This is a genomic window from Gemmatimonas sp., from assembly GCF_036405635.1.
Taxonomy (GTDB): Bacteria; Gemmatimonadota; Gemmatimonadetes; order Gemmatimonadales; family Gemmatimonadaceae; genus Gemmatimonas.
Map to the genome: position 1 here is coordinate 1 of NZ_DASWXE010000119.1, position 41370 is coordinate 41370.

Sequence of the window (41370 nt, forward strand, 5' to 3'; positions counted from 1 at the left end):
ACGAAGCTGCCGTCCTTGCGGAACACCTGGATGCGATCGTTGGGACGGTCGCACACATACACCAGGCCGTCGGACGTGGGCTCGGCGCAGTGCACCGGATTCCGGAACTGCTGGATGAGCGGTGCCGACGGATCGTATGGCGGCGTGCGCGCGTCGTCGGGCTTGTTGCCATAGGCGCCCCAGTATCGCTTGAGCTTCCCGGTGTTCATGTCGAGCACGGCCACACGCTTGTTGCCGTAGCCGTCGGAGACGAATGCCTCGCCGGCCTTGGCATCGAACGAGATCTTGGCGACGCGTCCGAAGTGTGTGCTGTCGTTGCTGTTGGACGGCTGCTTGGGCGTGCCGTATTGCGCGAGGAACTTGCCGTCGCGCGTGAACTTGAGGATGTGCGAATCGTTGGCGCCATTGCCGCCGATCCACACGTTGTCCTTGTCGTCGAGTGTGATGCCGTGATTGGACGACGGCCATTCGTAGCCAGCGCCGGGTCCGCCCCAGGCCCGCACGAAGTTGCCGTTCGGGTCGAACTCCACGATCGGCGGTGCCGACGAGCAGCACTCATCCGGCGCACCCTTGGCCGTGGACTCGGTGCGCTGGTTCAGTGTGGAGTCGCCGCGGTGGATGATGAAGACGTGGTCGCGGCTGTCGACACCCACGCCGATGACGGAGCCCAGGATCCAGTGGTTGGGCATGGGGCGCGGCCAGAGCGGGTCGACTTCGAACCGTGGGGCCTGCACGGTCTGCATGTCATCGGCCTGCAGCGTGGTATGCAGGGCACCAAGTGCCGCGAGGGAGACGAGCAGCGCCGTCCAGCGTGCCGAGAGGCGGACCTTCCGCATCGGATACTCCATGAGGTGGGAACCCCGTGTGCAATTGCGGGGCGAGGAGATAAGTTCTTGCGGCGCCCCGGGCCGCCCGCTGTGACCGCATGAAGCGGCATGGGGGCAGGGCGCTCCCACCAGCCGTCGAAACGACGGTGAAGCGCCCCCGAAGCACCATGAAGTGCCCCACCTAAGTAACCCGCCCGTTCCCACCTGTCCAGACGTGCCGTTGCGCGTGTCGACCTTCTGCAAGTTCCTGCTCGCGCTCTGCGCCGCGTTGATCGTGAGTGTGATTCCACGATCGACGGCATCGGCACACGAAATCCCGCGCCATGTGGCGGTGCGGGCGTTTGTGATGCCGCAGGCTGATCGTGTCCGGCTGTTGGTGCGCATTCCCATGGATGCCGTGCGTGATGTGGAGTTCCCGCTGCGTACGGATGCACGCGATGGGGCGGTCGATGTCGCACGCCTCACGCCGTTCCTGCATGACGCGGCCCGGTTGTGGGTGGCCGATGGGATCCGGCTGCGCGACGGTGGCGAAGCGCTGCCGTCTCCCGATGTGATCGCCGTGAGAGCGGCGATGCCCGGCGACCGGGCCTTCGAGCAGTGGAGCACCGCGCTCACCGCCGTGGAAACACAGCCGTTGGCGGATACCGTGCGCATCGCGCCGCTGCAGCTGTCGCTCGATGTGCTGCTCGAGGTGCCGTTGGCGAAGCCGGTGACCGACCTCGTCCTCGAACCGCAGTGGGCGCACCTGGGCATCGAGACGACCACGGTGATGCGGCTCGTGTTGGCCGATGGCGCGGAGCGGCTGTTCACGTGGAATGGCAATCCAGGCTCGGTGCGTCTCGATCCGTCGTGGTGGCATGCCGCAGCACGCTTCGTGGGGCAGGGAGCGCTGCACATGTTCGGTGGCATCGATCACGTGCTGTTTGTGCTCTGTCTCGTGCTGCCGTTCCGGCGTGTACGGCCGCTGATCGGGATCGTCACGGCGTTCACGATTGCACACTCCATCACGCTGGCCGCGGCCGCGTTGGGCTATGCGCCCGATGTGCAGTGGTTTGCGCCGTTGGTGGAAGTGGTGATCGCGGCGTCGATCGTGGTGCTGGCGCTCGAGAACATTGTGGGTGCGAAGCTCGAACGCCGCTGGATGATGGCGTTTGTCTTCGGTCTCGTGCACGGCTTCGGGTTTTCGGCGGTGCTGCAGGAGGAGTTGCAGTTTGCCGGTGGTCACCTGCTGACGGCGTTGGCCGCGTTCAATGTGGGCGTGGAGCTCGCGCAGGTGGTGGTGCTGCTGGTGGCCGTGCCAGTACTGGACTACGTGTTTGCGAAGATGATCCCCGAGCGCCCCGGTGTGATCGTGGCCTCGGCGCTGGTGGCGCATGAGGCCTGGCACTGGATGGGTGATCGCGCGTCGGCATTGCAAGGCATGACGCTGGCGATGCCGGCGTTTGATATCGACTTCTGGCTGGTGGTGATTCGCGTGGCGATGATCGTGCTCGTGCTGGTGGGACTGATGTGGGCGCTGTCGGGTGTGATGACGCGGTTGCAGCAACCGAAGACGAAGGTGTCGGCACTGACGTGGCTGGTGTTGCTGGGTGGCGGGCTTGTCGGCAGTGCCGTGACGGGGAGACCGCTCGAAGCACAGGCGGCACCACGTTCGACCATGGCGGGGGTGTACACCACCGCGCAGGCGAACAAGGGCAAGGAAGTCTTTGCCAGTTCCTGCCTCGGCTGTCATACCACAGCGTCGCATATGGGCGCGGCTTTCGAACTCAAGTGGTTCGGGCGCCCGTTGTTCGATCTGTTCGACTATCTCAGCCAGTTGATGCCGAAGACGGCGCCTGGCACGCTGACCGAAGACGAGTACGTGTGGGTGACCGCATACATTCTGCGGCTCAATGGCATGCCGGCGGGCAAGACGGAATTGTCGGCCGAACCGGCGTGGCTCAAGGCAGTGCGCGTGGATACGGCGAAAGCGCCGGTGGCACGCGGTGGGGAATACACTGAACGCAACCGGGAGTGATGATGACGCGACGTGGGACCGCGAAGCTCGTGGCCTTGGCCACGATTGCTGCAACAGTGGGAGGTGCGCTGCTCGTGCAGGCGGGCACGTCGACGGCGCAGCCCGGCAAGCCGCTCGAGCGTGGCAATGCCTATGGGGAATGGCGTCATTGGGGCGCCGACCAGTGGAGCACGCGCTATTCGCCGCTCGAACAGATCAATGCCACCAACTTCGACTCGCTGCAGGTGGCGTGGGAGTGGAAGGGCGGCGCGTTCGGCAAGGACGAGTACTATCGCACCACGCCGTTGTATGCGAACGGCCGCTTGTTCACGGTCGCGAGCACACGGCGTGTCGCCACGGCCCTCGATCCCTCCACGGGCGAGACCCTGTGGATGTATCGCCTCGACGAAGGCATTCGTTGGCAGAAGGCTCCGCGTCAGTTCGCGGGACGTGGTGTGTCGTATTGGACCGACGGTGCGCGTGAACGCATCCTGCTGGTGACGCCGGGATATCATCTCGTCTCGCTCGATGCAAAGACGGGCAAGCCAGACGCCGCGTTCGGCAAGAGCGGCGTGATCGACCTCATGGAAGGTCTCGGCTATCCGATGGTACCACTCGCCGTAGATGACTCGGGTCCGCTCATCATCTCCGACGCGGCGCCGTATCGCAAAGCCAAGCCGGGCGAGACATGGGATCCGGTGAAGAAGATCGGTGCCGACGGCACGGTTGGCATCGAGGGCCAGATCGCGGCCAGCTCACCGGCGATGGTGGTGGGCAATGTGCTCATCGTCGGTAACTCGTCGATTCACGGCTACTACCCGATCAAGGCCAGCAATCCGATCGGCACGGTACGCGCGTTCGATATCCCGACGGGTCGCCTGTTGTGGAAGTTCAATCTCGTGCCGCAGCCTGGTGAGTACGGTGCCGATAGCTGGAAGAATGGTTCCAAGCAGGGCACCAAGGGTGTGGGCAAGGTGGACGCTTGGGCGCCGTATGCGGCCGACGAACAGCTCGGACTCGTGTACATCCCGGTGGGCATGCCGCTCATGGACGAATACGGCGGTCATCGCCCGGGCGACAATCTCTTCGGCAACAGTCTGGTCGCACTCGATGTGAAGACGGGCAAGCGGAAGTGGCACTTCCAGATGGTGCACCACGACATCTGGGACTACGACGCGCCGATGGCACCGAACCTGATGGACGTGACGGTGAACGGCCGTGCACGCAAGGTGGTGGCACAGCCGACCAAGCAGGGCTGGTTGTACGTGTTCGATCGTGCGACCGGTGAACCCATCTGGCCGATCGAGGAAAAGCCGGTGCTGGCGAGTGGCGTGCCGGGCGAGAAGTCGGCGCCCACGCAGCCGATTCCGTCCAAGCCGGCGCCGTATTCGCAGCAGGGCTTGGTGGAAGCCGATCTCATCGACTATATGCCGGCCATCAAGGATTCGGCGCTCGCGCTGGCCAAGAAGTGCCGCATGGGACCGTACTACATTCCGCCAGCGGCAAACGATGGCAAGGACAGCACGGGCTTCCGCTGCGCGTGGTATGCCCCGGGCGCGAGTGGTGGTGTGAACATCGATGGTGGTGCCACGATGGATCCGGAAACGGGTCTTCTGTATGTCGCATCCATCACGGGCCTCAGCACCACGTCGCTGGCCAACGATCCGTGTTCGGAATTCGCCTACAGCTCACCGGCCGCCAACTGCGGTCTGATCGGTGCGCTGCCGGCGCCGGCGGGCTACAAGAAGCCGGAGAACGTGGGCTTCGCGGGGCGTGCTTCGGGCTCGATGATCGGCGGTATTTCCATCGTGAAGCCCAAGGAATACGGCGGCATCACGGCGTACGACATGAAGAGCGGCGACAAGGCGTGGTGGATGCCGAACGCCGGTTTCATCAAGCAGACGAGCCGCGATCCGCTCTGGAGTGGTGTGAACATCCCGCAGTTGCCGGGACGTGGTCAGGCGCAGGCGATCACCACCAAGTCGCTCGTCATCTATGGCACGGGCCGCAGCGGTGGTTTGCCGGGTGAACCGCCGAAGCTCTTCGCGCTCGACAAGAAGACCGGCAAGCAGGTGGGCGCACTGGAAATTCCGGCCAAGACCACCGCCGTGCCGATGACGTTCCTGCACAAGGGCGATCAGTACATCGTCTTCGCGACCGGCGCCGAGGAGAACACCAGCCTCGTCGCGCTCAAGCTGCCACGCAAGCGCTAGGCGGGGCGAGAACCGCGAACAGCGGGTGGAACACAGATCGCGCAGATACAAAAACAATCCCACAGATACAGCATTTTTGTGTTGTATCTGTGGGTTTCAGTTTATCTGTGGAATCTGTGTTCCCACCGCTGTTCCTTAGCGGCCAGCGCTATTTCTTGCGTTCGTAGCGCTTGAGTGCCTTCTGTCCGACCTCTGCACCATAAATGTTGCCGGCCGCATCGACAGCCACGCCTTCTGCACTGGAGGTGCTGGGCGGCTTGGCTTCCGGGTCGGGAATGAATGCCGTGACCACGCCGGTGCGCGCACTGCCGATGCGGATGCCGCGTACCCAGGCGCCATGTGGCGGGTTCACAGAGCCTGACTCGGAATCGGCCACGTAGATCGAGTCGCGCGAGTCGATCCAGATGCCGCTCGGTCGGCTGAACTGATACCAGGTGTCGAGCACCTTGAACTGCTCGTCGACGATCAGGATACGGTCATTGCCGCGATCGCCGATGAACAGGCGACCGCGTGAATCGATGGCGAGTGCATGCGGCTGGTCGAGCTGGCCATCGCCCTTGCCGAACGTGCCCCACGTGCGCTTGAGCTTGCCCGCCTTGTCGAACACCAGCACGCGGGCGTTCGCACCCGCGCGCGACGAATGGCCCTCGGCCACGTAGATGTCGCCGTTGCGCGCCGTGATGACGGCGTTGGGCTGCCAGAAGAACGCGCTGTCGCGGCCGCCACCGGGGGCACCCAGCGTCATGAGCAGTTCGCCCTTCGGCGAGAACTTGTAGATCTGGTGTCCCTTTCCCTGTGGAGCCGGCGTGTTGCCGCCTCCGGTACAGGCGCAGTCGACTACCCAGATGTTGCCGTCACGGTCCACATGAATGCCGTGCGGTGACAGGATCATGCCCGCACCGAACGATGCGACCAGCGTACCGCGTTCGTCGAACTTGAGCACCGATGGCAGCGTGGACGCAGCGCAGGAGTTCACGCCGCAGCGTTCTGCGACCCAGATGCTCTTGCCATCCTTGTCGATGGCCACCGCGCTGGTGGAGCCCCAGGTGCGGCCGCTGGGGAGCTTGGCCCAACCCTCGACCGTTTGGAACGGATTGGGGCGGTCATTGACGGGTGGCATGGAGGCGCTGGATTGCCCCATGGCGGGAGACGCGAATGCGGCGAGCGCCGCAGCCACAGTGAGACGACGCATGAGAGGCGGGAGGAAGGGACGGGCGTCGGTGGGAAGGTCAGGAACCCGCGAGGAACATGGACCGCAGGCCTCCTCCCGGCAATGTATGAATCAGGTCGGGAAACAGGCCTGGTGATATTGCGCGGCCTGTCCCGGTACGCCAGCGTTCCCGCACGCTCGCGTCACGCCGACGCGTCGACCGGGCGCCCACCTTGGCTTCATCTCTTGTGCGCGATCTCACTCACGGCTCCATCCCGAAGCACATCGTGCGGCTGGCCCTGCCGATGGCCGCTGGCATGATCTTCCAGACGATGTACTTCCTGGTGGACCTCTGGTTCGTCGCGCGCCTGGGTGATGCCGCGGTGGCCGGTGTGAGCGCCGCCGGCAATGTGCAGTACATCGTCATGTCGCTCACCCAGGTGCTGGGTGTGGGGACGATGGCACTCATCTCGCACGCCGTGGGCCGCAAGGATCGCGACGACGCAAACCTGATCTTCAATCAGAGTGTCGTGTGGGCCGGCGTGTGCGCCGTGATCACCGTGCTGGGTGGCTACCTGCTGTGCGAGTACTACATGCGCACCGTGGGTGCCGATGCGGCCACGCACGATGCCGGCGTCACCTATCTGCGCTGGTTCATTCCCGGGCTCGGCTTGCAGTTTGCGCTGGTGTCCATGGGCGCTGCGCTGCGCGGCACCGGTATCGTGAAGCCCATGATGGTCGTGCAGATCCTCACCGTCATTCTCAACATCGTGCTCGCGCCGGTACTCATTGCCGGATGGGGCACAGGGCGTGCGCTCGGTGTGGCCGGCGCCGGTCTCGCCAGCACTATCGCCATCGCGGCTGGCGTCATGCTGATGCTCGGGTACTTCTTTCGCCTCGAGCACTATGTGTATTTCCAGCGCGCCCTGCTCACGGTGCGCATGGATGTGCTGCGGCGCATGCTCAAGATCGGCGTGCCACCGGGCGCCGAGTTCGCGCTGATGTTCGTGTTCACGGGCGTGAACTACTTTGTGATCCGGGACTTCGGCGCTGCTGCGCAGGCGGGCTATGGCATCGGCGCCCGCGTCATGCAGTCCATCTTTCTGCCGGCGATGGCCATCGCCTTTTCGGCCGCGCCGCTGGCCGGACAGAACATGGGTGCCGGGCACCTCGACCGCGTACGCGACACATTCCGCTGGGCCGTGATTCTCGGCAGCGGATTGATGGTGGTGCTCACGCTCATCTGCCAGTGGCGCCCGGAGCTGTTCGTGCAGGGGTTCACCAACGAAGCCGCCGTGATCGTGGTGGCCGCGGAGTTCCTGCGCATCATCTCGTGGAACTTCGTGACGACGGGCATCAACTTCACCTGCAGCGGAATGTTTCAGGCGCTCGGCAACACGCTGCCATCGCTGCTGAGCAGCGCATCCCGCCTGCTCACGTTTGCCTTGCCGGCGCTGTGGCTCTCGCGGCAAGATGGTTTCAAGTTGCGGCATCTTTGGTGGCTATCGGTGGTGACCACCACCGCGCAGGCCCTCTTCGCCATCTGGTTGTTGCGCAGGGAAATCGCTCGTCGAGAGGCGGTGAAGCCACCGGTGAATCCGCAGGCGGTGCCGGCGTGATGCGCAGCATGCAATCTCTTTGCGCTCTTCGTGTCGTGGTTGGGTCGCCAATGAGAGTCGCCGCGCTTGCGATTGCTCTCCTCGCGGGCAGCGGGTGCGCGCCATCCGAGCCGGCCACGCCACGGCAGGCCGTGATGCAACTCTACGCCATGCTCGACGCGCTTGGGGTGCGAGGCGTACCCGATGCCGAGCAACTGCGCGCGCTACGCCCGTTCCTCGGAGACTCGCTGGCGAATGCATTGGCCAGCGCCGATGCTGCGCGCACGACCGCTGCTCAACGTGCACCAGACGAAAAGCCGCCCTTTGTCGATGGCGATCCGTTCAGCAGCCTGTTCGAGGGACGCACGGATGCCCGCCCGGACACCGTGATTTCGCACGCTGACACCGCGTTCGTGGTGATGGCGTTTTCGAATGCCACGCAGCGGCCTGCGGTGAACTGGAAAGACACTGTCGTGGTGACGCGTGCACAGGGTCGCTTCGTGGTGGCCGATATTCGCTACGGCACCGCATGGGAGTTCGGCTTCACGGGACGATTGCTGAACGTGCTGCACAGCGAGCCCTGAGAACCACAGCGGGGCACACCGAAATCCGGCGTGCCCCGCGCATCGTGTAGCAACCCCCAAACAGTGGGCTGGATCAGGAGCCCCGGATCAGTCGCACCGAACCCGATCCCGTCTCCACCCGAAGTCTTCCACGCCCATCGCCGATGGTGCCATGCAGCTCACGGCGCGCGAAGCGGCTGGTGGTGATCGGGAAGTCCGTCGTGATGCCGCCGCTGCCCGTTTCGATATCGACCGTGGCGCCAAAGTTGGAGGGCACGGTGATGCTCACCGAACCGGAGCCTGATTCGACCGATGCCGAGCGCGGGGACTGACGAAGGTCGAGCGTGACACCGCCGCTGCCGGCGTCGACGGTGATGCTGCCGGCGGAGGTCTCCATGAGCCGGACGCTGCCCGAACCGATGTCGATGTCGAGACGATCGCATACGGCGCCCGTGCCGCCCACTCCGCCCGAGCCGGTGTCGATGGAGCAGTCGTCGGCCTTGACGCGATCAATGGTCACGCCGCCGGATCCCGTATCCAGTCGCAGCGAGGGGCCGCGCGTGTCGCGCACAACGATGCTGCCAGAGCCGTTGTCGATGTCGAGAATACCCTGCACACGCTCGGCGGTGATGCGCGCCGAGGCGGCATCGAGCGACAGGTCGGCATCCACATCGTAGGCCTTGAGTTCGCCCACCAGCAGGTTGGCGTCGAACTTCTGTCCATCGGGCACCAGCACGCGGATGTCGGCCCACGCCTCGAGACCATTGCCCCGCGAACTGATGCGCACCTTGCGACCATCGCGCCATGAATTGTCGCCGCCCCAGGTCCCGTCGGAGCGGATGCGGGATTCGGTCGATCCCCACGACCGTTCCCCACCGCGATCATACACGATCTGGTCGTCGGGGTAGATCACGCGCAGGGTCGGAATGCCGCGCACATCACCCGTTTCGATGCGCAACTGACGTGCATCGGCGCCGCGCCGCGTGATCTCGAACTCCACATTGCGCCCGCGGCCCCGCTCGATGCGTACTTCGCCAACGAGATTGTAGAGCGCGACACGGCTGCCGCTGAGCGACTGGCGTTCGGTTTGTGCGGCAAGCGGATTGAAGACCGGGAAGACCGACACCAGCACGGCGCTCGCCACGGCCCCCGCCAGCGTAAGGGCCAGGGAGTGCGGGTGCCGCGTGGTCCTGCGGCCGGCTTCGGTGCGCGCACCGGTTCCGGGACGGGTGGACAGGTCGAGGGGCATGGGTCCGGAAGTGACTGAGGTTTGCACCCTGACACGACCGTGTCGGACGTGGCAGGTTTGAGTCGTGATTGGGGCAGGGCACTCTCGTCCTGCCAACGTTTCGACAGAGCCTTCCGTCAGCAGGGTTTGAACGGGTCACGAAGTTCCTTGTCCGGTTCACCGTCCGTGTTGCCGGTTCGCGCCGCTCCTTCCATCCCCGACCATGCTCTCTCGCCGCTTCCGTGTCCCGCTCGCGCCGGCGCTCGTCGCCTGGGTCGCGCCGGTGATCGCCCCCGCGATTGCATCGCCCCTCCACGCGCAAGGCGCCGTGTTGCCCGCCGCACCGGTGGTGATCGACTCCACCGATCCCGTCGCCGTGATGGTGTCGCAGCTCGATCTCGGTCGGTACAAGGCTACCATCAAGGGGCTGACGCAGTTCGGTGACCGGCGCCAGGGCACCAAGCGCAACCGCGATGCCGTCGACTGGATCGAAGCGCAGCTCAAGAGCTATGGCTGCACCAACACCGAGCGCATCACCTACGAGTACAATCCGCCCGCACCGACGCCGCGCCCCGCAGGCGGAGCAGGCAATGCCCCTGCCAATCGTCCGCCGGCCAACCCGGTGGCGGCAGGCGGCGGACGTGCCCGTGGCATTCGTACCCGCACCGGCGTGAACAACGACTCCCTGCGTCAGCCTGATGCGCGCCTGCGGGCGCTGAATGCGGAGCCCAGCACGCCGGGCATGCGGCAGGAAGTGTATTGCACGAAGGTGGGCACCACGCGTCCCGACGAGATGTACATCATCGGTGGGCATATGGACGGCATTGGCTGGGGCGAAGCGGCGAACGATGACGCCTCGGGTTCAGCCATTGTGATGGAGCTCGCGCGCATCTTTGCCGATCCGCGTGTGCAGACGGAGCGTTCCGTGCGCTTCATGCTGTGGAACAACGAAGAGACCGGCCTGAATGGTGCACGCGCCTATGTGGACCAGCGCGCCAAGCTGCAGGGCATTGAAGAGCCGAAGGGGTCAGGCAAGTATCCCGAACCCAAGTGGTTGGGCATGATTCAGCACGACATGATGATGTTCGATCATGGCATGCCCAAGGCTGACGGCAGCATCCCCAAGGACCAGCGCCCTGAGGCCGATGTGAACATCGAGTTCCAGTCCAACTCGAAGATGGCCAAGCAGTCGGCGGAGCTCGCGTGGTTGCTGCATGGCGCGAACGCCAAGTATGCCACGGACCATCCGGCGCAGGTGGGGCCGCACATGACCAACACCGACTCGGGTCCGTTCCAGGATCTCATCGCCGCAGTGAGCCTGCGCGAGAACGAGCGTGGCACGCAGGTGGGCAGCGGTTGGGATCCGCACTGGCACCAGCCCACCGATGTGTTTGCGACGTTCAGCGATGCGGACTTCCGCCTGGGGCTCAACGCTGCGCAGACCACGCTCGGCGCGGTGGCCAAGCTCGTGGGCGCGACGGTGAAGAAGTAAGACTGTCCTTGTGGGTCAGCGCGATGCCGCCACCATCGGCGGCACGCGCGAAGCCCATGGGCGCGCCTGCTCGAGTTGGCCCGCCAGGCGAAAGAGTGTGGCTTCGTCGCCAAAGCGACCCACCACCTGCGTGCCGATGGGCAATCCCTCGGCGTTCCAGAACAGTGGCACTGACATGGCCGGTTGTCCGGTCACATTGAACAGCGGTGTATACGGCATGAAGCTGAAGACTTTCTTGGCCGTTTCATCGAGCAGTCCCGCCATGCGCAACGCGCCACCAATACCCAGTCGCCCAAAGAGCGCCAGCGCAAACCGTTCGGCGCCGTTGGGCTGCAGCATGCCGATGGGAAATGGCGGCAGCGCCAGTGTGGGCGTGACCAGCACATCGTAGCGTGAGAAGAACATGCCCACGATGCGCCCCGCGTGCTGCAGACGACGCACACTGGTGGCGTAATCGGAGGCACCGAAGCTGCGGCCCACGAGCCCCAGCGCCCACGTGGCCACCTCTACGTCATCGGAACGCGGTGCGCGGCGCAGTTGTTCACCCAGCCAGTCGATGTCGGCACGCGCTTCCGCGGCCACGATGGTGAGGAAGTCTCGGGCCAAGGTGCGGCCATCCAGCACCGGCGCCGCACGTTCCACTTGATGCCCGAGGCTGGTCAGCAGTGATTCGGCATCGCTGAGCGCGGCCTCGCAATCGACGTGCACCGTGTCGCCAAAGAACGGCGTGGAGGTCACGGCAACGCGCAGTGTCCCCGGATCGCGCGTGACTTCATCGAGATAGCGACCGCTGAACGCCGGCATGGCCACCGGTGTGCCCACGTCCTCGCCCATGGTGACATCGAGCATCGCGGCGCAGTCGCGCACCGAGCGGGTGATGACATGCTCCTGCACAAACCCGCGCCACGAATCACCGATATCCGGCCCCATGGGCATGCGCCCGCGCGACGGCTTGATGGAGAACACCCCATTGCACGACGCGGGAATGCGCAGTGAGCCACCACCATCTCCGCCATGCGTAATCGGCACCATACGGGCGGCGACGGCCGCACCGGACCCACCGCTCGATCCGCCCGGTGTGCGCTCCACATTCCACGGATTGCGCGCCGGACCAAGCGCCTGACTTTCCGTGAACGGTGTGAGCCCAAACTCCGGAGTGTTGGACTTGCCCACGAATACGGCGCCGGCACGCCGGTAGCGCGCGACCAGCTCGGTGTCCTGCTGGGGCACCACCTGCTGCAGCACGCGCGTGCCAAAGCTCGTGGGCACCCCAGCGATGTTGGCCAGCAGATCCTTGATCAGCATCGGCACACCGGCAAATGGCGCATCCGGTGGAAGCTTCGCCGCCATGTCCCGCGCGAGATCGTCCAGCGGTCTGACCACCGCATTCAATGCCGGATTGCGATCGGCAATGCGGGCCAGCGCCGCCTCGGTCACTTCGGTGGCCGAGATTTCGCGGCGGGCGATGAGGCCGGCCAATGCGAGGCCGTCGAGCGTGTCGTATTCGGGAAAGGGCAGAGCCATGCGGAATCCTGCCGTGTCAGTCGAGAAAACGCGAGGGACCGACGAGGAAGGGCAGCAGGCAGCGCTGGGCCTGGAGACCCAGACGGCGACGCGCGACGGCGTCATACATCGCATCCCGCAAACGTCGGGGAACGACACGGCCAATGAACCCCAGTATCCGCCACGGTCCGCCCAGATAGCGCAGCACTGCCAACACGGCGTCCGACTTCACCAGGATGTGGTGGTCGTCGGGCGCTGCGGGCACCCACACCACCGAGTCGACATTCAGAGCGGTGGGAAACCTTCGGCGCATCGTTTCGGCGAACACACCCTGCAGTTGCGCAAAACGGACGGGCGGGCGATCGCTGTCGAGGGCCCGCTGCTCGTGGGCCAGCACGAACTGCACCGATTCCGCGCATACGCCGCATTCCCCGTCGTACAGCAGCACCGGAGACCGAACAGGCGGGGCGGACAGGTTTCCGCTCAGGGCATCAGCCATTTCCAAGTATACATGTTGGCACCCGCGGATCCCGGTCAGGTCAAGGCGTTGCGCGAGGCGGCGGCAGGGGGCAGCTTGCGCCCCATGACGAGTGGGATGGGGGCCGGATGGCGCTGATTTCGTTGCAGGAGGTGACCGTCGCCTTCGGCGGACCGGCTGTGCTCGACGGTGCGAATTTCGCCATCGAACGGGCCGAGCGCGTCTGTCTGCTGGGGCGCAATGGTGCAGGCAAGAGCACGTTCATGCAGGTGCTCGATGGGACGCTGACCCCCGATGGCGGTCTGGTGGTACGTCAGGGTGGGGTGACGGTGGCCCGCCTCGAGCAGGATGTGCCCCGCACGCTCACGGGTTCGATCTTCGATATCGTGGCTTCCGGGTTGGGTGAGCGAGGGCGCCTGCTCACGGCCTATCACGAAGCGTCGCAGCGGGTGAGCACCGACCACTCCGATGCCGCGCTCGCGGAGCTCGATCGACGTCACCGCCAGATCGACGCCGCCGATGGCTGGCAGCTCCATCGCCGCGTGGAAACCGTGCTGCAACATCTGGGACTCGATGCCGATGCGCTGATCCAGCACGCGTCCGGTGGTCGCACCCGACAGACGCTGCTTGCACGTGCACTCGTGAGCGCGCCCGATGTGCTGCTGCTCGACGAGCCCACCAACCATCTCGACATCGATGCGATCGAGTGGATGGAGGAGTACCTCATCGCGCAGGGCATCACGCTGGTCTTTGTCACGCACGACCGCGCGTTCCTGCGGCGCGTGGCCACGCGGGTCGTCGAGCTTGATCGTGGCCAGCTCGTGGACTTCGGCAACAGCTACGAGACCTATCTCGAGCGCAAGGAGTCGATGCTGCATGCCGAGTCCAAGGCGTGGGAAGACTTCGACCGTCGCCTCGCGCAGGAAGAGGTGTGGATCCGCACCGGTATTCAGGCCCGCCGTACCCGCAACGAAGGCCGCGTGCGGGCCCTGGAGTCGATGCGTGTGGAGCGTTCGGAGCGACGCGAGCGGCTGGGTACCACGCGCGCGCAGGTGCAGGAAGCCGAGCGCTCGGGGCGCCTCGTCATCGAGACCCAGGGGTTGACGTTTGCGCATGGTGATCGGCCCATCGTGCGCGATCTCACCACCACTATCATGCGTGGGGATCGTGTGGGACTCATCGGTCCCAACGGTTCGGGCAAGACCACGCTCATTCGCTTGCTGCTTGGTGAGATCGCGCCGCAGGCGGGGGCGGTTCGCCACGGCACGAATCTCGAGATCGCGTACTTCGATCAGTTGCGCGAGCAGCTCGATCCCGAGCTTTCAGTATTCGACAGCATCGGTGATGGCACCGAGTGGGTGCAGATCGGCACTGAACGGCGCCACGTGCACGGGTATCTGCAGGACTTCCTGTTCTCGGCGGAGCGCGCGCGCACACCGGTCCGCGCCCTGAGTGGTGGTGAGCGCAATCGCCTCTTGCTCGCGCGTTTGTTCACGCGGCGCTTCAATGTGCTGGTGCTCGACGAGCCCACCAACGATCTCGACATGGAGACGCTCGACGTGCTCGAATCGCTCCTGCTGGGATTTGGGGGCACCGTACTGCTGGTGTCGCACGACCGCGCATTTCTCGATGCGGTGGTCACGAGCACGCTGGTGTTTGACCGACCGGGGCAGGTGAACGAGTACGTGGGGGGATACACCGACTGGCTGCGTCAGCGACCGCCGGTGGAGGCACCGGTGGCGGCGCGGGCGGCTGCATTGCCGGTGGCTGTTGCCACCGCTGCGCCGGTCAAGGAAAAGAAGCGCAAGCTGTCGTTCAAGGAGAACGCCGAACTGGAGGCGCTCCCTGATCGTATCACCGCAGCGGAGGAGGAGCGTGACCGCTGCTACGCCGATCTGGCTGACCCCAATGTGCTGCGCGATGGTGCGCGGGTGGTCGCGATTCAGGCGCGCGCCGAAGAGCTGGAAGCGTCGCTGTTGGCGATGATGGAGCGGTGGGAAGCGCTGGAATCGTTGCGCTGACACTGGGGGCACGACAAGTTCTGCGGCGGTTCATCCGGCATTGCGGATGACCGCCGATGTTTTGTCGATACATCATTCCCGTGCCTCTGGAGCTTGCCACCATGCGTGGTCGCACCGCCGCGTCATCGTCCGCACTGATCATGGCGATCACCGCCCTCGTCCTGCCATCACAGGATGCGGCCGCGCAGATGGCAGGTATTCCCGCCACGACCCGCCAGGTCTTCCCGGCGGACCCGAAAGCCAGTGTGCCGGCGCTGACGTCATTCATGAGCAGCACCTCGGGCGAGATGGCCGATATCATCTCGCGCTTCTCGGCCGACGCGGGGGCACTGCAACGGCGGTACGACACACCCGACTCGCCATCACGACGCAATCGGCTGCGGGTCTTTTACACGACGTGGCGGCAGCGGCTCACTGAACTCGACTTCGGCAAGCTCTCGCAGGAGGGCAAGGTCGACTATGTGTTGCTCGACAATCATTTACGCTACCAGCTCGATCTCATGGGGCGTGATGACAAGGACCTCAAAGAAACTGCCGTGCTGCTGCCGTTCTCTCCGGCGCTGCTCAAGCTGCAGGAAGACCGTCGGGAACTGATGACGGTGGACGGCCAGAAGGCCGCACGTCTGCTGGCGGACATCACCAAGCAGGTGGACAGTCTGCGCACACTGCTCGAGCCCGCGCCGGCACGGGCGGCTGGTGACACAACGGCCCGTGCGCCAAGACCCGCACCGCCGCGTGTATCGCGCACGGTGGCCAATCGGGCCGCCGATGAAGTGGATCAGGTGCGCAACGTCGTGACCACCTGGTATCGCTACTACAACGGCTACGATCCGCTGTTCTCGTGGTGGGTGACCAATCCGTGGCAGCGCCTGGATGAATCCTTGCGCCGGTATGCCCAGACGGTGCGTCAGCGTCTGGTGGGCATTCAGGTCGCCAACGCGGCGCCTGCGGGTGGCGCTCCCGGTGGGGCAGGTGCTGCGCAGCCGGCGACGCGCAATGCTGCGGCGGCGAATGAGCCCATCATCGGCGACCCGATTGGTGCGGACGGTCTCGCCATGGATCTGCGCCACGCCATGATCCCGTACACGGCGGAAGAGCTCATTGCGATCGCCGAGCGTGAGTACGCGTTCAGCGAAGCGGAAGCGAAGAAGGCCGCACGCCAGATGGGGCTGGGCGATGATTGGAAGGCGGCGATGGAGAAGGTGAAGGACACCTATGTGGAACCCGGCAAGCAACCCGACCTCATTCGCGATCTCGCCAACGAAGCGGAAGCGTTCTTCGAGGGGCACGATTGGGTGACGATCCCCGCGCTGGCGCGGGAAGACTGGCGTATGGAGATGCTCTCACCCGAGCGGCAGCGTGTCAGCCCGTTTTTCCTCGGTGGGGAGAACATCCTCGTGTCATATCCGACTAACGATATGACCGAGGAGGAGAAGTTCATGAGCCTCCGCGGCAACAACCCGCATTTTTCACGGGCCGTGGTGTTCCACGAACTCAATCCCGGGCATCACCTGCAGGGGTTCATGACGGCGCGCTACAACGCGCATCGACGTCTGTTCTCCACGCCGTTCTGGAACGAGGGCAATTCGCTGTACTGGGAGATGTTCCTGTGGGATCGCGACTTCCATGTGCGCCCCGAAGACCGACTTGGTGCACTGGCGTGGCGCATGCATCGCAGTGCCCGCATTGTCTTCTCGCTCAGCTTCCACCTCGGCAAGATGACGCCGGAGCAGTGCATTGAATATCTGGTGGACAAGGTGCCGTTCGAGCGTGCCAACTCCGAGGCCGAAGTGCGGCGTTCGTTCAACGGCAGCTATTCACCCATCTATCAGGCGGCGTACATGCTGGGCGGGTTGCAGCTGCGGGCGTTGTACAAGGAACTGGTCATGTCGAAGAAGATGACCGACCGACAGTTCCATGATGCCATTCTGCAGGGCGGTCCGATGCCCATTGCCATGGTGCGTGCTCGTCTGGCCAAGACCCCCCTCACACGAGAAGGGGCAGCGCCGTGGCGATTTGCCGAGGAATTGCCGGCGCCGCGGCCGTTTCCGGTGAAATGACCTTGTGCACCCCAGCCAGTCCGACCTACAACCTGCAGCTTACAGCTTAGAACCAAGCTCCCTAGAACCTGCTACCATTCCCGCTGTTCAAGCAGAATGGATGATGGGTTTGAGGGAGCTCGGTGATACGCTCTATGTCTTAGGTGTTAGGTGGGACAGGCTTGGGTTTGCTATTCGGACAGCAACAACGGGTGGCGTCAGGTGAAAGCGGGAGTGACGCCAAATTGATGAAGCATGAAGGCGAAGACATCCGCCGTTTCTTCGATCTGCTTGGTCAGTGACGAACTGCCGTGGCCCGACTTGGTCTCAATGCGAATAAGGACCGGTGCCGAACCTGCATGGGCTTCCTGCAATCGCGCCGCGAACTTGAAGCTGTGGGCCGGCACGACACGGTCGTCGTGGTCAGCCGTGGTAATGAGTGTGGCGGGATAGCGCACACCATCGCGCAGGTTGTGCAGCGGCGAGTAGGCGTGCAGATACCCAAACGACTCGGCATCGTCACTCGATCCGTAGTCGGCGATCCAGTTCCACCCGATCGTAAAGGTGTGGAAACGCAGCATGTCCATCACTCCGACGGCGGGCAGGGCCACTGCGGCCAGGTCGGGACGTTGTGTCATCACCGCACCCACCAGCAGGCCGCCGTTCGACCCGCCCTGCATGGCCAGGCGTTCGCTGCGTGTGTAGCCGTTGGCGATCAGCCATTCGGCCACGGCGATGAAGTCGTCGAACACATTCTGTTTGTGTTCCTTCATGCCCGCCTGATGCCAAGCCTCCCCGTATTCGCCGCCACCGCGGAGGTTGGCCTGCACGAACACACCGCCTTGCTCGAGGAAAGCCACGCGCAGTGCGCTGAATGCCGGCGGCAATGACACGTTGAAGCCGCCGTAGCCGTACACAAGCGTGGGGTTGTTGCCATGGAGGACGAGACCTTTGCGCGCCACGATGAACGCCGGCACGCGGGTGCCATCCTTGCTCGTCACGAACACCTGACGCGTCTCGAACTGCGACGGGTCGAACGGCAACGTCACGGCGCGATACACCGTACTCACGCCAGTCGCGAGATCATAGCGATATACGGTGGCTGGCGCGGTGAACGACGTGAACGTGTAAAACACCGACTGCGCATCACGCTCGCCATCAAAACCGATCGCGGTGCCCAGTCCGGGCAGCTCCACGTCGCGAATGTGGGTGCCGTTGTACGCATGCATTGCCACGCGCGAAGTGACATCGCGCAGATGCAGCGTGAACAGCCGGCCGCCGGCGGTGTGCACCGACTCGAGCGGTTCTTCGCGCTCCGCGATCACCACCTGCCACTGATCTTCAGCCGGATGGCGCGGGTCCACACGCACAACGCGCTGATTCGGCGCGCCGCGGTTGGTGAGGATCAGAAGCGCATCGTCGTCGTTGTCGAGCACGCGCAGCTGATCGTCGAACTCGGTCCAGACGGGCATCCAGCCTGCTTCCGGACGACGCGCGTCCTGCACCAGCACGGCGTTGCCATCCTTGCCCTGGCCGCGGTCACTGATTTCGAGCACGGCGAACCGTTCGTCCTCGGTGGTACCCAGGATGTGAAAGCGCTGGGGATGCTCGGGGTCGTGGTAGATGAGGCGGTCGTCGGCCTGGTTGGTGCCCAGCGTGTGGTAGTAGACCTGATGATCTTCGTTCTTCGACGAGAAAGTCCCCTCGCCTTCGGCAGTCTCTGGGTAGCGGCTGTAGTAGAATCCGTTTCCCTGCCAGGCGATGGCCGAGACTTTGACCCAGTCGATGATGTCCGGGAGGGTCATCCTGGTGGCCAGATCGATGACCTGGATCTGCTGCCAATCCGAACCGGCGTGGCTCACCATGTAGGCGATGTAGCGCGCCTGTCCATCGAACGTCAGGCCAGCCACCCGCGTGGTACCGTCGGCCGAGAGAGTGTTGGGGTCGATCAGGACTTCTGCCGGTCCCTCTTCGCCACGCTGCAGGTAGAACACCGGCTGGTTCTGGAGCCCCTCGTTGCGGGCGAACAGCAGCCATGGCCCGCGCTGCTCGGGGGCCGAACTGCGGGGGTAGTCCACCAGGCGGGTCATGCGATCCCGGAGAGCATCGCGGAACGGGATCGATCGCAGATGGGCGAACGTCACCCCGTTTTGGGCCTCCACCCAGGCTGCCGTCTCGGCGGACCGGTCGTCTTCCAGCCATCGGAACGGGTCAGCGACTGAGGTGCCATGATAGACATCGACGGTGTCGTCTTTTCGCGTCACCGGGTATTCTGGGCGGATTGACATAGGCCGGAAGCATAAATGAGCGCCTGCCGAAATTGGGCGTCGGACCTTGGGCTATGCGCCCCTAGCGCCGGACGGCTTGGCAATTTTATGTTTCAAAGCTCCCCCGGAAACGGGGGCGATTCAATCCCGGAGATTGTGGTGTCCGCGGTCAGGACCACCCACAAAGCCCGGCGGCGATGCCACGATGATTCGGTTCGGAAGAATTCGCTTCCGGTCGCCGCGTCGACGGCCTCTCGCGACGATGTTCCTGTGGTCGGTTCTGCCGGCTGCAAGGCACTTCGAATCCGAAGGACCTGAACGGGCCCGTGGTTTCGGCGCCCTGGAGTGTACGATGCATCCGTTTATCGAGACGCAGAAGGAGTGGATGAAGGAAGTGTCGCCGTTTCGTCCTGGCGATACGGTGCGTGTCAGTGTTCGCGTGAAGGAAGGCGACAAGGAACGCGTCCAGGCCTTTGAAGGCGTCTGCATTGCGCGCCGTGGCGCCGGTGTCAGCGAGACGTTCACGGTGCGTAAGGTGTCGAACGGTATCGGTGTGGAGCGCATCTTCCCGGTGCACAGCCCGATGCTGGCCGACATCGTTGTGGTGCGTCGTGGCGCCGTGCGCCGCGCGAAGCTGTACTACCTGCGCGACGTGACGGGCAAGGCTGCCCGCATCAAGGAGCGCAAGGTCATTCGCCCGGCCAAGTAAGGCCGAGCGGTCGCGTTCTCGTCGAGTCCACAGCTGCGCGATGGCGCGCTGGAGCCCGATCGAGCGCACACTGCGCGCAGAACATGGTCCACTCCTTGTCGGGGTGGATGAAGTCGGACGGGGCCCCCTCGCGGGCCCCGTCGTCGCATGTGCCATTGTCATGCCCGCCGACCGTCGGGCCATCGCGGGCGTGGACGACTCCAAGAAGCTCGATCACGCCACCCGTGTCACACTCGCCGCGCGTATTCGCGAGCAGGCGCTGGCGCTTTCACTCGGCGCCGCCAGTGCCCGTGAAGTGGACCGGCTCAACATCTACCATGCCACGGTCCTCGCCATGCAGCGGGCGCTCGGTCGCATCCCGCAGCGACTTGGCACCGATCCCCATCACGTGGTCGTGGACGGCAAGCCACTCCGCACGCTCGGCCTCGTGCACACCGCGGTGGTGAAGGGCGATGCCAAGTGTTATGCGATCGCCTGTGCCTCTATCGTGGCCAAAGTCACGCGTGATCGCCTGATGACCGCCCTCGCGCGCCGGCACGGGCACTACGCCTGGGAACGGAATGCTGGCTATGGCACCGTGCAGCATCGCGATGGGATCGGCACGCATGGCCTGACGTCGCACCATCGTCTCAGCTTCTGCCTCAATGTGCAGACGTCGCTGGCGCTCGATGACCAGACGCCCGACACACCGCACGAAGCCTCAATCCTTCTGCCGGAGTTCTCCGATGACTGATGCGCTGACCGCTGTCTTTCGCCCCGGCCTGCTCAATGGACAGGTGGCGCTCGTCACCGGTGGTGGCACCGGCATTGGACTGGGCATCTCGGAGCTGCTCGCCGAACTGGGCGCGCACGTGGTTATCGCGAGCCGCAAGGCGGACAATGTGCAGCGCGCGGTGCAGGGCATTGTGGCCAAGGGCCAGTCGGCCAGCGCGGTCACGCTCGATGTGCGCAACGCTGACCAGGTGAAGGAGGTGGTGCAGGGCATCGCCGCACAGCATGGGCGTCTCGATGTCCTGGTCAACAACGCCGCTGGCAACTTCTACGCGCCCAGCGCCACCCTGTCGCCGAATGCCTGGAAGAGCGTGGTGGAGATCGACCTGTACGGCACGTTTCACTGTTCACAGGCCGTTTATCCCATCATGGCCCAGCAGGGCGGAGGGCGCATCATCAGCACCTCCATGACGCTGCACTACCGGGGTTGGCCGCTGATGGCGCACGCGACGGCGGCCAAGGCGGGTGTGGACGCGCTCACACGGACTTTGGCGGTGGAGTGGGCCCCAGAGCGGATCCGGGTGAATGCCATTGCGCCGGGCCCGATTCCCACCGAAGGCGTGAAGAAGGCGTTCACACCACCCGCCGACAGTGGTGTGCCCGACCTGTTCGCGGCGGCGGAAGAGAAGATGGCCGAGTATGCCCGGACGGGGATCCCGCTGGGGCGGTGGGGCATGCCGAGGGACATCGCCAACATGGTGGCCTTCCTGGCCTCGCCGGCAGGTGACTGGATCACCGGGGCAATCTTTGTGGTGGACGGCGGCGAATGGCTGTCCAAGGGCGGTCGGCAGGGCGCCCCTTAACAGGGAAGGACTTCCCGGGGCCCATTAGGTCACCGTCTGCGCCGCCGCACCAAAAACTTCTGGCAATTTCGGGTGACTCGAATCACGGATCGTGGAAAATGGGACGAAATCGGTGATATAAGGCACTTCGCAGCCCCCTGTTCGTGAGCACTTTCAGCCTGTGGTTGATGCCCAACGCGGCGCGCACGTCGGCGCGCTCACTGCGGCCCCAACCCCGGTCACACCGAGTTCAAAGCTGGTGTGCAGTCTTACACGAAACACGAACAGGAGAACACCCATGCGATACGTCAAGTTTGCAGCTACGGCGGTGCTCGCGGCCACCACGTTGAGCGCCTGTGCTACGAAGGGCTTTGTTCGTAAGGGTCTCGAAGAGCAGCGTGTGGCGCTGGCCACGGAGCGCACGGAGCGCACGGACGCCGACGCCGCCCTGCAGAATGATGTCCGCGGTGTGCGTGGTTCGGTCGACAGCCTCCGCACCGATCTGACCGCGCTGAAGGCAGACCTCCAGACGCTGCGTACGGAATACGGCGCGAAGATCTCGGCCCTTGAAGGCGCCGTGAAGTTCGCGATGCCGGTGCACTTCGGTTTCGATGACGCCGCGGTGCGTCAGGAAGACCAGGCGGCGCTCGAGAAGTTCGCTCAGGTGGCGCAGTCGCACTACCCGGGCGCCACGATCACGGTGGAAGGATTCTCTGACCCGGCCGGCAGCGCGGCCTACAACCTCCGCCTGTCGCGTGAACGTGCCGACGCGGTGCGCGACTTCCTGGTGACGAAGGGCATGGATGGCTCGGCCCTGCGCACGGTGGGCTACGGCAAGACGCGCCTGGTGCGCCCGGGTGCCAAGGGCGACGAGTCGGGTGCGGAGCTCAACCGCCGCGTGACGTTCGTCATCGAGACGGGTGGCCAGACGACGGCCACGGTTGCGGCCATCACGTCGCCGGAGTAAAACGGCTAACCCCTCGTCCATCGACTCGGCACCACCGCGTATTGCGCACCGGTGCTGGTCGAGACGGCGGGCGAAGCGAACGGCGCGGGAGCTCAGCTCCCGCGCCGTTCGTGTTGTAAGGTGACAGTTGACCCTCATCTGCAAACCGGTGATCCTTCGTCCTCACGCGTCCCGTCAGGGATGTGGTATCGCGGTGGACCGTGAGACCGGGTAGCTCAGTCGGTAGAGCAGCGGACTTTTAATCCGTAGGTCGTGGGTTCGATCCCCACCCCGGTCACGGTCGCCCGAAATGTTAATATTAGGAATGACCGCGTTTTTGGACCTATCGGTATTTGTATATGTGCCAGGTCGACCTATGCAAACCGCATGCGATGATCCGCGACTGGCTTCTTTGCAGCCCGTAGTGTTGCGGCCGGCTCAGTCTGAAATGAAGGACCTTGGGTATGTTCTGAATTGAGTTCTTGGCGCCGTTCGCGGCGGATTCAACGCACTGCCTGTGAATACTGTAGAAGCGCGCAGACGTCTACGCACGGGCAGCCGGCAACTTTGTTGCTTTCCCTTTTGTGGGGGCACGATGCGAGTCCGTGTATTGTCCGCTGAACAGGTACCGACCAGCGGTATGCGGCGCTTTGGTCGGGCTCACGCCACTCGCGCTATGTGCTGGGTGAGGCTGCCCAACGAGCTCTCCAGGTTCTTCAAACACTAAACGAACCTTTGCCGTTGCATCGCCAAGGTGAAAGGGAGCTCCATCTCCGTCGCACAAATCGGTGCGAGCATGTTGGCGCCGAGGTGATCCTTGAAGTGCTCGTCATTCTGAAGCTTCGCCGACGTGGGGTGTGGAGCGCAATCGATGCCGGAGTGTCGAGACTCACTTGCCGACGAAGCAAAGTCCGGCGTTGAAGTGCGGAACTCAAAAGTCAGATTGTGCGCCGAAAGGGCGGTATTCCTGTGCGTGCACTCCGGCATTCACCACTCGTGGACGTCTGGGGATGATCGCACTCGTGTCGATCGCGCAGCGTTGATGCAGCGTCGCGGGCAGCCTCGAAGAGGCCGTGCTTTGTGATCGTGCTCAGAGTCCTGCTGACGTCGGCGTGAACCTACGATACCACTCGATCGCGCAAAACTACATGGACTTCAAGAGGCATGTATGAACGTTGAATGCTCGCACCACTGTGGAGGTCCGTATCTAGTGACAATCGTCACGAGTGCGTTCAGGTCATCTTTCTCTATGTGGTCACAATCACATTTTCTGTTCTCAATTCTTCAATGTCGTGGGTGCAATGAAAAAAACCTCTTGCCGGAATAGGAGGCGCGTATGATTATGGCTCGCGCTTCGTGCGTATTGCAGTGGTGACAAAAGGAGGTGCTTATGTGATTTCTGCTAGACCTGTAGCACATTCGTTTCTTGCTCTTTGTATTGTTCTCTATCAAAGGAGTTTCTTGTGCTGCGTATCACTCTCAAAGATTCTCATCAAGTTGTTCGCCGTTCGAAGATTCAAACAATTGTGGTCTCCTTCGTACTGCTCTTCACGGCTTGCTCGCCTGAACGAACCTCGTATTCTGTCTCGGAGCCTTCGCAGCCTTCCTTGTCGCGCGCGCGCGAGCGTGTTGATGGGTTGTTGCCAGTTGTCGGAGTCGATGCTCCACGCCAGGTACGCGGCCGCTACATCCTGCGTTTCTCTGAAGGTGTCGATGTGCGGCAGATGGTCTCCGAATTGGAATCTGAGTATCGAGCGAAGACACATGGTGTGTTGAATCGCTTGCGAGGATATTGGGGAGAGATTCCAGACGAATCCCTACAGAAGCTTCGCGCGGATCTGAGGATTAGGTCGATCGAGGCTGACTTGCTCATGCAGATCACTGGCGTAGGGGATACCACGCAGTCTTCTGCCCCTGATGGCTTGGATCGCATGGATCAGAGAAATCTGAGCCTCAATGGCACGTATGAGTATTCGGCTACTGGCAACGGCGTCTATATCTGGATTCTGGACAACGGCGTCAATCAGTACGAGTCGGAGCTCTCTGGGCGCTTCTCCACTGCGCATTCAGTTAGCAATGGTGGGCAGGATCCGTTTAGCATCTGCTCTTCGGTTTTGCCCAAAGGCGATCACGGAAACCTGATGGCGAAGTGGGCGGCTGGTAGCACGAACGGACCAGCGAAGCAGGCCGTCGTGTTTTCGGCACGGGTAAACGAGACAACGGCGTGCGATGACATCAGCACAGGGGCTGCTTCCTCGGCGTTGGACTACATCTCGGACTATAGCCCTCGTCCTGCTGTGGCGAATCTTAGCTTTACAAGAGATTGCGCATGGATTTTTTGCGGATTCACAGTCGACGATGCAGTCGACGATGCAATCAGCGCAGGTATTACCGTGGTGGTCGCTGCCGGCAACGGAAATTCGAGTGGCACGCCGCAGGATGCATGCGGATTTTCCCCGGCGCACCAAGGTGGGGCGATTACGGTAGGCGCTACAGTACCGTCGACTGACGTGCCAACATCTAGCAGTAACTACGGATCGTGCCTAGATTTGTACGCGCCTATTGTGTCCGGTGGTGGCACGTCTGGAGCTACAGCGCATACGACAGGCGTTGCCGCGATGTTCCTGCAGTTTAGTCCTTCTGCTAACCCGGCCACTGTTGCGGCCGCAATTCGGAACAAGGCTACGACTGGCGTTCTCAGTTCTTTGCCAAGCGGCAGCCCCAACCGCTTGTTGTACAGCAAGCAGCCGGACCTGATGGCCACCATCCTTGGGCCGGGCGTTACAGGTCCTTACGCCTATTGCGCATGGTCGATCGACCTTCAGGGTGGCCAGCCACCATATACGATGACGTGGAAGCGTGATGGAACGCCTGTGTCGACTGGTACAGGCTACTCGGTGAGTCCTGCCGGATTCACAGGCTTTGGACTTGAATACACCGTAACCGATGGAGTTGGTCGTACGACCAATGCAGTAAAGTCCATTTCCATCGACCCGATGGACACGCGCTTCACCTGCTCGTGATATAGCTATCGTCTCAGGGGCGCACTGGATCCGTGCGCCTCTGAAACGTTGGCATGAGCGGTTTGCGATCTTTGGGTGAGACATTGCTAGCCTAGAGGGAAAAATGAGAAGAACTCTGGCACTGTGCGCCATTGTCGCTTGCGTTATTGACGCACGTGTGACGGGGGCCCAGGTCGCGCTGGATCTTGGCGCTGGATACAGTCGTGGACTCGGGGGACCAAGAGCTTCCGATCGAAACTCGTTGGCACTATCAACTGTGTTGGCGACTCCAGCACGCAGTGGGACGGACAGGGGGCTGATACTTGCTGTCTCTGCCTCAATGGATCTGAGCATGGGGGGCACAGCGTGTCTCGCAGTTACTGGTGCTCCATGTGCGCAATTCCCGAGTCTGTTCTCTATTGCTGTGCTTGCTGGGTGGGCTCAGAGTGCGGACATGTCGCAAGGAGGGCGATGGCTGATTGGACCTGCATGGGTACGCAATAGCGATACGGAAAAGGCCGGACTCGGTATGATGGCCCGTGTAGATTGGGCGATGCAGTTCGCCCCCCATGTGTCGGTCGCTTTAGGTGCTCATGGAGGCATCGCTCCAAAATGGCAGAATGCTCATGTCGGAGTCGTGGGCGCCAGCGCAGGTCTGCGATGGCACCCACGACCGAGCATTCCTTCAAGGATCCACACGATACCATGAGAAGCGCCGGACTTCGCGTTCGATACTTCCCAGCTCCTGCAACTGGAAGGTCCTCCGTTTCATAGATCTGGGCCGCGTCGTTGCTCCAGATATACGCACGGCTGCGTACAGCCTTTCCTTCCTAGGCTGCGAGGGGAAAATTTGTCGCACTCTAGCACGGTCTGTGGAGTCGGTCTGGCCATTGCCCGAACTGACTCGCGTCCTTCCACGCGATGCCATGGTCGTAGTCCTCCTCCATGAGCACCAGATCGCCGGCGTTGGCGCGAATGAGGCGCACGGTCTCCGGTGCGGAGATATGATGACGCCTGGCCCATGATGCTGCGTGGGCGGCGGTCCAGCCGGTGGCGGCGTTCAATCGGGCCATCTCGGTGGCGGCATCCGTAAAGGTCAACGGGCTGGATTGCATACGATCCTCCAGTAGGTGGACACACGGTGGTGTACGGCCGATGGGTTCGATACGTCTTGTGACGGGTGTATTTCCGTGCACGCGCCATGCCTCAGGCGCTCACCGATGTGATCCGGTTGGTATGGGGGCCCATATGCAGCACGCCGTCCCAGTGACCGCGGGGTATCTTCCTCCCATGCGCACGCCACTGTTTCGCTTGACGCCGTGGGTGCTCACGGCACTGGTCGCCGCGATCGCCCTGCCCGTGATCACTCTGCCCGCGGCGGCCCAGCTTGGATTGGGGAAAAAGTCCCCGCCCGCAGACTCTTCGCCGGCCGTTTCCACCGCGTCTCCCCGTGCGGCGGTGCGGGATTTTCTCCGCCTCGCTGATGCGGGCGATTGGTCCGGTGCCGCCGACTATCTCGCCGTGCCGGCTGCCGATCAGGGTCGGTCCGCGGTGCTTGCCCGTCGCCTCAAGTCCGTTCTCGATCAGCGGCTGGCGCTCGATCTGAACAGCCTCTCGCCGCTGGTGGTGGGTGACACCACCGATGGCGACCTGAATGGTGATCGCGTGGGCGTGATCATGGGCGCCAATGGGCACGAGGAGGCCGTGCGCCTCGTGCGCGTGTCGGGGGTTCCGACGCGGTGGGTCTTTTCGTCGGCGACGGTCTCCAACATCGACGCGTGGTTCGAGGATCTCGGCGCACCGTGGGTGCGTGAGCGCGTGCCGCCTTCGCTGCTGCGTGAGGGGCCGCTCAACGTCTATTGGTGGCAGTGGATTGGCATCGGGGTGGCGTTGCCCGTGCTGGTGCTGGCCGCATGGTTGCTCGGCGCGTTCCTGAGGCAGGTGCTCGTGCGCATCACCTCGCGCACGGTGAGCACGTGGGATGAACAGCTGCTCGAGCACCTGCGCGGACCGTTTCGCCTCTGGGCGGCGGCGGTGGTCGCGGAGCCGTTGTTGTCGGTGCTCAATCTCAATGCGCGCGTGGCGACGTTCCTGAACGCCTTCACGCGGGGCATGGTGCTGATCGCGCTGTTCTGGGCGATCCTGCAGGTGATTCGCATCGTGCAGTCGCGTCTCGAGAACGCGGCGTGGGAGACAGGGCAGGGGGCGCAGGCGCGCACACTGGTGCCGCTGCTGGGCAACTTCCTGCGCGTGGCGGTCACGGTGATCGCGTTGCTCGTGGCGCTGGCGCAGTTCGGCTATCCGGTGGGGACGCTGCTGGCTGGTCTCGGTATCGGTGGTATCGCGGTGGCGCTCGCCGCACAGAAGACGGTGGAGCACCTCTTCGGCAGCGTGAGCCTCGCGGCGGACAAGGTGCTGCGCGTGGGTGATTGGGTGAAGGCCGGTACGACCGAGGGCGCGGTGGAGCGGATCGGACTGCGTTCGACGAGCATCCGCACGATCGATCGCACGGTGGTACGCGTGCCGAACGGCAGACTGGCGGACGATCGCATCGAGACATTCGGTGAGCGCGATCGCATGCTGTTGCGCACCGATCTCGACCTCACGTACGAGACCAGCCGCGAAGATCTCGTGCAGATCCGCAACGAGGTGGAAGCACTGCTGCGTGCCCATCCCAAGGTGTGGCCAGACGTGGTGCGTGTGAACATCACCGCGTTCACCGATTCGGCGATTCGCATGAATGTGGTGGCCTGGTTCCAGACGACCGACCACAACGAGTTCCTGCGCATCCGGCACGACCTGTTCCTCGAGTTCCTGCGGGTGCTGGAGGATCATGGTTCGTCCTTCGCTTTCCCGTCGCGCACCATCTATCACGTGCAGCAACAGGACCCGGGCCCGCATGGCCCGGGATTCCCGCCGCAGCTGGTGGAGTAGGTCCCTCCTGACACCGACCTGATGCGGATGTTCGCACGATGATGCCCTTCGTAGGGTGGCTGGCCACGTTGCTGCAAATCGATGTGCAGTACACACCACCAGCGCTGCTGGAGACGGAGCTTGCCGCCACGTTGCTGCAGGGGGCCGTCACCACGGGCGTGGCGGTGCTGTGCGCGCATTTGTATGTGCGCTATCGGCGCTCGTGGTTCGGCTGGTTTGCCGTGGCCTGGGGCGTGTATGTCGCGCGCCTGTTTTGCATTCTCAGTTTTCTGCTGACCGGCGAGCGGGTGTGGTTGTACTGGCACCAGGTGACGACCGGCTGGACCGCGCTCGCGCTGCTATGGGCGTCGCTGGTGTTCTCGCGACAGATGCGACCGCGCGCGGTGTATCTGGGGTGGGCGCTGTTTCCGCCGCTGTGGTCGTACATCGCCATCTATCAGCTCGATCACTTTTTGTGGGCCGCACTGCCAGCTGTGCTGTTCCTCAGTGGCGCGACGGCGTGGACGGGATGGGTGTTCTGGCGGCACCACCGTATCGCGCACTCCACGGGCGCCCGTTGGCTGGCCGTATCGTTTGCGCTGTGGGGGCTGCATCACCTCGACTATCCGTTTCTGCGCGCGCAGGGCGCCTGGACGCCGTGGGGCTACTACCTCGATATCAGCTTCGTACTGTTGGTCGCGGCGGGCCTCGTGCTGCTGGTACTCGATGACCTTGGCCGCGGCGTGCGCGCACTGAGCGCGCTGTCGGGAGACTTGCAGCGCCGCGCATCGCGCGGTCATGAGCGCGACCCCGTGGACACCTTGCTGGTGCGTCCGCTCGCCCTGCCGGGTGTGCGTGGGGCCGCGATGTTCCTGTTCGATGCGGTGCCTCCAACGGGTGCGCTGCGCACGTTGTCAAAGGAACCGTCCGAGAGCGCGACGGATACGGCGACGGATTCGGCCATGGATTCGGCGCCTGAGGGCAGCCCCGAAGAAGAATCCGCGGCGGAGGTGATGGAGCGTGTGCTGTCGCAGGCGCGTGCGCGCGGTGAAGCCACGCCACCACCTGATGCGCTGGCACGCGGGCGGTTCGTGAGTGGAGCGGGCGTGTGCAGCGCGTGGGCCGGCGATACGGCACAGCACGAAGTCCATGATGCGCTTGCGCGTATGCGGCTCACGCGGCGTCCGCAGATTGTCGCAGCGGCGGGGGAACAACCCTTCGTGGCGGTGCTGCCCGTGGGCGCCGGATCGCAGCTGGTGGGGGCGCTCGTGATGGCTGGTGATGTGCGCAATCCGTTCACGGCGCTCGACGATGACTTTCTGCTGGCGCTCGGGCAGCAGGTGGGCGCGGCGCTCGATCAATGGGCGCTGGATCGACAGCTGGCGGCACGCACGCAGGCGCTCGAGCAGTTGTCGGCGCGTATGCTGCGTCAGCACGAGGAAGAGCGTCGCCGGCTCTCCCGTGAGTTGCACGACGAAACGGCGCAGGTGTTTTCCGCGGTGAAGATGCAGCTCGAATCGCTGCGGCCATTGTTGGCTCCCGACTCCTCCCCGCGACTCGATCGGTTGCTGTCGCTGGTGGATACCGGCATCGCCAGCATTCGTCAGGTGACCAGCGCTCTGCGCCCCACGCTGCTCGACGATCTTGGCCTGCGGCCGGCGCTGCATTCGCTCATCACCGACTTCACGGAGCGCAGTGGATTGCTGGTGGTGTTTGGTGCGCCGCCCACGCTGCCGCCGCTGCCGGGCGATGCCGATCTCGCCGTGTTTCGCGCGCTGCAGGAGGCGCTGAGCAACATCGTGCGCCATGCCGGAGCCCAACGGGTGGATGTGACCGTCTCCGTGGACGACGACGCACTGATCATGATCGTGGGCGATGACGGGCGCGGATTCCCCACACTGCGCGACGGCCGACTGCGGAGCACTGAGCATCGCATGGGCATCACCGGTATGCGGGAGCGGCTGCTGGCTGTGGACGGTACGGTGGTGATCGCCAACCGGACGCCGGGGGCCGAACTCACGGTGACCGTGCCGCGCCTGCGGCGCCAGGCCTGACGGAATCTCCGCTGGACGGTACACCCTCTTCGGAAGCACCCGTTGCCGGCGGACAACGCTTCCGCACCGCGCAGCGATATACTTGGTGGAGAGACCTATGAACGTGCCTGCAGCCACCACCGCCCCCATCCGGGTCCTGATCGCGGACGACCATGCCCTGGTCCGTGAAGGCCTACGCTATGTGCTCGACGCCGATCCGGGCATCGAAGTAGTGGGGGAGGCCTCGAACGGGCGTGTCGCGGTCGACCTGGCCCTGCAGCACGTGCCGGATGTGGTGGTGCTGGACATCACCATGCCGGAGGAATCGGGTCTCAAGGCCGCAGCGCGTCTTCGCGAGGCGTTGCCGGACACCCGGGTGCTGTTGCTCAGCATGCACGATCAGGGCGAGTACGTGCGTGAGGGCATGCGCATTGGCACGCACGGCTATCTGCTCAAGGATTCCGCCGGCGAGGAGCTCCGGGCAGCCATCCGGGCGGTCCACGCCGGCGGGACGTTCTTCAGTCCGTCCGTGGTGCGGCGTCTGACGTCCACGGAAGTGGTGAGCGAAGGGGCACCGGCGGCGCAGCTCGACCTGCTCACGCCCCGCGAACGCGATGTGCTGGCCGGCGTGGCGCGTGGCCTGACCAACAAGGCGATCGCGGCAGAGCTGGGCATCAGCCGCCGTACGGTGGAGGCGCACCGCGAGAGCCTCATGCGCAAGCTGCAGATCCATTCGGTGGCCGGGCTGACCCGCTTCGCGCTGGAAACGGGGATCATCACCGACGCCTGAGGTATCCCGCACTGTGACAGCGGGTGAAGGTGCAGGGATCACAGTCGGTGATTGGCTGTGACGAGTGGTGCTGTTACGTGTCATGACGCGGTTCGTCAGCTGGAAAATGGCTCATGCCGTGACACCCCATGCCACGCGAGCCACACCCTTCCGACCATGATCCTCTCCGAGCGCATCGACCGAGACGCCTACAACGGCATCGCCATGACCCCACGGGCTGAGTCTTCCCAGGAGAGCCGACCGCGGTTGCAGTTCGTGGACTGCCACCTCGAGCGAGGTCCGGCCGCCTTCACGCGGGTGACTGTGCGTTTCAGCGGTCCGTACTTCACCGATGGCAGCTACATCTGCCGTCAGGAAGGCACGACATCCGAGGGTGGGGATCTGCGTTTGGCTGTCCTGGCGACATTCGATGCGCTGGCGGCGGCCTCCGATGCGGCCATGCGGTTCGAACTCATTGGCGTGAAGCCGGTGCGGGCGTTCGACACCACAGTGATGATGGTGGCCGCCATGGTCCGCGACGGCGCTGAGCCACGGCGTGTGGTGGGCGCGGCGATCGTCGAAGGGGACGCCATGGCCGCGGCCGTACGGGCCGCCCTGCACGCCGCCAACCGAATGGCGGCTCCTCTGCTCGGCCCGCTGTCCTGAACCAACTCAGCCGTGACGCCGGCCACGCAGGAATTACCGTGGCGGGTGTCCCTGTCGGCGCCTTGGGGTTATAACACGACGTGCAACGTTCGCACCGGTGTCCCTGTCCGACACGGGAGCGGACCGGTTCCGATGACGGAGCTTCGCGTCTTCTGTTCGCGAGTCCGTACGATCCTTTCCTCGGCGCTGGCGTATGTCGTCTCGTCTTTTCCTGCCACTTCGCCGAGCTGCACTGGTCTCGGGCACAGCTGTCGCCCTGAGCGGGTGTTTGTCATCGGCCCCATGGCGCGGCCCCGCGAAGCCTCCCGCGACCGCCGCTCCGCCCGTGGCGACGGCTGTTCCCCTATCTCCCGCTCCACGTGTCGCGCGTGACACGGCGGCGCCCGATGAAGTGGTCCGGGCTGCGGTGGCGGTATTTGGCGATTCCATAGCTGTCGCCGCTGCCGACTCGGCCGCCGCCGAGCCCCAGTGGGACATCGATGTGCGTTCCTACGAGACGCATGATCGGGTCGCCCACTACGTGAACCTTTTCAGCACCAGCGCCAAAGAGCGATTCCGGACCCGGCTGTCGGCGGGAACGCGCTACGAGCCGATGATTCGCGCCAAGCTGCGGGCGAGTGGCATGCCGGAGGACCTGACCTATCTGGCGCTTATCGAGAGTGGCTACGACCCACACGCCTATTCCCGTGCTGCGGCGGTGGGGATGTGGCAGTTCATGAGCAGCACCGCCAAGGACATCGGCATGCGCGTGGACTGGTGGGTGGACGAACGCCGGGATCCGGCGCGCGCCACCGACGGTGCCATCCGATTCCTTGGTTATCTGCAGAAGCAGTTCGGCTCGTTCTATTTGGCGGCGGCGGCCTACAACGGTGGACCGGGGCGTGTCTCCCGCGGCCTCACGCGATTTGCCGAAGAGCTGGAAGGTTTCGAGGGAGAGGATCGTTTTTTTGCGCTGGCCGATCAGGACTATCTGCGAGCGGAAACCAAGAACTATGTGCCGCAGCTGATCGCGGCCGCGTTGATCGCAAAGACGCCGGATCGTTATGGCATCGTACTCGATTCGATGCCGCTCTATCTCTATGACTCGGTGTCTGTGGCACCGGGCACCAGTCTGGCGGCCGTGTCGCGGGCGAGCGGCGTGGGCAGCAAGGATCTCCGGTATCTCAATCCTGCCCTGCTGCGTGGCATGGCTCCACCCGATGCCTCGGTGTGGGTGCGGTTGCCGGAAGGGACGGGTGAGCTGACGCGGGCCGCACTCGACACGATGACCGATGTGCAGGGGTTCACCACCAGCAAGGTGACCGGCACGACGACCACGGCGAGTGGATTGGCCGGCAAACACGGCATCACGGTCAAGCAACTGCGGTGGTTCAATCCCAATCTCAAGGTGTCCTCGAAGGGACGACTGACGGCGGGGCAGACGGTGCGCATTCCGGACGGCGCCACGCTGGCTTATGCGTTCGAGATTCCCGATCCGTCCATCGAACGCTACGGCACGAGCTCCAGTGCGTCGCTGCAATCGCGCGGTGTGCATGTGGTGCGGCGCGGCGAGACTCTGGGCGGCATTGCCCGGCGCTATGGGATGACGCAATCCCGACTGCAGGCCATGAACGGCATGCGGGGCACCCGACTCGTGGCCGGCCAGTCGCTGCAGGTGCGTGGTGCAACGACGGCATCGTCCAAGACCACGGCATCCAAGACCACGAAGAGCGCTGCCAAGGCATCGACCAAAACGTCAGCAGCCAAATCGAAGGGCGCTTCGAGCAAGGCGTCGAAGTCGACCAAGGCCAAGGCGACCAGCGCGAAGTCGGTGAAGGCCAAATCGGCCACCACCAAGAAGAAGACCACAAAGGCGGCGCCAAAGTCCGCGAGCAAGTCCAGCAGCAAGTCCGCCAAGGCGAAGACCCGGACGGCGTCCAAGTAGGAAGCGCTTCGCGGTGGGTGTCGGAAACGAAGAAGGCGGCCCCGCAGGTGCGGAGCCGCCTTTCTTGTTTGATCCTGTGCTGTCGATGAAAGCGGTGGTGCGACCGTTTGATCAGTCCAGCGTGCCCCGTCCGCGGTAGCCACGGGTGATGATGCTTTCGTAGCCGTTGGCCGGGCTCAAGCCCATGGCAATGGCGTTGTTCACGGCCGTGGGGCCACGGTTGTACACGAGCAGGGCCAGCTTGAGATCACCTTTGTATTCCCGGATCAGCGTGCGCAGGTAGCGGAAGCCGATACGCAGGTTGACCTCGGGGTCGAGCAGCTGTTCCCGGGTGACGTTGGGCTCGAACACGCGAGCGGTGCCGAGCATGAGCTGTGTGAGGCCCATGGCACCCACGGGGCTCACGGCCTTCACGTCGAACACGCTCTCCACTCGCACCAGGCGGAACGCCAGTTCCGGTTCGATACCTGCCGTGATGGCGGCATCGTAGATGCGACGTGAGAGATCGGGCTTGATGCGGTACTTGGTGCTGAAGGAAAAGATGTGGTGCCAGCGGCCCAGCAGCTCACGCTGTTCGCGTTCCCGCGGATCGGGGGCGAAGGCAAAAGCGGGGGCGTTGGACGCCGTCTTGTTGGCTTGCTTGCTGCGGGTGCGCTTGAGCACCTCGCCTGCGGGGCGCCACAGTGGCTGCACCGTGAGCGGCGCAACGCGCGGGCCTGTCGTCGGGATCTGGGGACCGTTGCCGGTCACGGCCAGTTCGGAGATTGCCGTGCCCGGATGATCGGGCGACGGGTCCGGCGTGCTGAAGGAGCCGGAACCAGGGCGGATGACCACCGCCACGGCCAATACCACCATGCCAAGCGTACCCAGCTTGGAAAGACGGCGCCGAGCCACACGGCGACGAATCCGCCGGCGGCGAGCCTCGGCGTCGAGACTCGGTACTGCGGTTACTACGGGTACTTCATCTATCGGGTCGTGCATGGGCCCTCGCTTTCAACGGTCGCTTACGGACGGTTGATGAAGTCTCCCGACGCGCCGCCGCGTTTTTCGCGCAGCGTGATGTTCGAGATCACCATCGTCCGGTCGATCGCCTTGGCCATGTCGTAGATCGTCAGTAGTGCGACGGACACGGCGGTCAGCGCTTCCATTTCCACCCCGGTCTGAGCGGTGGTACGGACAGATCCCTCCACCAGGCACCCGGGGAGTGACTCATCGAGACTAACCCGGACATCGATCCCCGACAACGGGAGCGGGTGGCAGAGGGGAACGAGCTCAGCTGTACGTTTTGCTGCCTGAATTCCGGCCAGTCGTGCCACCGGGATGACGTCGCCTTTCTTCAACCCATTGTCGCGTATGGCGTTGAATGTGTCCTGCGCCATGGAAATGTGCCCGGACGCGACTGCGGATCGTACGGAAATCGGTTTGTGACCTACGTCAACCATTCCGAAATTTCCTGCCGAATCGAGGTGCGAAAGCTGACGCGCGGCGTCCGACATGGGCTCAGGGGTTCAGCGTCTGGTGCAGGGAGGCGAGCAGCGAGGCCGTGAGCAATTGGGGGCTCACGTTGCCCTGCGCCTTCGCCTTGGCGGTTTCGACGAACATCATCGTGGATGCGGCGCGACGTGCATCGATGTCATGACCAGACAGCGTGAGCTGTCGCACGCGGGCGTGCAGCAGCAGGGTGAGCGCGTCGAGTGTGTCGCTGAATGAACCACGTGCACCGGCAACGCCTTGCTTGGCCGCGGCCTTGGTGCGTTCGGCGATTCCATCCGGCGTGGCGGGTGCGAGTGCCGCTTCGAGCAGGCGTCGCGCCGCCGTGAATGCCGCACTCATGGAATCGCCGGCGAGCAGTTCGCCCGGTGCTCCATTCGCGCGAGCAAGCAACTCTTCACGCGGTGTGCGCGAGAACTTTCGCTCCACCACCGCGTCGCTGAGAAACGCATCCATGTCGGCGGGCGTGAGCGATGGCACACGGACGGATACCACCCGCGACTTGATGGTGGGCAGCAGCGCGCCGGGTTCGCTGGTGGTGAGCAGCAGCGTCGTGCCGGTCGGCGGCTCCTCGAGCAGCTTGAGGAAGGCGTTCGCCGCCTGGTCCGAACCTTCCTGACTGACCATACGTTCGGCGTCACCGACCACGAACACACTGCGCTTGGCCATGGCCGGACGCAGCGACGCCATGCTCACCAAGGCACGCACGGTGGCCACGTACAGGCCTTCGGTGCCTGGTGAGGGAGCCCACAATCCTTCGTCGCCCATGCGTTCGTTGATCGCATCTGCGAGGTCGCCCTTCACGTCGTCGGTGGAGGCATCGCCGTCCTTGAGGCGAGGGCGCGGGAAGAACCAGTGCAGGTCGGGGTGCATGCCGCGCTCGGCGTATCGGCAGTGCTGGCAGCCTCCACAGGGTTCGCGCAGCCCCTCGAGGGTGGCTCGTTCACAAAGCAGGAATTGTCCCAGCCACAGCGCGAGGCGCTGCTTGCCCACCCCACGACGGCCCTGCAGCAGAATGCTGGCGGGCAGTCGGCCATCGGACGCGGCCGCCGTCAGGCGCTGACGGAGGGTGTGGTGACCATAGAGAGGGCGATGAGACACAGACGGTCTTTAATAGAGAGAGTGAAGCGGGGGAATCTAATTGGGGGGCTTGGGGCTGGGTTTGAGGGGGCGGGTTCTGGGCAGTAGGCTGTAGGGGATAGGTTGGGGCGAGGTGGTCGCCTTGGTGTTCTCGGTGGTGGTCGCGTCGATGCTGCTTGCAGTCACACTCACAACTCCACGACTTCACGTGCGACAGATACTGACGGTTCTTGGGGCGGTGGCTCCGCTCATGTTGGGGTGGGGATCGCGGGTGGAAGCGCAGCCGACCCGCGCGCGGGCGCTTGGGTTGGCGCCAGGGATTTTCACACCGGGGCGTCACAACGCCATCACCGATGTCGCCGGTGTGAAGGTGGGGCAGGTGACCATCAGCGAAGGCGATTCGCTGCGCACCGGGGTGACGGCGATCGTGCCACATGGTGGCGATCTGTTTCGCGACCGCGTGCCGGCAGCGCTGCATGTCGGCAACGGCTTCGGCAAGCTGTTGGGCGTGACGCAGCTGCGCGAGCTCGGGGAGATCGAGACGCCGATCGTGCTCACTTGCACGCTGTGCATCTGGCAGGCGGGCGACGCGCTCGCGCAGTGGATGCTCACCCGGCCCGAAAACTCCGGGGTGCGGTCCATCAATCCGATCGTCGGCGAGACCAACGACGGACAGCTCAATGCGACGCGGGCCCGTCCCGGTATTGCCGCGGCAGTACAACGTGCCCTCGCCACCGCCACCGATGGCCCGGTCACGGAGGGCAGTGTGGGGGCCGGCCACGGTACGGTGATGTTTGGCTGGAAAGGCGGCATCGGCACCTCGTCACGCGTGCTGCCGGCATCGCTGGGCGGCTACAGTGTGGGCGTGCTCGTGCAGGGCAACTACGGCGGCGTGCTGCAGATGATGGGTGTGCCCATCGGGCAGCAACTGGGTCGCTATGCGTTTCAGCGCGATGTGGCGCCCGCCGGTACCCGGTCACCGGGTGATGCGGGCGCTGAGCATGGCGATGGGTCATGCATGATCGTCATCGCCACCGATGCGCCGGTGCTCGCCCGCAATCTCGAGCGCATGGGCGCGCGCGCGGTAATGGGACTCGCACGTACCGGCTCAAGTGCATCGAACGGTTCGGGCGACTATGTGCTGGCGTTCTCCACGTCGCCCAAGGTGCGCCGTAATCCCGATGCTGTGGTGAGCACCAACGACGAACTGGGCAACGAACAGATGTCGGCGCTGTTTCAGGCGGTCACGGAAGCGACAGAAGAAGCGTTGTACAACGCGCTGCTCATGGCGACGCCGGTGTCGAGTCGGTCGTCGCGGGTGAATCCGTTGCCGGTGGATTCGGTGCGCACGATGCTGCGGGCTCGTGGAATACGGTAACGGCGGTTTCGGGTCGCGGGGGGACGGGTTTGGGGGTGAAAGGCCGGGTGCCGGGTTACGGGACCCGAGTCTCGGGACTCACAGCTCGCGACCTGGTAGTTCACCTCCAAACCCGCCACCCCGCGACCCGCTACTGGAGTAAGTCCGCCAACACCGCCCCTGCCGTCGCGAGTCCGCCTGCTCCCGGCCCCTGAAACGCGATCTCGCCGGCGGACTCGCTTTCGATCAGCACGCGATTGAAAGGACCGCGCACCGCCGCCCACGCATCATCACCGCGCACCCGCGTGGGCAGGATACGTGCGACGACATCGTCGCCATCGCGCTCGCATGTGGCGATCAGTTTCACCCGATCTCCTTCGGCGGCGGCCTGCGCGGCCCACAGTGCGATTTCGGCATCAAGCCCCCGCCGCGTCACCTTGAGCGACTGCGGATCGATACCAAATGCGAGCCACGCCAACACACGCAGCTTGTCCTCGATGTCCTGGCCATTGAGGTCGCGCGTGGGATCGGCCTCGGCGTAGCCCAGCTCCTGCGCGGTGGCCACGGCGGCTTCGAGTGAAAAGCCGTCGGCGATTTGCTCGAGCACGTAGTTGCTGGTGCCATTCAGGATGCCACTCACGCGCGTGATGCCCACGCCCGCCGCACCGTTGCGCACACAACGCACGATGGGAATGGCCCCGCATACGGCGCCTTCGAAGTCGATGCGTGTGCTATGTTCTCGCGCCAGCTGCTGCAGCGCTTCACCGCGCTCGCCCAGCAATGCCTTGTTGGCGGTGACCACACGAATGCCGCGCTCCAGCGCCGCCTCCACGAGCACGCGCGCCGTGGTCGTACCGCCGATGGCCTCCACCAACACGTCGATGTCGTCGCCGAGCAATTGCGCGGCGTCCGTGATACAGGCACCCTCGGCGGCGACACCTTCGGTCAAAGCACGCGTCAATGACGGGCGCTCGCGTGATGCATCGCGCACGAGGACGCGCTCGACGCGCACATCCGGCGTGTCACTCACGCGACTGGTTCGGTCGGCATGTCGGGTGCTCAGCAGGTCCAGGAGGTTTCCACCGACATGGCCGCAACCGGCCAGCGCGATACGCAATGGCCGAACACCATGTGATGCGCGCGGCGCCGGTGCAGACGTTGCGGGCGTGGTGATGGTGCTGTCCTCACGTGCGGCGGTGGAGTGGCGATACGCGGTCCTTCCTTCTGCGTCGCGCAATGCGGTGGTGAGGATGTGCGACACGCGATCGGCCTCCAGAAGAAAGGCGTCGTGTCCGTGCACGGACGGCAAGTCGATGTAGGTCGCGTTCGCGGCGCCGGCCCATTCGCGCACGCACTCGGCCGGATACAACAGGTCACCCGGAATGCCCACGCCCGTGAGGCGGTCGGCCACCGGTTCGAGCGCGGCGGCAATGCCACCGCGCCCGCGTCCCACATCGTGCACGTCCGTGGCATCGATGAGCGCGCCGTAGCTCGTCGCATCAAAACGCGCCACGAGGCGCTCACCATGTGCATCGAGCCACTCGTTCACCTGAAACCCATCGGTGGCGCTGCGCGTGCGACCAAACCGGCGCTCGAGACTTTCCGGCGTGCGGTAGCTCAGCATGCCGATCATGCGCGCGAGCGCGAGGCCGTCATGGGCACCGCCAATGCTGATGGCGCGGCGCATGATGGCGTTCCAGGCGAGTCCCTGTGCGGTCTGCGCGGCGGGCGCCGCAAAACACACGGCACCGCGCAGGCGATCGGGAAAGCTCGCGGCGAATTCGAGGGTCACCATGCCACCCAGCGAGCCACCGCACACCAGCAACGGCACCTGCACACCCAGCGTGTCGAGCAACCGGGCCAGGACGCGCGCCTGATCGCGTGTCGTGATGGGCGGCAGCGCGTCGGGATCGGCATCGGTGGGGCCGGTGGTGCCGTCACAGCCGCCGAGCAGGCTGGCCGAGAGTACGGCATGACGCGACGGATCAATCGCACGGCCGGCGCCGATGACGTCCTTCCACCACACGCTGGCCTCGGCGGTGCCGGTCAGCGCGTGCACCACGAGCACCACGTTGTCGGCGGCGGCATTGACGACCCCCTCCAGCCGGAAATGCACATCGATGCAGGCGAGCACATCACCCGAATCGAGCGCGACATCGTGCAGGCTGATGATTTCGTCACGCACCGCGATGGACTGCGACGCCGACGGACGACGCGATGCGACGGTCGATCGTGCTTCGACACCGACCGACGCGATGGTGCGCGTCACGGCACGTGCACGCGGGTTGCGCACACCGGCTGAAGTGGGGAAGTGGCTCATGCCGCGGTCTCGGTGCGCTTTGGGCCTGCGGTGGTGGTACGCGCGTGATCGGTACCGACGGCGGCGGCGAGGGCGAGGTCGAGATCGGCAATGAGATCGTCGGCATCTTCCAGACCCACCGACAGGCGCACCAGATCGGGGGTGACGCCGGCGGCACGACGCTCCGTTTCGCTGAGCTGTTCGTGCGTGGTGGTCCACGGGTGAATCACCAGGCTCTTGGCGTCGCCGACATTGGCGAGCAGCGAGAAGAGCTTGGTTTCCTTGATGAAGCGCTGCGCCGCCGCTTCACCGCCGCGCACGCCGAACGTGAGCACGCCGCCAAAGCCCTTGGCGAGGTACTTCGCCGCGTGACGATGGGAGTCGTGAGCGGCGAGGCCCGGATATTTCACCCACGCCACCGACGGGTGCGATTCGAGATACTGCGCAAGCCGCAGTGCGTTGGCGCTGTGTTGGCGGATGCGCAGCGGCAACGTTTCGAGGCCCTGCAGGAAGAGAAACGCATTGAACGGTGACAGCGCCGCGCCGATGTCGCGCAGCAACAGCACACGCAGGCGAATGGCGTACGCGATGTTGGCGCCGTCCAGGTTGCCGAACGCGTCGGAGAAGACGAGACCGTGGTACGCGGGCTCGGGTTCCTTGTAGAAGCTGCGGAAGCGCGCCGTCGCGCCCCAGTCGAAACGGCCGCTGTCCACGACCACGCCGCCGATGCTGGTGCCATGTCCGCCAATCCACTTGGTGGCGCTGTGCACGACGATGTCGGCGCCGTGAGCGATGGGCTTGCAGAGCACCGGCGCAAACGTGTTGTCGACGACCAGCGGCAGGTTGTACTGATGCGCCAGCGACGCCAACGCTTCGATGTCCGGGACGTCGAGCGCCGGATTGCCAACCGTCTCCACGTAGATGGCGCGCGTCTGGTCATCGATTGCGGCTGCCACGGCCTTGTGGTCGTGGATGTCGACAAAACGCGTGCGGATGCCGAGGCGGGGCAGGGTGTTCGCCAGCAGCGACACCGTACCGCCGTAGAGCGAGCGGGATGCGACGATATTGTTGCCGGCTTCGGCGAGATTGAGCAGGGCCAGCGTCTGCGCAGCCTGACCGCTCGCCACCGCCACGGCCGCCACACCGCCTTCGAGCGCGGCAATGCGCTTCTCGAAGACATCCGTGGTGGGATTCATGATGCGCGTGTAGATGTTGCCGAACGCGCGAAGGCCGAACAGATCGGCGGCGTGTTC

At 64.4% G+C, this 41370-nt stretch carries 30 protein-coding genes and 1 tRNA gene; 19 read left to right on the forward strand and 12 right to left on the reverse strand.

All coding sequences use genetic code 11. The features are described 5' to 3' along the window. The coding region (locus VGE27_RS10430) for a hypothetical protein (RefSeq protein ID WP_331049587.1) at positions 1 to 836 on the reverse strand (836 nt) is incomplete at its 3' end. Positions 837 to 1053: 217 nt separating this feature from the next. Between VGE27_RS10430 and VGE27_RS10435 the strand changes: the two genes are divergently transcribed. Continuing rightward, positions 1054 to 2844 carry a HupE/UreJ family protein gene (locus tag VGE27_RS10435; RefSeq protein ID WP_331049588.1) on the forward strand — a complete coding sequence of 597 codons (1791 nt, stop codon included), beginning with the start codon at positions 1054 to 1056 and terminating at the stop codon, positions 2842 to 2844. 2 nt (positions 2845 to 2846) lie between these two features. Further along, positions 2847 to 5036, forward strand: coding sequence for a PQQ-binding-like beta-propeller repeat protein (locus tag VGE27_RS10440; RefSeq protein WP_331049589.1), 2190 nt, complete (start codon positions 2847 to 2849; stop codon positions 5034 to 5036). 148 nt (positions 5037 to 5184) lie between these two features. On the opposite strand, the gene VGE27_RS10445 is transcribed toward VGE27_RS10440, so the two are convergent. Further along, complete coding sequence (locus VGE27_RS10445) at positions 5185 to 6228, reverse strand: hypothetical protein (RefSeq protein WP_331049590.1); 1044 nt, start codon at positions 6226 to 6228, stop codon at positions 5185 to 5187. Between the two features lie 191 nt (positions 6229 to 6419). On the opposite strand from VGE27_RS10445, the gene VGE27_RS10450 reads away from it, so the two are divergent. Both VGE27_RS10450 and VGE27_RS10455 read left to right on the forward strand, forming a co-directional pair. Beyond that, positions 6420 to 7805: an MATE family efflux transporter gene (locus VGE27_RS10450; protein ID WP_331049591.1), complete on the forward strand. Its 1386-nt coding sequence runs from the start codon at positions 6420 to 6422 to the stop codon at positions 7803 to 7805. Between the two features lie 134 nt (positions 7806 to 7939). Further along, positions 7940 to 8368 carry a hypothetical protein gene (locus VGE27_RS10455; protein WP_331049592.1) on the forward strand — a complete coding sequence of 143 codons (429 nt, stop codon included), beginning with the start codon at positions 7940 to 7942 and terminating at the stop codon, positions 8366 to 8368. Positions 8369 to 8441: 73 nt separating this feature from the next. On the opposite strand, the gene VGE27_RS10460 is transcribed toward VGE27_RS10455, so the two are convergent. After that, on the reverse strand, positions 8442 to 9596 hold the full coding sequence (locus tag VGE27_RS10460; RefSeq protein ID WP_331049593.1) for a DUF4097 family beta strand repeat-containing protein: 1155 nt from the start codon (positions 9594 to 9596) through the stop codon (positions 8442 to 8444). A gap of 202 nt (positions 9597 to 9798) precedes the next feature. Here VGE27_RS10460 and VGE27_RS10465 point away from each other — a divergent pair, with 202 nt between their 5' ends. Continuing rightward, complete coding sequence (locus tag VGE27_RS10465; protein ID WP_331049594.1) at positions 9799 to 11067, forward strand: M20/M25/M40 family metallo-hydrolase; 1269 nt, start codon at positions 9799 to 9801, stop codon at positions 11065 to 11067. A 15-nt stretch (positions 11068 to 11082) separates the two neighbouring features. Here the strand turns inward: VGE27_RS10465 and VGE27_RS10470 are convergent, their stop codons facing one another. Both VGE27_RS10470 and VGE27_RS10475 read right to left on the reverse strand, forming a co-directional pair. Then, the gene (locus VGE27_RS10470; protein WP_331049595.1) at positions 11083 to 12591 is read right to left on the reverse strand and encodes an amidase; all 1509 of its coding nucleotides are present in this window, start codon (positions 12589 to 12591) and stop codon (positions 11083 to 11085) included. Positions 12592 to 12607: 16 nt separating this feature from the next. Further along, positions 12608 to 13069, reverse strand: a complete 462-nt coding sequence (locus VGE27_RS10475) for a thiol-disulfide oxidoreductase DCC family protein (RefSeq protein ID WP_331049596.1) — start codon at positions 13067 to 13069, stop codon at positions 12608 to 12610. Between the two features lie 107 nt (positions 13070 to 13176). Here VGE27_RS10475 and VGE27_RS10480 point away from each other — a divergent pair, with 107 nt between their 5' ends. Together VGE27_RS10480 and VGE27_RS10485 are read left to right on the forward strand one after the other, a co-directional pair. Then, on the forward strand, positions 13177 to 15069 hold the full coding sequence (locus VGE27_RS10480) for an ATP-binding cassette domain-containing protein (RefSeq protein WP_331049597.1): 1893 nt from the start codon (positions 13177 to 13179) through the stop codon (positions 15067 to 15069). 101 nt (positions 15070 to 15170) lie between these two features. Further along, on the forward strand, positions 15171 to 17129 hold the full coding sequence (locus VGE27_RS10485; protein ID WP_331049598.1) for a DUF885 family protein: 1959 nt from the start codon (positions 15171 to 15173) through the stop codon (positions 17127 to 17129). Between the two features lie 197 nt (positions 17130 to 17326). On the opposite strand, the gene VGE27_RS10490 is transcribed toward VGE27_RS10485, so the two are convergent. Next, the gene (locus tag VGE27_RS10490; RefSeq protein WP_331049599.1) at positions 17327 to 19396 is read right to left on the reverse strand and encodes a prolyl oligopeptidase family serine peptidase; all 2070 of its coding nucleotides are present in this window, start codon (positions 19394 to 19396) and stop codon (positions 17327 to 17329) included. A gap of 331 nt (positions 19397 to 19727) precedes the next feature. Between VGE27_RS10490 and rplS the strand changes: the two genes are divergently transcribed. The 6 genes from rplS (at position 19728) to VGE27_RS10520 (ending at position 25606) form a co-directional block, all read left to right on the forward strand. Beyond that, the gene (rplS, locus tag VGE27_RS10495; RefSeq protein ID WP_331049600.1) at positions 19728 to 20084 is read left to right on the forward strand and encodes a 50S ribosomal protein L19; all 357 of its coding nucleotides are present in this window, start codon (positions 19728 to 19730) and stop codon (positions 20082 to 20084) included. Between the two features lie 40 nt (positions 20085 to 20124). Next, entirely contained in the window at positions 20125 to 20817 is a 693-nt protein-coding gene (locus tag VGE27_RS10500) for a ribonuclease HII (RefSeq protein ID WP_331049601.1), read from the forward strand. Beyond that, positions 20810 to 21658: an SDR family oxidoreductase gene (locus VGE27_RS10505; protein ID WP_331049602.1), complete on the forward strand. Its 849-nt coding sequence runs from the start codon at positions 20810 to 20812 to the stop codon at positions 21656 to 21658. The genes VGE27_RS10500 and VGE27_RS10505 overlap by 8 nt, the downstream gene beginning before the upstream one ends. A gap of 277 nt (positions 21659 to 21935) precedes the next feature. Then, positions 21936 to 22604, forward strand: coding sequence for an OmpA family protein (locus VGE27_RS10510; protein WP_331049603.1), 669 nt, complete (start codon positions 21936 to 21938; stop codon positions 22602 to 22604). A gap of 204 nt (positions 22605 to 22808) precedes the next feature. Continuing rightward, positions 22809 to 22881: transfer RNA gene (locus tag VGE27_RS10515), tRNA-Lys, on the forward strand. A gap of 1165 nt (positions 22882 to 24046) precedes the next feature. Then, on the forward strand, positions 24047 to 25606 hold the full coding sequence (locus tag VGE27_RS10520; RefSeq protein WP_331049604.1) for a S8 family serine peptidase: 1560 nt from the start codon (positions 24047 to 24049) through the stop codon (positions 25604 to 25606). 839 nt (positions 25607 to 26445) lie between these two features. Here the strand turns inward: VGE27_RS10520 and VGE27_RS10525 are convergent. Then, positions 26446 to 26700, reverse strand: coding sequence for a hypothetical protein (locus VGE27_RS10525; RefSeq protein ID WP_331049605.1), 255 nt, complete (start codon positions 26698 to 26700; stop codon positions 26446 to 26448). A gap of 175 nt (positions 26701 to 26875) precedes the next feature. On the opposite strand from VGE27_RS10525, the gene VGE27_RS10530 reads away from it, so the two are divergent. The 5 genes from VGE27_RS10530 to VGE27_RS10550 all read left to right on the forward strand — a co-directional run bounded on the left by VGE27_RS10530 (position 26876) and on the right by VGE27_RS10550 (position 33890). Next, complete coding sequence (locus VGE27_RS10530; protein ID WP_331049606.1) at positions 26876 to 28519, forward strand: mechanosensitive ion channel family protein; 1644 nt, start codon at positions 26876 to 26878, stop codon at positions 28517 to 28519. A gap of 38 nt (positions 28520 to 28557) precedes the next feature. Then, a complete protein-coding gene (locus VGE27_RS10535; RefSeq protein ID WP_331049607.1) occupies positions 28558 to 30552 on the forward strand; it encodes a sensor histidine kinase in 1995 nt (664 codons plus the stop codon). A 97-nt stretch (positions 30553 to 30649) separates the two neighbouring features. Further along, positions 30650 to 31321 carry a response regulator transcription factor gene (locus tag VGE27_RS10540; RefSeq protein WP_331049608.1) on the forward strand — a complete coding sequence of 224 codons (672 nt, stop codon included), beginning with the start codon at positions 30650 to 30652 and terminating at the stop codon, positions 31319 to 31321. A gap of 156 nt (positions 31322 to 31477) precedes the next feature. Continuing rightward, complete coding sequence (locus VGE27_RS10545; RefSeq protein WP_331049609.1) at positions 31478 to 31966, forward strand: hypothetical protein; 489 nt, start codon at positions 31478 to 31480, stop codon at positions 31964 to 31966. Between the two features lie 325 nt (positions 31967 to 32291). Then, entirely contained in the window at positions 32292 to 33890 is a 1599-nt protein-coding gene (locus tag VGE27_RS10550; protein WP_331049610.1) for a lytic transglycosylase domain-containing protein, read from the forward strand. A 111-nt stretch (positions 33891 to 34001) separates the two neighbouring features. On the opposite strand, the gene VGE27_RS10555 is transcribed toward VGE27_RS10550, so the two are convergent. The 3 genes from VGE27_RS10555 to VGE27_RS10565 are packed head-to-tail and all read right to left on the reverse strand — an operon-like array spanning position 34002 to position 36482. Beyond that, positions 34002 to 34871, reverse strand: a complete 870-nt coding sequence (locus VGE27_RS10555; RefSeq protein ID WP_331049611.1) for a lytic transglycosylase domain-containing protein — start codon at positions 34869 to 34871, stop codon at positions 34002 to 34004. A gap of 23 nt (positions 34872 to 34894) precedes the next feature. After that, a complete protein-coding gene (gene moaC / locus VGE27_RS10560; RefSeq protein ID WP_331049612.1) occupies positions 34895 to 35386 on the reverse strand; it encodes a cyclic pyranopterin monophosphate synthase MoaC in 492 nt (163 codons plus the stop codon). A 4-nt stretch (positions 35387 to 35390) separates the two neighbouring features. Further along, positions 35391 to 36482 carry a hypothetical protein gene (locus VGE27_RS10565; RefSeq protein WP_331049613.1) on the reverse strand — a complete coding sequence of 364 codons (1092 nt, stop codon included), beginning with the start codon at positions 36480 to 36482 and terminating at the stop codon, positions 35391 to 35393. 229 nt (positions 36483 to 36711) lie between these two features. Between VGE27_RS10565 and VGE27_RS10570 the strand changes: the two genes are divergently transcribed. Next, positions 36712 to 37839 carry a P1 family peptidase gene (locus VGE27_RS10570; RefSeq protein ID WP_345788009.1) on the forward strand — a complete coding sequence of 376 codons (1128 nt, stop codon included), beginning with the start codon at positions 36712 to 36714 and terminating at the stop codon, positions 37837 to 37839. A gap of 130 nt (positions 37840 to 37969) precedes the next feature. Here VGE27_RS10570 and VGE27_RS10575 read toward each other — a convergent pair whose 3' ends face one another. Continuing rightward, complete coding sequence (locus tag VGE27_RS10575) at positions 37970 to 40138, reverse strand: homoserine dehydrogenase (protein WP_331049615.1); 2169 nt, start codon at positions 40136 to 40138, stop codon at positions 37970 to 37972. Continuing rightward, a partial coding sequence (locus VGE27_RS10580; RefSeq protein WP_331049616.1) for an O-acetylhomoserine aminocarboxypropyltransferase/cysteine synthase family protein occupies positions 40135 to 41370 on the reverse strand: 1236 nt, incomplete at its 5' end. The genes VGE27_RS10575 and VGE27_RS10580, both read right to left, overlap by 4 nt.

Bases quoted from the DNA above. Each gene is read 5' to 3' on its own strand.
- VGE27_RS10440 (WP_331049589.1), top strand. From the start codon at position 2,847: ATGACGCGACGTGGGACCGCGAAGCTCGTGGCCTTGGCCACGATTGCT.
- VGE27_RS10445 (WP_331049590.1), bottom strand. From the start codon at position 6,228: ATGCGTCGTCTCACTGTGGCTGCGGCGCTCGCCGCATTCGCGTCTCCC.
- VGE27_RS10455 (WP_331049592.1), top strand. From the start codon at position 7,940: ATGCAACTCTACGCCATGCTCGACGCGCTTGGGGTGCGAGGCGTACCC.
- VGE27_RS10460 (WP_331049593.1), bottom strand. From the start codon at position 9,596: ATGCCCCTCGACCTGTCCACCCGTCCCGGAACCGGTGCGCGCACCGAA.
- VGE27_RS10465 (WP_331049594.1), top strand. From the start codon at position 9,799: ATGCTCTCTCGCCGCTTCCGTGTCCCGCTCGCGCCGGCGCTCGTCGCC.
- VGE27_RS10470 (WP_331049595.1), bottom strand. From the start codon at position 12,591: ATGGCTCTGCCCTTTCCCGAATACGACACGCTCGACGGCCTCGCATTG.
- VGE27_RS10475 (WP_331049596.1), bottom strand. From the start codon at position 13,069: ATGGCTGATGCCCTGAGCGGAAACCTGTCCGCCCCGCCTGTTCGGTCT.
- VGE27_RS10480 (WP_331049597.1), top strand. From the start codon at position 13,177: ATGGCGCTGATTTCGTTGCAGGAGGTGACCGTCGCCTTCGGCGGACCG.
- VGE27_RS10485 (WP_331049598.1), top strand. From the start codon at position 15,171: ATGCGTGGTCGCACCGCCGCGTCATCGTCCGCACTGATCATGGCGATC.
- VGE27_RS10490 (WP_331049599.1), bottom strand. From the start codon at position 19,396: ATGTCAATCCGCCCAGAATACCCGGTGACGCGAAAAGACGACACCGTC.
- rplS (WP_331049600.1), top strand. From the start codon at position 19,728: ATGCATCCGTTTATCGAGACGCAGAAGGAGTGGATGAAGGAAGTGTCG.
- VGE27_RS10500 (WP_331049601.1), top strand. From the start codon at position 20,125: ATGGCGCGCTGGAGCCCGATCGAGCGCACACTGCGCGCAGAACATGGT.
- VGE27_RS10505 (WP_331049602.1), top strand. From the start codon at position 20,810: ATGACTGATGCGCTGACCGCTGTCTTTCGCCCCGGCCTGCTCAATGGA.
- VGE27_RS10510 (WP_331049603.1), top strand. From the start codon at position 21,936: ATGCGATACGTCAAGTTTGCAGCTACGGCGGTGCTCGCGGCCACCACG.
- VGE27_RS10525 (WP_331049605.1), bottom strand. From the start codon at position 26,700: ATGCAATCCAGCCCGTTGACCTTTACGGATGCCGCCACCGAGATGGCC.
- VGE27_RS10530 (WP_331049606.1), top strand. From the start codon at position 26,876: ATGCGCACGCCACTGTTTCGCTTGACGCCGTGGGTGCTCACGGCACTG.
- VGE27_RS10535 (WP_331049607.1), top strand. From the start codon at position 28,558: ATGATGCCCTTCGTAGGGTGGCTGGCCACGTTGCTGCAAATCGATGTG.
- VGE27_RS10540 (WP_331049608.1), top strand. From the start codon at position 30,650: ATGAACGTGCCTGCAGCCACCACCGCCCCCATCCGGGTCCTGATCGCG.
- VGE27_RS10545 (WP_331049609.1), top strand. From the start codon at position 31,478: ATGATCCTCTCCGAGCGCATCGACCGAGACGCCTACAACGGCATCGCC.
- VGE27_RS10555 (WP_331049611.1), bottom strand. From the start codon at position 34,871: ATGCACGACCCGATAGATGAAGTACCCGTAGTAACCGCAGTACCGAGT.
- moaC (WP_331049612.1), bottom strand. From the start codon at position 35,386: ATGTCGGACGCCGCGCGTCAGCTTTCGCACCTCGATTCGGCAGGAAAT.
- VGE27_RS10570 (WP_345788009.1), top strand. From the start codon at position 36,712: ATGTTGGGGTGGGGATCGCGGGTGGAAGCGCAGCCGACCCGCGCGCGG.
- VGE27_RS10575 (WP_331049615.1), bottom strand. From the start codon at position 40,138: ATGAGCCACTTCCCCACTTCAGCCGGTGTGCGCAACCCGCGTGCACGT.